This is a genomic window from Actinomadura macrotermitis (genome assembly GCF_009604375.1).
GTDB classification, from domain to species: domain Bacteria; phylum Actinomycetota; class Actinomycetes; order Streptosporangiales; family Streptosporangiaceae; genus Spirillospora; species Spirillospora macrotermitis.
Genome location: NZ_WEGH01000003.1, coordinates 676,262 through 731,848, shown reverse-complemented (window position 1 = coordinate 731,848; position 55,587 = coordinate 676,262). Strand labels below are relative to the sequence as shown.

The window sequence follows — 55,587 nt, the reverse complement described above, 5'->3', positions numbered from 1 at the left end:
GACGTGCACCTGCGGCAACACCTTCGAGACCCGCAGCACCGCCGAGAACGGCGTGATCCACGCCGACGTGTGCTCCAACTGCCACCCGTTCTACACGGGCAAGCAGAAGATCCTGGACACCGGCGGTCGCGTGGCGCGCTTCGAGCAGCGCTTCGGCAAGAAGAAGTAGCGTTCGCCGCTTCACATGCAGTAAGGGGCGGCCCGGGGACACCGGTCCCCGGGCCGTTCGAAGCAGGCCACAAGGCCGGAACGGGCCAGGACGCACACCGTGAATCTCGACGAGCTCATCAGCGAATACGCCGACATCGAGGGTCGCCTCTCCGACCCGGCCGTGCACGCGGACCAGAACCTGGCGCGCCGGCTCGGCAAGCGCTACGCCGCACTGCGGCCGATCGTCGAGACCTACCGGGAGCTGACCGGCACCGAGGACGATCTGGGCACCGCCCGCGAACTCGCCGGTGAGGACGAGGCGTTCGCCGCCGAGGCCACCGAGCTGGAGAAGCGCAAGGGCGAGCTGGAGGAGCGGCTGCGGCACCTGCTGGTGCCCCGCGACCCCAACGACGACAAGGACACCATCCTGGAGATCAAGGCGGGTGAGGGCGGCGAGGAGTCGGCCCTGTTCGCCGGGGATCTGCTGCGGATGTACCTGCGCTACGCCGAGCGCGAGGGGTGGAAGACCGAGGTCATCGACTCGCACCCGAGCGACCTCGGCGGCTACAAGGACGTCACCGTCGCGGTGAAGGCCAAGGGCGGCGCCGAGCAGGGCGTGTGGACCCGGCTGAAGTTCGAGGGCGGCGTGCACCGCGTGCAGCGGGTGCCGGCGACCGAGTCGCAGGGCCGCATCCACACCAGCGCGGTGGGCGTGCTGGTCACCCCCGAGGCCGAGGACGTGGACGTCCAGGTCGACCCCAACGACCTGCGCATCGACGTGTACCGCTCGTCGGGCCCGGGCGGGCAGAGCGTGAACACCACCGACTCGGCGGTGCGGATCACGCACCTGCCGACCGGGGTGGTGGTGTCCTGCCAGAACGAGAAGAGCCAGCTCCAGAACAAGGAGCAGGCGCTGCGGATCCTGCGGTCGCGGCTGCTGGCGATCGCGCAGGAGGAGGCGGACGCGGCGGCGTCGGCCGAGCGCAAGAGCCAGGTGCGCACCGTCGACCGCTCCGAGCGGGTCCGCACCTACAACTATCCGGAGAACCGGATCTCCGACCACCGCGTCGGCTACAAGGCCTACAACCTGGACCAGGTGCTGGACGGTGACCTGCACAACGTCACCCAGGCCCTGGTGGACGCCGACATGGAACGCCGACTGGCCGAAGCCCAAGGATCATGAACCTGCTGCTCGACGAGATCGCCAGGGCCACCGCGCGGCTCGCCGACGCCGGGGCCGCCTCCCCGCGCGCCGACGCCGAGGAGCTGGCCGCGGCGGTGCACGGCGTGAACCGGTCCGAGCTGCACAAGGTGCCCGACAACGCGTTCGACGCCCGGTTCTGGGAGTACGTGGCGCGGCGCGAGGCGGGCGAGCCGCTGCAGCACATCACCGGCCGCGCCTTCTTCCGCTACCTGGAGCTGAAGGTCGGCCCGGGGGTGTTCGTGCCCCGGCCCGAGACCGAGGTGATGGTCGGCTGGGCGCTGGAGACGCTGCGCGACATGGACGTGCGCGACCCGCTGGTGGTCGACCTCGGCACCGGTTCGGCGGCGATCGCGCTGTCGATCGCGCTGGAGGCGCCGCGGGCGCGGGTGCACGCGGTGGAGAAGGACCCGGCGGCGTTCGTGCACGCCACCCGCAACGTCGAGGAGCTGGACGAGCGGGGCCGGGTGCGGCTGCACCTGGACGACTTCGCGTCGGCGCTCGGCGAGCTGGACGGCACCGTCGACCTGGTGGTGTCCAACCCGCCCTACATCCCGATGAGCGAGTGGGAGTACGTGCCGCGCGACGTGCGCGACCACGACCCGGCGGACGCGCTGTGGGGCGGCGGCGACGACGGCCTGGACGCGATCCGGGCGGTGGAGCGGACCGCGCGGCGGCTGCTGCGCCCCGGCGGGTACGTCGCGGTGGAGCACAGCGACCTGCAGGGCAACGGCGTGTACTGGACCTTCGCCGAGGAGAACGGGTGGCGGGACGTGCGCAACCGGCGCGACCTGACCAACCGGGACCGTTTCGTCACCGCGCGCCTCGGCACCGACTGAGCGAAGGAAGTTCTCGTGAGCCGACGTTACGACTGCTCCGACCCGATGGAGCGCAGCCGCGGCATCGCCGAGTCGGCCTCGGCGGTGCGGCGCGGTGAGCTGGTGGTGCTGCCGACCGACACCGTCTACGGGATCGGCGCGGACGCGTTCACCCCGGCGGCGGTGACGGCGCTGCTGAACGCCAAGGGGCGCGGCCGGGACATGCCCCCGCCGGTCCTGGTGGGGTCGGTGCGGGCCGCCACGGCGCTCGTGGAGGACCTGGGGACCTACGGGCAGGACCTCATCGACGAGTTCTGGCCCGGGGCGCTCACGCTCGTCTGCAGGGCCAACCAGAACCTGTTGTGGGACCTGGGGGAGACCAAGGGCACGGTCGCGGTCCGGATGCCGATGCACGAGCTGGCGGTGGAGCTGCTGAAGGAGACCGGGCCGCTGGCGGTCAGCAGCGCGAACCTGAGCGGCAGCCCGGCGGCCCGCACGGCCGCGGAGGCCGAGGGGATGCTCGGCGACTCGGTGTCGGTGTACCTGGACGGCGGCCCGTCGGGGCACGGCGAGGCGTCCACGATCGTGGACCTGACCGGGGCGATCCCGCGGCTGCTGCGCGCGGGCGCGATCCCCGAGGACAAGATCCGCTCGGTGGTCGGCGTGCTGCTGACCGACGAGGACGCCGAGGACGGGGACCCCGCGGGCGAGCCCGCCGACGAGCCCGCCGGGAAGATCTCCCTCCACAAGGACGACGACAAGTAGCCCTTAAGGGCCCCGCCGGACGGTTCCGGCGGGGCCCTCGCGCGTCGGGTCAGCGGACCTTGTAGATGCGCTTCCAGGTGTTGCTGCACGCCGACTTCTTCGGCGTCTTGATGTTGTAGCCGCACTCGCGGACGTAGAGGCGGTCGGTGTTGGTGGAGGAGAAGACGGTGCCGACGTGGCCACCGCCCTTGGCGGCGTCGAAGGGGACGCGCTTGCCGTTCGCCAGGCGGTACAGCACCACCATGCCCGAGTAGTGGTCGCGCTTGCCCTTCTCGCGGGCCAGGAACTGCACCGCGGGGGCGTAGCCGTTCTTCTTGTGGTCGTAGATCGCGCCGGTGACCTTGACGGACGAGGAGGAGCGCGCCCACTTGCCGTTGGCGCTGACGGAGGAGTAACCGTCCTTGGTCTTCCAGGTGCCGCCGGCGGCCGCGTCGGCGGTGGTGGCCAGCGCGCCCAGGCAGGTGACGGCGAGGCCGGTGGTGACGGCCAGCGTGGCGATACGCCGCATATGTCCCTCTTTACGTGTTCTGGTGGGAAATGTTCGGCCAACCTAGCAGCGCACCGGACCGGGCCTGCCACGGACCCGCAGGTCAGCGCTCCATGGCGTCCAGCAGGGCGCGCATGTCGACCAGGGCCGCGCGGGCGTGCTCGGCGACCTCGGCCAGGGCCCGCGCGGCGTGGCCGGGGTCGCCGGCCAGGCCCTGCTCGGCGGTGCGGACGAGGCGCGCGGTGTGGTCCAGGACGGTGCCGCGCAGCCCGATCGCGACGCGGGTCCGCTCGGCGATGACGGCCTCGCCGGTGCGTTCGGCCATCGTCTCCAGGGCCGTGGCCTCCCAGCGGCGGCCCCGGCGGGCGACGGCCTTGCCCCAGGCCCAGAAGGGCAGCAGGAGCAGCACGGTCAGCGGATAGCCGACGGCCGCGCCGAAGACCGCCGGGCCGGCGCCGCGGGTGCCGTCGTCAACGGCGACCGCGACGGCGAACGCGACCGGCCAGGGGATCGCGGCGAGGAAGGGCGCGGGCCAGGTGCGCCGGCCGCGGCGGGCGTGGCAGGCCACGGCGTAGACGGCGATCATGGGGGCGGGGACGCCGAAGATCATGACGCCGAGCAGGGCGGGGGAGTAAGGGCCGGCCGCCAGGGCCCAGGCGGTGTCGAAGAGGGTTAGCGCGCCGAGGACGAGGTAGGGCGCCCGCCGCCGCCACCAGAGCGGCACCGCGCGCAGCAGCAGTGCGAGCACGACCGGCAGCGCCGGGCCGATCGTCCAGCCCCTCAGGACGGGGTCGGGCGGGACGAAGGCGGCCAGCGGCGGCAGCAGCCCGCAGAACAGCACGACCGAGCCGTCCAGGATCTCCGCCCAGCCCGGGCCGCGCCGGGGCGGCGACAGGGGCAGTTCGGCGCGGACCGTCCAGCCGCCGTCCGGGGAGGGCGCCGCGGTCAGCGTGCCGCCGACGGCCTCGGCGCGCTCACGCATGCCGGCGATGCCGCGCCCCGAGCCGAGGGAGGGGACGGGCGCGCCGCCCTCGGGCGCCCGGTTGGCGACGGTGAGGCGGACCACGCCCGAGCCGTGGCAGACCTCGACCGCGACGGGCGCCCCCGGCGCGTAGCGCATCGCGTTGGTGAGCGACTCCTGCACGATCCGGTACGCGGCCGTGGCGACCTGCGGGCGCAGCCGCCGGGCACGGCCCTCGAACGCCAGCGAGACGGGCACGCCGAGCCGGGTGAGGCCCTGCCCGAGGGGCGGCAGCAGGGTCTCCAGGGTGCCGTCGCCGCCGTCGGCGCCGACGACCTCGACCAGCCGGGTCAGGGAGTCCAGCACGTCGCGGCCGGTCTCGGCGGCGGCCGCCAGGGCGCGCCCGGTCAGGTCCGGGTCGTCCAGCCGGGCCGCGGCCCCGCTGTGCACGACGACCGCGCTGAGGTGGTGCCCGGCGACGTCGTGCAGGTCGCGGGCGAGGCGGCGGCGCTCGGACGCGGCGGCGTCCCGGCGCTCGCGGCCGGCCGCGGCGAGCCGCTCGGCGAGCGCGGCGCGGCGGGCCCGGTGCTGGCGCCGCAGCTGGCCGAGCGCGGTGATCACGACGTAGGACAGCACGCCGAAGAACTCCGACATGGCCGCGTCGGCGGGGCCGTCGCGGGTCGGCAGGTAGGCCAGGAACTGGGCGAGCCAGGCCGCGGCCGCGCCGATCATCGCGGTGCGGCGGGGCCGGTGCACCGCCACCGAGTAGAGCGCGACGGCGTCGGCGATGCCGCCGGCCAGGGCGTCGTCCCGGCCGATCAGCGTGATCCCCGCCGCGCCGGCCGCCACGGTGAACGCCAGCACCGGGACGGGCGCGGCGCGGCGCCAGATCAGCGCGGTGGCGCAGAGGAGGACGGCCACGGCCGTCACCGCCCACTGCCGGCGCGTCAGCGGGTCGCCGGCCACGATGTCGGCGAGCAGCCAGGAGCCGCCGAGCTGCGCGCACGCCAGCACGGCGGGGACGGCGAAATCGGCGACGGTGAACCGCCCGGACGTCCCGTCCCCCGATGTGCGCACCCGATGACCATAGGCGGAGCGGCGTGCGCCCCGGCACGCCCGCCCGTGCGCCCATGGGCGTTGACGGCGCGGTTGACTGATCGAAGCGGTGGGCGGTTTCCCGATCGCTATGATCCCGAGGTGCCCACCGCTCCCGCTCCCGTCGCCATGGCGGCGGTGCTGAGCCTTTATCAGCGGCAGCACGCCGGGCTCGTCCGGATGGCGGTGCTGCTGGTCGGGGACGAGGCGACGGCCGAGGACGTGGTGCACGACGTCTTCGTGCGGATGCAGGACAAGGCGCCGCGCCTGGAGGACGAGGGCAAACTGCTCGCCTACGTGCGCGCGGCCGTTCTGAACGGATGCCGGATGGCGTTACGGCGCCGTAAGGTGATGTGGCTGCATGCCGAGCCGCATCAACCGCCGGTGTGGTCGGCCGAATCGGCGGTCATCCTGAGCGAGGAGCGCCGCGAGGTGATGCGGGCCCTGCAGAAACTGCCGCGCCGTCAATGTGAGGCGCTGGTGCTGCGCTACTACATGGACCTGTCCGACGAGGAGATCTCCCAGGCCATGGGGATCAGGCCGGGGACCGTCCGCTCCACGATGGTCCGGGCGTTGACGGCGCTGTCGCGCGAGCTGGGGGAGAGGGCCTGATGGGCGGCGTGGAGGACCGGCTGCGCGACGCGTTGCACGCCACCGCTGCGACGGTCGAGGCGCGCGAGCCCTCGCCGCTGCCCGCGTCCGGGCCTCGCCATGCCCCCGCGAGGCGATGGGCGGTCCCGGTGTTCGCGGTCGTCTCGGTGCTGCTCATGGTGGCCGCCATCCTGGTGGTGCACCGGAACCTGGACACCGGGCCCGACCGCAGGCTCCAGCGCCCGCCGGGGATGCCCGGATTCATCTTCGCCAGTGTGCCGGCGGCCGGTGCGGGCAAGCCGTCCGAGGTGCAGGTCCGTGAGTCGGCGACCGGACGGCTGCGCGGTTCGGCGCAGGCGCCCGCCGGGACCAGGTTCGCGAATGTGGCCGCGGCGGGCGACGGCCGTGCGTTCTTCGCCGTCCGGCAGCCGGCCGGTTCCCGGTCCTGCCGATTCGTCATCGAGCGGTTCGAGGTGGACGAGACGGGCCGCATCGTGCGGCGGCGGCCGGTCGGCGGCACGTTCGAGGGCAGGAGTGTCGGCGACGTGGCGTTGGCGGTCACCCCCGACGGCCGGCGGCTCACCTACGCCGCCGACGGATGCGGTCTGCGGGCGCCAGGGATCGTCGGGGTGGTCGACGCCCTGAGCGGTGCGGAGCGGCGGTACCCCGTCGGCGCCGGCGGAGCGTCGAACCTGTCCCTGAGCGCGGACGGCCGGACGTTGTTCTTCGCCCGCAGGGTCGAGACCGGAGCCGCGTCCGGGCACATCGAGCTGCGCCGGGCGGCGGTGCTCCCCTCCGGAGAGATCCCTTCGCTACTCGCGGGCGACGGTGTGATCCGCCGGATGCCCTCGGCGGGCCGCGATGTCGTCGTCACGGCGGTCCCGGACGGCCGCACCCTGTTCCTGGTGGAGATGCGCGCGGTCGCAAAGCAGGGCGGTACGCGGCAGCCGGAAGGGCGGGTGACGGGCGGCTCCGACGGGTCCTTGGAAGTGGCCGCGCCCGATAAGTCCTTCGAGATGTCCCCGGTCGGGGACGCCTTCGAGGTGATCTCGGCCGAGGACGGTCGCCAGACGGGGATGCGCCGGATTTTCGGGACCTCGATGTTCGGAAAGCCGATCATCAAGTTCGACGTCTCCGGCCGTTACCTCCTGTCCGACTCCGGACTGGTCGACCTGCGGGAGAACGGCCCGCCGCGGGTGGTGCAAGGCCTCCACGGGGTCTTCGACGCCGACTGGTGAGCCGGCGCACGGCCGGGATCGCGCTCAGCGTTCCCTGGCGCCCAGGACCGCGCGGGCGTGCTCGGCCGACGCCTGCGCGGCCAGGTGCCGCCGAGCCGTGCGCACCCGACGACCATGGGCGGAGCGGCGTGCGCCCCGGCACGCCGCGGGTGAGACCATGCCTCACGTGCGTACCAGGCTTCGCGGGCCGCTGATCGCCCTGTGCTGCCTGCTCGCGGTCGCCGCCTCCGCCCCGCCCGCCCCGGCCGAGCGCATCCCCACCTACGACGTGCTGCTGGACCTGCGCCCGGACGGCACCGTGCACGTCCGCGAGACGATCACCTACGACTTCGACACGGCCGGCGAGCACGGCATCGAGCGGCGCGTGCGCTACCGGATCGGCCGCCGGCTGTACGGCGTCCACGACGTGCGCGCCGGTTCCTCCACCGGCGCGCCCGCCCGCGCCCGCACGCTGACGCTGCCGCACGACGTGCAGATCACCGTGGGGGACCGGGACCGCACCGTGCACGGCCGCCAGGCGTACGTGATCGAGTACGTGGTGACCGGCGCGTTCACCCCCGCCCCCCGCAGCGCCGTGCTGACCTGGGACGCCCTCGGCACCGGCTGGGACGTGGCGATCGGCGAGGCCGCGGTGCGGGTGGTCGCGCCGGTGCCGCTCCGGCACGCCGGCTGCCGGGCGGGCCGGCCGCCGCTCACCGTGCGCTGCCGGCGCGACCGCGACGGCCCCTACGCGATCGACTTCACCCAGCGCGGGCTGCGCCCGCACGAGGGCATGACGGTCAAGGTCGTGCTGCCGGAGGGCGCGGTGCGGGTGCCGCCGCCGCGGTACGCCGCGCCGTACTGGACCGGCGGCTGGGCGGGCCTGGCCGCGCTGGCGTGCGCGCTGCTCGCGCTCGTCCCGCTGTCGCGCCGCCCGGCGCCGGGCCGGGCCGCCGGGCCGGTCCTGCTCGGGGGCGGCCTCGCGTTGATCGTCTGGGACGTTTCGGACGACATCGTGCGCCACGGCCTCTGGGGTTTCTCGGCGGGCGACACGGCCCTGACCGGCCTCGCGCTGGTGGTGGCGGGGGCCGGTGCGCTGTGGGCGTACCGGTGCGACGGGCCGTTTCGCGCAACGGTCACCGGGAGAGGGGATTAGAGTTGGTCGGAACGCCGCCGCGTGAACATTTCGCCCGCCGCGGTCGTCGTAGTTCGTCATAGTCGTCGTACGGGTGAACGGTGAGGGAGGCGCGGGGGCGTTGCGGGAGTACCTGCTGACCATCCTGGTCGCCGCGCTCGTCACCTATCTGCTCACCCCGGCGGTGCGGCGCTTCGCGGTCTGGTTCGGCGCGCAGGCCGCCCCCCGCGACCGGGACGTGCACACGATCCCGACGCCCCGGCTCGGCGGCCTGGCGATGTTCGGCGGGGTGGTGGCGGCGCTGGTGGTCGCGACCGGCCTGCCGGAGATGAAGCGGGTGCTGGCCAACGGCGACATCACCGTCGGCAAGGCGCTGCTGCTGGCGGGCGGCCTGATCGTGCTGATCGGCATCGCCGACGACCGGTGGGAGATCGACGCGCTCACCAAGTTCGCCGGGCAGGTCGCGGCGGCCGGCATCTTCATCATGCAGGGCATCCAGCTGTACGTGATCCCGCTGCCCAACGGCACGCCGCTGTCGCTGCCGCCCACCTACGGTGTGCCGCTGACGGTGCTGGTGGTGGTCGCCACCATCAACGCGGTGAACTTCATCGACGGCCTGGACGGCCTCGCCGCGGGCGTCGTCGGCATCGCCGCGATGGCGCTGTTCTTCTACGCCTACCTGCTGTCGAAGTCCAACGGCCTGACGACGCTGAGCGGCGCCACGCTGACCGCCGCGGTGCTGGTCGGGGCCTGCGCCGGGTTCCTGCCGCACAACTTCAACCCGGCCCGGATCTTCATGGGCGACACCGGGTCGATGCTGATCGGGCTGCTGCTCAGCGCGTCCACGATCATGCTCACCGGGCAGTTCGACCCGGCGCTGCTCGGCGCCTACAAGCTCTTCCCGTTCTGGGTGCCCCTGCTGCTGGTCCCGGCGGTCGCGGCGGTGCCGTTCGTGGACATGCTGCTGGCGGTGTGGCGGCGCACCAACCAGGGGCGGTCGCCGTTCGCGCCCGACAAGCTGCACCTGCACCACCGGCTGCTGGAACTCGGCCACTCCGTCCGGCGCGCCGTGCTGATCATGTACTTCTGGGTCGGGCTGGTGGCCGCCGGGCTGGTCTGGCTGGCCAACACCAACTCGCAGCTGCTGGTGACGTCGGTCACCGCCGGCATCGCGGTGGCGGGCGTGGCCGTGATGGTCGCGGCGCCGCGGGTGGCGGCGCGGCGCGCGCCGGCCGAGCCCGAGCAGCCGCAGCCGCCGCGTTCGCGCGAGCCCGCCAACCCCCTCTAGCGGGCCGGCGGGGGCCCCGGGACGGACGATCCGGTGCCTACCGGCGGGTAACATCACTGACGGCGTCCCGGGCGCGTGAGCGCGCCCCCGCCTTTCCCCGGAATCGGTTCCCCGGCCTGGGCTACAGTCCGTGGTACGCGGGTACGCGGGTGCGCAGCGTGCCCGCCACCCTGCGTTAACCCGTTACCTCTAGGGTAATTGCGGACGTTCTGGACGCTTGTGATACCTTTCACGAACAAGAGACGAACACTGAACGTGACCAGCCGGAGCCCCTGATGCAATCTTCCGACGCCCGGATCCTCCGCGGCGCCGCGATCCCCTCCGGCCTCGCCGGCATCGCCGCCGTTCTGGCCGGCCTGCTGCTCGGCGGGGCCAAGGGAGCGCTGGGTGCCGCCATCGGCGTGATCGTCGTGCTCGCCTTCTTCTCGATCAGCGTCGTCGCGGTGAGCTACGCCTCCAAGATCTCGCCGCAGATGATGTTCGCCGCCGCGGTCTTCAGCTACATCACCAAGCTGCTGGTGATGCTGGTGCTGGTCGCGGTGTTCCAGGACGCCACCGCGTGGAACCCCGCCGCGTTCGCGTACACGGTCATCGCGCTGACCCTGGTCTGGATCGGTGCCGAGATCCGCACCACGCTGAAGACCAAGACGCTCTACGTGGACCCCGCGCCGTCGCCCGGCGCCGAGCCGGCCACCAAGGCCGACGCGGACCGGAGCCCCTGATGGACCCGCTACCGGCCCGTCGATCCGCACCGGCCCGCCGGTCCCGTTCCGGCATGGCTGGAATGGACTACTCCAATATGACCACCAGGGGGGTGGCCTGCTATGGTCCGTCCTGCGAAGAGCGAGGAGGAGCACCGGCCCGATCCGGGGTCCGAGGATTCGGACCACCGAGGCTTCGCCAACGCCGCCTGGGCCATCCCGAGCTACATCTTGAGCGGGATGGCGGTCTACGGCGGTCTCGGCAAGCTGCTGGATCACTGGCTGGGCACCTCGGCGCTGTTCCCCATCGGAATCCTGGTGGGCCTCGCTCTAGCGATCTACCTGGTCTTCCACCGCTACGGCCGCTGAGCGCGCCGCCGGCGCGGAAGACCTGCGCGACATCTCGCACCACCCCGCGGCCCTCGGGTCCGCAGACGAAGTACAGCCGACTGACCTGCACAGTCACCGACGAAGGGACTGCCGCGTGAGCGCGCCGCACCTCCTCGCCTCCGGGAGCGGAGATGAGTTCGAGGCCCCGGGCCTGCACATCTTCGATTGGGGCCCGCTGATTCCGAGTGGCCCGGCGTGGCTGGACTGGCTGACCAAGCCGACCCTCATCGTCATCCTCGCGGGACTGCTCATCACCGTCTTCGCCTGGCGGGCGTTCGGCAATCCCAAGCTGGTCCCCAAGGGTGTGCAGAACGTCGGCGAGGTCGGCTACCTGTTCGTGCGCGACCAGGTCGCCCGGCCGATGATCGGCAAGGACGGCGACAAGTGGATGCCGTTCCTGTTCTCGACGTTCTTCTTCGTCCTGTTCATGAACCTCGCCGGCGTCGTGCCGGTGCTGCAGCTGCCGGCCACCTCGCACATCGCGATCCCCATCGTGCTCGCGATCGTGGTGTACCTGATGATGCTCTTCCTGAGCATCAAGCACCAGGGCCTGGTCGGCTACTTCAAGAACATGATGTTCCCGCCGGGCCTGCCCGCGCCGCTGTACATCATCCTCGCGCCGATCGAGCTGCTGTCGAACATCGTCCTGCGGCCGTTCACGCACGCGGTGCGACTGTTCGCCAACATGTTCGCCGGCCACCTGCTGATCGCCTTCTTCTCCACCGTCGCCTGGTGGTTCCTCGCCGAGAAGCTCACCGTCCTCGGGGCGGGTGTGGGCGTTGTCGGCTTCCTCATGACGATCATCATGACCGCGTTCGAGATCTTCGTGCAGAGCCTGCAGGCGTTCATCTTCACCCTGCTGGCCGCCTCCTACATCGGTGGCGCGCTGCACCCTGACCACTGACCGGACCTTCACCCGCAACCGCAAGCCTCCGGTGGGCAGGACGCCCCGCCGGTCGACTGAAAAGGAAAGAGCACATGCTCGCTGAAGCCGTCAACGTCCTCGCCTCCGCTGACAAGGTCACCGGCAGCCTCGGTTCCGTCGCGTACGGCCTGGCCGCCATCGGCCCGGGCATCGGCGTGGGCATCATCTTCGGCCAGGGCGTGCAGGCCATCGCCCGCCAGCCCGAGCTGACCAACGTCATCCGTCAGAACATGCTGCTGGGCTTCGCGCTCACCGAGGCGCTCGCCCTCATCGGTTTCGTCGTGCCGTTCGTGCACAAGTAAACCGCCCCTGCTACGTCTGACAGGAAGGCGGAACCCACATGATTAACCTGCTGGCCGCCAATGTGGTGGCTGAGGGTGGGGATAAGAGCCCCCTTCTGCCCGACACCGCCGAGCTGGTCGTCGGCACGATCGCGTTCCTGATCGTGCTGGTCCTGGTCGGCAAGATGTTCGTCCCGAAGATCCGCCAGACCCTCGAAGAGCGGTCGAACGAGATCGAGGGCGGACTGGAGCGGGCCGCTGCCGCGCAGAAGGAGGCCAAGGCCACCCTGGAGCAGTACCAGGCCAAGCTGAGCGAGGCGCGCCACGAGGCGTCCCGGCTCCGCGAGGAGGCTCGCGAGCAGGGTGCGCAGATCATCGCGGAGATGAAGGAGCAGGCCCAGAGCGAGGCCCGCCGCATCATCGACTCCGCGCACGCGCAGATCGAGGCCGAGCGCCAGCAGGCGCTCAACTCGCTGCGCGGCGAGATCGGCGCCCTGTCGGTCGAGCTGGCCGGCCGTGTCGTCGGCGAGTCCCTCGAGGACACCGCCCGGCAGAGCCGCGTGGTCGACCGGTTCCTGGAGGAGCTGGAAGGCCGCGCTCGCAGCCAGGAGCAGATCACATCATGACCATCACGGGAGCGGTGAGCAGGGCGTCGCTGGCCGTGGCCAGGGAGCGTCTCGAGGCGGTCCTCGCCTCGGCCGACCCGGCCGGGCTCGGCGGCGACCTGTTCGCGGTGCTGCACCTGATCGACCGTGAGCACGGCCTGCGCCGGGCGCTGTCGGACCCGTCGCGCGACGGGGCGGGCAAGGCGCAGCTCATGCGGGCGCTGCTCGAGGGCAAGGTCTCACCGGCCGCTCTCGAGCTGGTCGCCGATGTCGTGCGGCTGCGCTGGTCCAAGCCGTCGGAGCTGTCGGACGCGGTGGAGATCCTCGCGGTCGCCGCCGAGTCCGCCCGCGCCGAGGCCGACGGGCGCATCGACGACCTGGAGGACGAGCTGTTCCGGTTCTCCCGCGTCGTCGAGGGCGCCCCGGAGCTGCGGGGCGCGCTCGCGAGCCCCGCGCTGCCGGCCGACCGCAAGCAGAGCGTCCTGGACGACCTGCTGGACGGCAAGGTCACCCCCTCGGCCAAGACGCTCGTCTCCGAGCTGGTGCTGCGGCCGCGAGGACGTAGCCTGGAAGGCGGCCTGGCCGAGTACGGCAAGCTCGTCGCGCAGCGGCGGCAGCGGCTGGTGGCGCTCGTGCGCACCCCGGTCGACCTGTCGGCCGAGCAGCGCACCCGGCTCGCGGCGGTGCTCGCCACCGCCTACGGCCACGAAGTACACCTGAACATCGAGATCGACCCGAGCACGGTGGGCGGCCTGTCCATCCAGCTCGGGGACGAGATCATCGACGGCACCATCGCCGGGCGGCTGGACGAGGTCCGCCGGCGGCTCGCAAGCTGACACCAAGCTGCCGAGCTGACCCCACAAGGGAGCAAGAGAGGAATCATGGCGGAGCTGACGATCCGTCCGGATGAGATCCGGAACGCGCTGGAGCGCTTCGTCCAGTCGTACGAGCCTGAGGCCGCCGCGCGCGAAGAGGTCGGCACCGTTGTCGATTCCGGCGACGGTATCGCCCACGTCGAGGGCCTGCCCTCCGTGATGGCCAACGAGCTCCTCGAATTCGAGGACGGCACCCGTGGCCTGGCTCTGAACCTGGACGTGCGCGAGATCGGCGCCGTTGTCCTTGGCGACTTCAGCAAGATCGAGGAGGGCCAGAAGGTCCGCCGCACCGGCGAGGTCCTCTCGGTCCCGGTCGGCGACGGCTTCCTCGGCCGTGTCGTGGACGCGCTGGGCAACCCGCTGGACGGCAAGGGCGCCATCGAGTCGACCGAGCGCCGCGCGCTGGAGCTGCAGGCTCCTTCCGTCGTGCAGCGCCAGTCGGTCAAGGAGCCCCTGCAGACCGGCATCAAGGCCATCGACGCGATGACGCCGATCGGCCGCGGCCAGCGCCAGCTGATCATCGGTGACCGGCAGACCGGCAAGACCACGGTCGCGGTCGACACGATCATCAACCAGCGGGAGAACTGGGCCACCGGCGACGAGAGCAAGCAGGTCCGCTGCATCTACGTCGCGGTGGGCCAGAAGGGCTCCACGATCGCCAACGTGCGCCGCACCCTCGAAGAGGCCGGCGCGCTGGAGTACACCACGATCGTGGCGGCCCCGGCCTCGGAGCCCTCGGGCTACAAGTACATCGCCCCCTACACCGGGTCCGCGATCGGCCAGCACTGGATGTACCAGGGCAAGCACGTCCTGATCGTCTTCGACGACCTGTCGAAGCAGGCCGACGCCTACCGCGCGGTCTCGCTGCTGCTGCGCCGCCCGCCGGGCCGTGAGGCGTTCCCCGGCGACGTCTTCTACCTGCACTCGCGTCTGCTGGAGCGCTGCGCGAAGCTGTCGGACGACCTCGGCGCGGGCTCGATGACCGGCCTGCCGATCATCGAGACCAAGGGCAACGACGTCTCGGCGTTCATCCCGACCAACGTCATCTCCATCACCGACGGCCAGTGCTTCCTGGAGACCGACCTGTTCAACCAGGGCGTCCGCCCCGCGGTGAACGTCGGTATCTCGGTCTCGCGAGTCGGCGGCTCGGCGCAGATCAAGGCGATGCGCAAGGTCTCCGGCACGCTCCGCCTGGCGCTGTCGCAGTACCGCGACCTGGAGGCCTTCGCGGCCTTCGCCTCCGACCTGGACGCCGCCTCGCGCGCCCAGCTGGACCGCGGCGCCCGCCTGGTCGAGCTGCTCAAGCAGCCGCAGGGCTCGCCGTTCCCGGTCGAGAAGGAGGTCGTCTCGGTCTGGGCCGGCACGTCCGGCGAGCTCGACGAGGTCCCGGTCGAGGACATCCGCCGCTTCGAGGCGGAGTTCCTGGACCACCTCGAGCGCACCAACGGCGGCCTGCTCACCGGCATCCGCGAGACCGGGCAGCTCACCGACGACGGCCTCACCGCCCTCAAGGACTCCATCACCGAGTTCAAGAAGGGCTTCGAGACCTCGGCCGGGGAGATCCTGGGCGAGGAGTCGGTCGAGCCGATCGAGGACGAGGCGGTCGAGCAGGAGACGATCACCCGCGTCAAGAAGGACTGACCCGCCATGGCCCAGCTCCGGCAACTGCGGCAGCAGATCAAGTCGGTCAAGTCGACCGCCAAGATCACGCGTGCCCAGGAGATGATCGCGACCTCGCGCATCGTCAAGGCCCAGCAGGCGGTGGCGGCCTCCAAGCCGTACGCCGACCAGATCACCCAGGCCCTGACCGCGCTGGTCAGCCACAACGTCGGCATCGACCACCCGCTGCTCAACGAGCAGCCGGAGGACAAGCGGACCGCGGTCCTGGTCATCACCAGCGACCGCGGGTTCTGCGGCGGCTACAACGCCAACGTCATCCGTGAGGCCGAATCGCTCATGGCGGCGCTGCGCGAGCGGGGCCGGGAGCCGATCCCCTACCTGGTGGGCAACAAGGCCATCACCTGGTACAAGTTCCGGGACCGGGAGTTCGCCGAGTCCTGGAAGGGGTTCAGCGACCGCCCCGACTTCGCCAGCGCGGAGCGGGTCGGCCGGCGGCTGACCGAGGACTTCCTCAAGACCGACGCCGAAGGCGGGGTCGGGGAGATCCACGTGGTCTACACCGAGTTCGTGTCGATGCTGACGCAGAACGTCCAGGTCCGCCGGCTGATCCCGTTGGAGATCACCGAGGAGACGCTCGAGAAGGGCGCCGTCCTGCCGGCGTACGAGTTCGAGCCGACCGCCCAGGCGGCGCTCGACCTGCTGCTGCCCAACTACATCGAAAGCCGCATCTTCCACATGATGCTGCAGTCGGCCGCCTCCGAGCACGCCGCCCGGCGTCGTGCGATGAAGTCGGCGACCGACAATGCCAATGACCTGATCGGGGTCTACACGCGCCAGATGAACCAGGTGCGCCAGGCCGCGATCACCCAGGAAATCAGCGAGATCGTCGGTGGCGCTGACGCGCTCGCCGATTCTGGCGGGGAGTGAGAATGACTGCTCAGGTAGAGACGGCGACGGCCACCGGGCGCGTCGCCCGGGTCATCGGCCCGGTCGTCGACGTGGAATTCCCCGCCGACGCCATCCCGGAGATCTTCAACGCGCTCAACGTGGACGTCACGCTGGGCGAGGAGACCAAGACGCTGACGCTGGAGGTGGCGCAGCACCTCGGTGACAACATGGTCCGCGCGATCTCCATGCAGCCGACCGACGGCATGGTGCGCGGCGCCTCGGTGTTCAACTCGGGCCACCCGATCGAGGTGCCCGTCGGCGACGTCACCAAGGGTCACGTCTGGAACGCCCTCGGCCAGTCCCTGGACGTCCCGACGGCCTCCCTGGAGGTCACCGAGCGCTGGGGCATCCACCGCAAGGCGCCGGCGTTCGACCAGCTGGAGAGCAAGACCGAGATGCTGGAGACCGGCATCAAGGTCATCGACCTGCTGTCCCCGTACGTCAAGGGCGGCAAGATCGGCCTGTTCGGCGGCGCGGGTGTGGGCAAGACCGTCCTCATCCAGGAGATGATCCGCCGCGTCGCCAAGAACTTCGGCGGCACCTCCTGCTTCGCCGGCGTCGGCGAGCGCACCCGTGAGGGCAACGACCTCTGGGTGGAGATGGAGGAGGCGGACGTCCTCAAGGACACCGCCCTGGTCTTCGGCCAGATGGACGAGCCCCCGGGCACCCGTCTTCGCGTGGCGCTGTCGGCGCTGACGATGGCGGAGTACTTCCGGGACGTCCAGGGCCAGGACGTGATGCTGTTCATCGACAACATCTTCCGGTTCACCCAGGCCGGTTCCGAGGTCTCCACGCTGCTCGGCCGCATGCCGTCCGCGGTGGGCTACCAGCCCACCCTGGCCGACGAGATGGGCGTGCTGCAGGAGCGGATCACCTCGACCCGGGGCCACTCGATCACCTCGATGCAGGCGATCTACGTCCCCGCGGACGACATCACCGACCCGGCGCCGCACACCACGTTCGCGCACCTGGACGCCACCACGGTGCTCTCGCGCGGCATCTCCGAGAAGGGCATCTTCCCGGCGGTGGACCCCCTGGACTCCACCTCCCGGATCATGGACCCGCAGATCCTCGGCAAGGAGCACTACGACGTCGCGCAGGAGGTGATCCGGATCCTGCAGAAGTACAAGGAGCTCCAGGACATCATCGCCATCCTGGGCATCGACGAGCTCTCCGAGGAGGACAAGGTCACCGTCAAGCGGGCGCGGCGCATCGAGCGCTTCCTGTCGCACCCGATGTACGTGGCCGAGCAGTTCACCGGCCAGCCCGGTGTCACCGTCTCGCTGGACGAGACGATCTCCTCCTTCAAGGGGATCGCCGAGGGCAAGTACGACGACCTGCCCGAGCAGGCGTTCTTCATGTGCGGTGGCATCGACGACGCCATCCAGAAGGCCAAGGAGCTGGAGAAGTAGTCCGCTCCGGCGGGCCCGGGCCGGCCTCGCGCCGGCCCGGGCCCGCCGGTCCGCTCCAGTATTCGGAGGATAGAACGTGGCAACCCTGAAGGTAGGGCTGGTCTCGCCCGAGCGCGAGATCTGGTCCGGCGAGGCCAAGCTGGTCGTCGCCCAGACCATCGAGGGCCAGCTCGGCATCATGCCGGGCCACGCCCCGGTGCTCGGCGTCCTCCTCGACGGCAGCGTGGTGAAGATCGAGCCCGCCGACGGCGGCGAGCCGGTCTCGGCGATGGTCGGCAGCGGCTTCTTCTCCATCGCCGGCGACGAGGTGTCGGTGCTGGCCGAGCAGGCCGAGCTCGGCTCGGAGATCGACGTCGAACTCGCCCGCCAGGAGCTGCAGAACGTGCTCTCGGCCGGCGACGACACCACGGCCGAGCGCCGGGCGCGGGCGCGCCTGCGCGCGGCCGGCGCCGACGCCTAGCCGGTAGCCGGGCGTACGTGGGCGAGCACCTGGCATGGGACGCGGGCGGGGTGCTCGCCGTCGCCGTCCTGCTGGTCGCGGCGCTGCTCGCCGCGCTGGCGGTGCGGCGCTGGCTGTTCGTGCGCGGCGGTGGTGCCGTCGAGTGCAGCCTGCGGGTGCTGCCGCGTGACGGCGCGCCCGGCGCGTGGCGGCTCGGCATCGGCCGCTACAAGGGCGACGTGCTGAACTGGCACCGCGTCTTCGGTTTGCGCAGAAGACCCCGGCAGGTGATCCACCGCCGGGGTCTTGTCGTCTCCGGCCGCCGCGAGCCCGCGCCGGGCGAGGCGGAGGGGCTGCTGCCGGGCGTCACCGTGATCGAGGTGCGCGACGGGGAGCTGACCGTGGAGCTTGCGATGAGCGCGGCGGCCCTGACGGGTTTTCTGTCGTGGCTGGAGGCCGCGCCGCCAGGATTTCCGGTGGATCTGCCGCAGTCCGAATGATGGGCCTTGTGTGGATGTGGACGAAGAGGCATGATCAACGCCATTCGGCTTCCTCTGCACACAGGAGCGCATGTGCGAAAGTTCGCTATCGGGGCCGCCGTGGCGCTGACCGCGTCACTCGGCGTGGTCCCGCAGGCCGCCGCCGCCTCCCAGCCTGACCTGGCGAAGCTGGTCACGGTCAAGGACATCCGCCGCCACCTGGAGGCCTTCCAGGAGATCGCCGACTACAACGGCGGCAACCGCGCGGCCGGCGCACCGGGCTTCGAGGTCTCGGTGAAGTACGTGGTCAGCCAGCTGAAGAAGGCCGGCTACACGCCGCAGATCCAGAAGTTCGAGTTCGACTACTGGGCGGAGAAGTCGCCGGCGGCGTTCGCGCAGACCGCGCCCGGGCCGGCCGACTACAAGCCCGGCACCGACTTCCTGACCATGCAGTACTCCGGCTCGGGCGACGTCACCGCGGCCGCGACGGCCGTGGACGTGCCCGCCGAGGGCGCCGGCAACGCCGGCTGCGAGGCGGCCGACTTCGACGGCTTCGCCAAGGGCTCGATCGCGCTGATCCAGCGCGGCACCTGCAGCTTCGCGATCAAGGCGGAGAACGCCAAGACCGCGGGCGCCTCCGCCGTGGTCATCTACAACCGGCCCGACGAGCAGGGCCCGGTCAACGGCACGCTCGGCGCGCCGTTCTCGCTGCCGGTCCTGGCCACGCCGTACGCGCTCGGCGCCGAGCTGGTGAAGGCCGCGCAGGCGGGCACGCTGAAGCTGCACGTCAAGACCGACACCGAGAGCGGCAAGAAGCCCGCCTCCAACGTGATCGCCGAGACCAAGTACGGGCGGTCCGACAACGTCGTCGTGGTCGGCGCGCACCTGGACAGCGTCCCCGAGGGCCCGGGCATCAACGACAACGGCTCCGGCTCGTCGACGATCCTGGCCGTCGCGCAGCAGATCGGCAAGCTGGGCAAAAAGGGCCTGAAGAACAAGGTCCGCTTCGCCTGGTGGGGCGCCGAGGAGGAGGGCCTGCTCGGCTCGGAGCACTACGTCACCACGCTGCCCGACGCCGAGAAGGCCAAGATCGCGCTGAACCTGAACTTCGACATGACCGCCTCGCCGAACGGCGTGCGCGGCGTGTACGCCGGCTCGGTCGAGGGCGCCCCGGCGGGCTCGGGCGCGCTGGAGAAGATCTTCAACGACTACTACGCCAAGCGCAAGCTGCCGACGGTCCCCTCGGAGTTCAACGGCCGCAGCGACTACGGGCCCTTCCTGGAGGCGGGCATCCCGGCGGGCGGCATCGACACCGGCGCCGAGGGCATCAAGACCGCCGAGGAGGCCAAGATCTTCGGTGGCACGGCGGGCCAGCCCTATGACGCCTGCTACCACGCCAAGTGCGACCGCATCACCAACATCAACTGGAACCTGCTGGACACCAACGCCGACGGCGTCGCCTACGCGACCCAGAAGCTGGCGCTCAGCACGCTCCCGGTGAACGGCGAGGCGCTGCGCACCGCCAAGCGCCGCGCGGCCCTGAAGCAGGCCGCCGAGTACCGCGGCGGGCACCTGGTCCGCTGACCCGGTCCTCCGCAGCAAAGCGGGGCCGCACCCCTTCCCGGGGTGCGGCCCCGCCGCATGTCACTTGGGGGCGTGGGTCTTCGCCAGCCGCACGCCCAGCGCGCACGCCTCCATGAAAGCGTCCCGTCCCAGGGGGAACCTCCCGCCGCCCTTCACCCCCTCCTGGTAGGAGATGGCGCAGAAGTTCGCCGGGAGCCTCCCCGACACCGCGGCCATCCCGGCGGCCATCTGGATCATCGTCTTGCGGGTGTACTTCTTGCCCGCGGGGTCGATCATGACGACCTGCGTCCCGGTCACCCCCGGGGGCTCGGGGGTCAGGTCCCGCGAGGCGCTCGCCCTGGGGGTCGCGGGCGTGGACGTGGCGGGCGCCGGGCCGGTCGGGGCGCCGCCCGCGGCCGGTGTCGTGGCGGACGACGCCGACGCCCCCGCCGCGGGGGCCTTGTCGTCCTGGCAGGCCGCGGCCCCTGCCATCAGCATCCCGGCGGCCAGCAGAACTGCGGTGCGGTTGATGGCTCTCTCCTCAGCGTTCGCCCATGAGATCGGGGCGGACCCTAACAGACTCCTCCGCGCTCCAGGCGGCGATCTCGGCGAGCAGCGGCCCGGGAACGTCGGCGTAGAAGCGGATCGCGTGGACCTCGGCGCGCGCGCCGAGCGGCCGCACGATCGTGATCGGCCTGGTCAGCTCGATCAGCACATTGGTCTGGGACGCCACCGCGACGGCCAGCCGCCCGTCCGTGACGCCGACATGGCCGTTCTCGTCGAAGCGGCGGATCTTCCGGACCGACGCGATCCGCTCGCGGGGCACCCGCACGTCCAAGAACGCGCCGTAGCGGATGCGCAGTCCGTCCGGGGAGACGACGTGGGGGCGGGTGACGCAGGAGGCGATGACGGCGAGCACGGCCAGGACCGTGTAGCCGTCGAGGAAGAGGAAGAACGCCCGCAGGCCTGCGGGCGCGTCGAACGCGCGCAGGAGGATCTCCACCGCGAACAGCTCCACGACCATCGCGAACAGGAACAGCGACGTCATGGCCGTCTGCGCGCCCGAGTAGGGAACGGCGGTCGCGCCGGGCGGCACGCCGTGGCGGCGGCGCGCGACCCACAGGGCGAGACTCGCCATGCCCGTGAGGTCGAAGCCCGCGATCCGGCGCAGCTTCGTGATCATCGTGTCCGCTCCTTGCGCAGGAGCGTCACCAGGTGGCGGAAGACCGCGGTCTGGGCGGGGGACATCTCCGTCGACATGGTGTCCAGCCAGCGCGCGGTCTCCGGCGACCGCAGGCTCCCGGCCATCACCGCGGCGATCTCGGCGGGCAGGTAGGCGGCCAGGTCGCGGGCGAGGGCGGTGACGCGGGGGTCGGCGGGATCGGCGTCCGCGAGGCCGTCGAGGCGGGCGTAGAGCTCGCCGGCCCGGCCGGCGGTGGCGGGGTCGGTGAGCGGCCGGAACAGCTCGGCCATCCGGGCGCGGTCCTCAGGGGAGGCGCCGGTGTCGGCCAAGAGCAGCATCTCGCGGTCCAGCTCGGCGAACTTCGAGCCGCCGCGCGGCAGGGCGCGCAGGACCTCCGCCATGCCGGGCGACACCACCGAGTCGGGGTGCGGGTCCGCCTCGGCGAGCAGGTGCGCCAGCCGCTCCCGGCGCGCGGCGATCGCCTCCTGCTGCCGCGCCAGGTCGGCGTCCAGCTCCCGCAGGATCTCGCGCAGCTCCCGTCCCCGGTCGTCGCCGAGGACGTCGCGGATCTCCTCCAGCGACAGGCCCAGCTCGGTGAGGCGCCGGACGCGGGCGAGGGCGACCGCGTCGCGCAGGCCGTACTCGCGGTAGCCGTTCGCCCGCCGCTCCGGCTCGGGCAGGAGGCCGAGATGGTGGTAGTGCCGCACGGTCCGGGTGGTCACCCCGGCCAGCGCGGCGAGTTCGCCGATCCGCATGCCTTCAGTAGAAACGTTGACGTTGCGGCAAGGTCAAGGCGGGCGGGTCAGGCGGGGGCGAGGAAGATCGAGCCGTCGTCGCTGGAGACGTTCACCTTGTTGGGGGCCTGGGAGTCGCGGTGGATCGCCGGGTCGACGTGCTCCCGGCCGGTTCTGAGGCGGGTGGTGACAGCGTAGGCGCCGTTCGCGGGGAGCCCGAGCCGGATCGTGCCGGTGCGGCTGTCGACGTCGACCAGGGACGGCGGCGCGGCGAACGAGGCGCGCACCGAGCCGTCCACGCTGCGGGCGGTGAAGCGGCCGGTGCGCAGCCCGGTCGCGTCGATCGTGCCGGTGCGGGTGGTCAGCTCGGTGGTGCCGGCCTCGCCCGACACCGCCGCCCGGCCGTCCTCGCTGTCGACCGACAGGGTCCGGGCGTGCAGGTCCCGGGCGGTGACCGAGCCGGAGGCGGTCCTGATCGACACGTCGCCGGTGAGGCCGGTGGCGGCCACCGAGCCGTCGCCGCCCTGGATCTTCAGGGTGGTGCCGCGCGGCACCCGGACGTGGAAGACCACCTGGCACCGGCTGCCGCCCATGATCCCTTCGGCGCACCTGCCCTTCAGCGTGAGCGTGCCGTTCGCGCTGGTGTGCGAGGTCTTCGGCTTGTTGTGGTCGTTGGACCAGCGCAGCCGCTCGGTGACCCGCACGCCGGGGGAGTCCGACCCGACGATCTCGACGCGGTGGCCGGAGGAGATCTGCAGCGTGCGGACGGCGCCCGGCACGTCGTAGGTGCGGTCGGTGCTCTCGCCGCCGCCGATCTGGAGGTTGCCGCAGCCGGCGAGGGCCCCCGCCGCCGCCAGCACCCCGATGGCCTTCACTCTTGCTCCCGTCATGCGGTCAGTCTGGCGGGGCGGGCGGGGGCGGCGACAGGAGGCGTCCCGGCGTGCGGGGGTGGGGTTAGCCCTACCTCAGCGGTCGCCGCCGGGCTTCCACAGGACGTCGCCGTGGCCGGCGTTGGCGACCCGGCAGAGGATGAACAAAAGGTCCGACAGCCGGTTCAGGTAGCGGGCGGTCAGCGGGTTGACGGTGTCGCCGTGCGCCTCGATCGCGGCCCAGGTGGTGCGCTCGGCGCGGCGCGCGACGGTGCGCGCGACGTGCAGCAGCGCGGCGCCGGGCGTCCCGCCGGGCAGGATGAAGCTGCGCAGCGGCTCCAGATCGCCGTTGAACTCGTCGCAGGCCGCTTCGAGCTGGTCGATGTAGGAGGCGTCGATGCGCTGCGTCGGGTACTTGGGGTCGGGGACGACCGGCGCGCACAGGTCGGCGCCGACGTCGAACAGGTCGTTCTGCACCCGGGTCAGCACCGCGACCACGGGCTCGGGCAGGCCGCCCATGGTGACCGCGACGCCGATCGCGGAGTTGGCCTCGTCCACGTCGGCGTAGGCGGCGAGCCGGGGGTCGGTCTTGGCGGTGCGCGACATGTCGCCGAGCGCGGTGCTGCCGTCGTCGCCGGTCCGGGTGTAGATCCGGGACAGCACGACGGGGTTCTCCCTGTTCTTGGCCATGTCCGTCACCCTAACGCCGTGGTATCCAGAACAGGCTTCGGTAGGGTTCCACTTACTTTCGACCATCCCGGGAGCGGCCGTGTACGACTACATCATCGTGGGCGCGGGCAGCGCGGGCTGCGTGCTCGCCGCCCGGCTGAGCGAGGACCCCGGCACCCGGGTCCTGCTGCTGGAGGCGGGGCCGCCCGACGACGCCCCCGAGATCCACATCCCGGCGGCGGTGGCGTCCCTGATCAAGGGGCCCTACGACTGGGACTACGCCACCACCCCGCAGGAGCACGCGGCCGGGCGGAGCGTGTACTGGCCGCGCGGGCGGACGCTCGGCGGCAGCTCGTCCACCAACGCGATGATCTACATCCGCGGGCACCGGCACGACTACGACACCTGGCGCGACTCCTACGGCTGCGCCGGCTGGGGCTACGAGGACCTGCTGCCGTACTTCAAGCGCGCCGAGGACCAGCAGCGCGGCGAGTCGCCCTACCACGGCATCGGCGGCCCGCTGCGGGTGGAGGACCTGCGCTACCGGCACCCGCTGTCCCGCGCCTGGGTGCAGTCGGCCAAGAACTTCGGCCTCGCCGCCAACCCCGACTTCAACGGCGCCGAGCAGGACGGCGTCGGCTTCTACCAGGTCACCCACAAGCGCGGGAAGCGCTGGTCCACCGCCGTCGGCTACCTGCGGCCCGCGCTCGCCCGGCCGAACCTGACCGTGGTCACCGACGCGCTCGCCACCGGCGTCATCATCGAGGACGGGCGCGCGGTGGGCGTCCGCTACGAGGTGCGCGGCGAGGCGCTGGAGGCGCGCGCCGACGGCGAGGTGCTGCTGTCGGGCGGCGCGGTCAACAGCCCGCAGCTGCTCATGCTGTCGGGCGTCGGCCCGGCCGACCACCTGCGCTCCCTCGGCATCGATGTGCTGGTCGACTCGCCCGTCGGGCAGGGGCTGCAGGACCACCCGTTCGTGAACGTCATGTTCGCCACGCCCCGGCACCGCAGCCTGTGGGAGCTGGCGGGGGCCCGCAACCTCGCGCTCTACCAGGCGCTCGGGCGCGGGCCGTTCGCCTCCAACGTGGCCGAGGCGGGCGGGTTCGTCCGCACCGTGGACGGGCTGCCCGCCCCGGACCTGCAGTACCACGTGCTGCCGACCGGCTTCCTCAAGCAGGGCCTGGTCGAGCCGTCGCAGCGGCTGCTGTCGGTGTTCGCCACGGCCGTCGCGATCGCCAGCCGGGGGTCGCTCACGCTGCGCTCGGCCAGCCCGCACGCCAAGCCGCTGATCGACCCCGCCTACCTGGCCGACAAGGCCGACCTGGACATCCTGGTCGCCGGGGTGAAGCAGGCCCGCGAGATCGCCGCGTCGGGGCCGCTCGCGGCGCTGACCGGCGGCGAGTGGGCGCCGGGCGAGCAGGCGGACGACGACGAGGCGATCACCGAGTACGTGCGCCGCGAGTGCGCCACGCTGTTCCACCCGACCAGCACCTGCGCGATGGGCTCGGTCGTCGACACCGAGCTGCGGGTGCAGGGCGTCGACGGGCTGCGGGTCGTGGACGCCTCGGTGATGCCGGCGGTGCCGCGCGGCAACACCAACGCCCCGACCATCGCCATCGCCGAGCGCGCCGCGGACCTGGTCCGGGGCCGGGCCCCGCTGGCGGGCTGATCAGGCCTTCGGGCGCCCGACGGCCGCCGACGCCACCAGCGCGGCGGCCGTCGCGGCGAGGGTGACCAGCCAGCCGCGGTCGAAGTCGCCGCGCGTCCCGAGCGCCAGGACCAGCAGCGCGACGCCGAGGACGGTGCCGACCTGCCGGGCCATGGTGACGACGGCCGAGCCCGTGGAGAAGCGCTGCGGCGGGAGGGCGCCGACGCCCGCGCCGATGAGCGTGGGCAGCGTCAGGCCGACGCCGACGCCGGTGAGCAGCATGCCGGGCAGCATCCCGGCGGCGTAGCCGTCCTCCATCCGCGCGTACCACCAGGCGATCCCGGCGCCGAAGGCGACGCAGCCGGAGACGGCGAGGACGCGCGGGCCGAACCGCCGGCCGGCCTTGCCGAGGCCGACGGCGAAGAACGGCACCATGAGGGGGCCGGGGGCGATGGCGAGGCCCGTCCGCATCGCCGACCAGTGCCACACCTGCTGGCACCACAGGACCGCCGACAGGAGCATCCCGGCGAAGGCGACCGCGAACAGCACGTTGGCGAGGGCGGCGGGGCCGAACGCGGGGATGCGCAGCAGGGCCAGGGGCAGCACGGGCGCGGGGTGCCCGGCCGACCGCAGCACGAACGCGCCGGTCAGGACCGCGGCGGCGGCCAGCGTCCCGATCGTCTCCGGCGCGCCCCAACCCCAGTCGCCGGCCTTGACGAGCCCGAGCGCGAGGGCGGCGATGGCGGCGGTGAGCAGGACGGCGCCGAGCAGGTCGGGGCGCGCGGCGTCCTGCTTGGCGGGCACCTTGGGCAGGACCTTCGGCCCGGCGGCCAGCGCGGCCAGCCCGATGGGGACGTTGACGAGGAAGACCCAGCGCCAGTCGAGCCCGGTGAGGACGCCGCCGGCGACGGGCCCGAGCGCGGCCGCGACGCCGCTCACGGCCGTCCAGGCCCGCACGGCGCCCAGCCGGCGCTCCGGCGGGGCGGCCGCGAGGAGCAGGCCGAGCGAGGAGGGGACCATCAGCGCCGCCCCGGCGGCCTGCACCACGCGCGCGGCGACGAGCGTCCACACGCCGGGCGCCGCGGCGCACGCCACCGAGGCCAGCGTGAAGACCGCGATGCCCGCCAGGTAGGCGCGGCGGGGGCTGCTCCGATCGGCGAAGCTGCCGGCGGGGACCAGGAGGGCGGCGAACACGATGGCGTAGGCGTTGAGCACCCAGGAGAGGGAGGCGAGCGGGGCGCCGTCGAAGTGCGCGCCGATGCGGGGGAGCGCGACGTTGACGATGAACACGTCGAGGTTGGACATGGCGACCCCGGCCGTGACCACGGCGAAGACGGGGCCGAGGCGGGTGCGGGGGGCGACGCCCGGGGGCGCGTCGAGACGGCTCATCACCACTCCAAGTGGGTTGGAATTTCCAACTGACTATCGAGGCGAGACCTTAGCACCCCTGTCGGAGGGCCTGGCTAGTCTGCGCACATGAGCCAGACCGACGACCGCCGCTTCCCGCCCGCCCTGGCCGACGTGGCCGAGGTCGAGTTCGTCTACCGGGGCGAGGGCGACGACATCGACTTCGAGCCCTACGACGCCTTCGACTCCGCCGAGGAGACCACCGACTGGCTGCGCAGTTGGACCGGCAACCCCGACCTCGACGGCGACGCCTACCGGGTGTTCGGCCAGGACGGCACGGGCGGCCTCGCCGCCATCTGGCTCGCGCGGCCGGGACGCCCCCTCGCCGCGCAGCCGGTGGTGTTCCTGGGCTCCGAGGGCGAGAACGGCGTGGTGGCCGGGAACCTGTCGGACTTCCTGTGGGTGCTGGCCGACGGCGTCGGCCCGATGGAGGCCACCGAGTTCAAGGCCGTGGAGGGGACGCCGAACACGGCCCTGACCGCGATCGCCGAACGGCACGCGACGACCCCGCGCCGCCCCGCCCGGCAGATCCTCGCCGAGGCGCGCGCCGAGTTCCCGACGTTCAGCGAGGACCTCGGCAAGCTCTGCCGCTGAGCCGGCTCAGGCCGAGGTCCGCAGGACGGCGTAGACGCACTTGCCGCCGGAGGCGAGCCGCTCGTGGCCCCAGGACGCCACCATCGCGTCGACCATGGCCAGGCCGCGTCCGGAGGTGGACTCGTCGTCGAAGCCCTGCAGTCGCGGCGGCTCGCCCGAGCCGTCGCGGACCTCCACCACGGGGCTGTCGTCGGTGAGGTAGAGCGAGACGAGGAGCTGTTCGCTGGGCAGGGCGGCGTGCTTGAGGGCGTTGGTGGCCAGCTCGCACGCGAGTCCCGCGGCGGGCCGGGCGGCCCCGGGCCGCCACCCCCGCACGGGTGCGCCGGCCTCCCGGAAGCCCTGAGCCTCGTTCGAGCAGGTTCTCGGCATCATATAAAAGCCGATAGGGACATAAAATATCAGGCGCTCTTCCAGGGGCAGGAAAAGATCATTATTCGATCTTTCTTTCCTGGTTTAAGGGCGTCTGTGGCGGCTACCCATGCTTCGAGGAGCACCGCATCTCGGCTCCGCTCGAACGGGACGAAGATCCGGCGAATCCGTCGCCCGGAAACCGGGATTTCGAGCCGTTCCCCTCGCGCTTCGGTACCGATCATCGAAACAGGCCGCGACTGCGAGAGGGCGTCCGGAACAGGGTCGATGCTCCGTATTCGGTGATCCGCACAGCACAAGGGACACCCCCTCCAGGGAAGGAGCGGCTCATGGGTGACAACGGTGAAAAGTACGGTGACGAGATTTTCAGTCACGGCGACGACGGAGAGGCCGACCCCATCGAAAAGGAGCGTGTGGACGCGCTTGCGGAGGCGCTGGATCCGGCGAGCTTCGCCACCCTCGCCGCCGTTCCCGTCGGCAAGGACGCGCGGTGCCTCGAAGTGGGCGCGGGCACCGGGTCGGTCGCCCGCTGGCTGGCGGACCGCTTCCCCAAGGGGTCGGTCACCGCCACCGACCTGGACCTTGACCTGATCGAGGAGGACGAGCGCCCGAACCTGCGGTATCTGCGTCACGACGTCACCAGCGACGACTTCCCGCCGTCCTCCTTCGACCTGATCCACACCCGCTTCCTCCTGCCGCATCTGCCGAGCCGTGACGCCGTGCTCGGCCGGATGATCGAATGGCTCGCGCCCGGAGGTTGGGTGGTCCTCGAAGAGTCCGCCCTGTTCCCCTTCGAGTCCTCGCCCCATGACTGCTTCCGCCGCACCAGCCTGGGGGTGTTCACCGTGATCGCCGAGCGCTTCGGCAACGACTCCCGGTGGGCGCGCAACCTGCCGACCCTGATCGCGGAGTCGGGGCTCGCCGAGGCGTCCATGAGCGCCGCCTGCCCTCCGATCAGTGCCGGCTCGGCGATGGCCGGATTCTGGCGCTTGACCATCGAGCAGCTCAGATCGGAACTGATCGAGCTGCCCGAGTTGTCCGAGGAGGACGTGGACACCGCCCTTGCGCAGTTCGACGACCCGAACTTCTTCGACCTGGGCATCGCCACCGTGACGGTCACCGCCCGCCGCCCGCCGGCATCCACCTGAAACGGCCGCAGAACGACACGCCTCCACACGAGAAGGCCTAGGGCGTGTTTCGACGTAGGTGAGCGTCGGCGTGCGCGGAGGACACAATTGGAAATGGATTCTTGTGACGGGGCGAATTTTGTCTCGGAGGTACAGGCATGGCAGAGGGATCACTTGGATCTGGTCATCAAGATGATCGGGGACTCGCCCGGCGCCGGGGGCAGTCGCAGAGCGCCCTATCTTCGCAGCCAGATCATCGACCGTCCGGCCTCAATGCCAGGAATGTACTGATCACGGGTGGTTCATCGGGTATCGGGGCTGAGGCGGTACGGGTCTTTTCTGAGCATGGCGACACGGTCTGGTTCACCTACCACCACGGCCGCGCCCGGGCGGAGCAACTGATCGCCGAACTGACCGGCCGCGGATGCCCGCCGCCGCGGGCATTTGCGTTCGACCAGGGCGATCCGGCCGGCCACCAGGCGCTCTTGGCCGCGCTTCCCGGCCGGGTCGATGTGCTGATCAACAACGCCGCCGTGGGTTCCAAGACCGTTGAGGACGCCGCAGGCACCCCGCAAAGTCAGGATGAGATGTTCATCCGGATCAACTGCCTGGGGCCATTGTGGCTCAAGCAGGCGCTGCTGCCCGCGATGATCGAGAACGGGTTCGGGAAGATCATCCTGGTTTCTTCGGTCGACGGCGGTATCGCCGCGTTTCCTGGGTTCCGTGATTCCGACGGCATGTCCAAGGCGGCTCTGGCGTTCCTGGCCCGGCAGTGGGCCGCCGAGCTGTCCCATGCGCCCGTGGATGTGCTCTGCGTCTGCCCGGGGGCCGTCGACACCCCGATGTTCCGCAAGTCCACCCTCGATCCGCTCCTTGGGCCCGAGGCCGAGCGGCTCATCGCACGATTGCCCAGGGGAAGGTTGATCGAACCGCAGGAGATCGCTGGTCTTCTCTGGTTCCTGGCCTCTCCGGTGGCCGGAGTACTGCACGGGGCGGTGATCGACGCGTCCATGGGCCTTGGTGCCCATCCCGGTTTGATCACCGCCGGATAGGAACGGAAGCAGGCGAATTTCTGATGCGACCGGAAGAATTCCAGGAGGCCGTCGAGCAGGCCGCCACGGTCTTGGCGGCTCACCTGCGGGACATGCAGGCCGGTCATGGGCCCGTGGTGTCCAGGAAATCACCCGACCAGCTCAGAGAGCTCATGTCGCTGGCCGGCTGGATCACGCGCGGGGGGATGACACCGCAAACCCTGGGTTCCTTCTTGGAGACCTATCTCCAAGAAGGAACCCGGCTGCACCACCCCGGTTACATGGCCCACCAATGCGGTGTGCCCTCCACCGGCGCCGCCATCGCCGACCTCGTGCACGGGGTCACCAACAACGCCATGTCACTGCACGAGATGGGGGCCGCGGCGGTAGCGGCGGAACTCGAGGTCGTCCAATGGATGCTGTCGAAGATCGGGTGGTCCGAACCAGAGTCGGGTGGGGTTTTGGTGCATGGCGGTTCGCTGGCCAACCTGACAGCCCTGCATGCCGCACGTGCACGAGCGTTCCCTGGCGCGGAAGAGCACGGCAACCCCCCTTCCCCGGTCATCCTGGCGCCGCCGGGGGCGCACGTGTCCGTCGCCAGAGCAGCGTCGATCATGGGACTGGGAACCCATGCGGTCCATCCGCTCCCGGTCGACGAGCTGGGCCGGGTACGCCCCCCGATCGCCGCCGCGACGATGGACACCCACCGGCACGCCGGAAGCAACATCCTGGCGGTCGTGGTCAACTCCTGCGCCCCCGCCACTGGTCTCTACGACCCCCTGCGTGAGATCGCGGACCATTGCCGGGAACGCGATGTCTGGTTGCACGTCGACGCAGCCCACGGCGGCTCGGCACTCCTGGACCCGAACCTGAGGGAGCATCTCGACGGCATCGCGCTGGCCGACTCGGTCACCTGGGACGCCCATAAAATGCTCCGCACGTCCACGCTGGCTGCCGGGCTCTTGATGAGAAGTCGCCAGGACCTCGACGGCTTGCCCGGCCTCAAAGCCGACTACCTGTTCTACGGGACCCGCCCCGGCCCCGATCTCATGGCCCACACCATCGAAGGCTCCAAAGCCGAACTGGGCCTGAAGGTGTTCCTCTCCCTGGCCTGGCACGGCGAGAGCGGCTTGGCCCGCTACGTCCGCGACTGCCACCACAACGCCCTGTTCCTCTGGGACCTGCTCGCCGACCGTGACGGGTTCGAAGTCCTGACCAAGCCCGACTTCAACATCGTGTGCTTCCGCCACCGGGGCAGCGACGCCGACCAGGTCACCATCAGAGACCGCCTGATGGACGACGGAACCTTTCACCTGGCTTCATCGGTGATCGGCGGTAAGCGTTGGCTCCGCGCCACGCTCATCTCTCCCAACACCGACACGGCGACCCTGACCCAGATGATTCACGCCGTCGAGCAGGCCGGCGCATCATCACCGCCCGTTCGCCACGATGCACGGCCCTGACCTCGAGCGGTACCACCAGGGATCCAGTTGGAGTACGGGGTTGAGGAGTGCAGGAACAGCCGTTGGCGGTGCCGGCTGGTAGCTCGGGTACGGCACGGGTAGGAGACGGGGCATGAGGAGCGGATGTCCTCTTGGCGTAAGGCCAGGCGCAGTGATGACCAGGGAGGCCACTGCGTCGAGTTGGCCGCGACTCGCGATGCGGTGATCGTCCGGGACAGCAAGGCACCTGAGAACGGTTATCTGGTGTTCGACCGTGCGGCCCTCAGGGCGGCGATCGGCAACCACCTGTAAGCGCGAAATCCGGCGGCGTCCGTCAAGGGCCTGTCCCCGACCCGGCGAGCGCTCGGCCGGTTCCGCGGCGGGCCGACCCGCAAGCTCTCTTCGGCCGTTGCTGGCCGCGGGCTGTGTTGGCGTGGGTAGTGGCCGGCGGGAGCGTCAACGACTGCGCCGCTCACCCCGGAAGCCCTGAGTCTCGTTCGAGCAGGTCCTCGGCATCACGAAAAGCCGGCAGGGGCATAAAAGATCGGACGCTCTTCGAGAGGCAAGAAAAGATCATTATTCGATCTTTCCTGACTGGTTTAAGGGTGCGTGCTGCGGCTAGTCATGCTTCGAGGAGCACCGCATCTCGGCTCCATTCGAACGGGACACCGATCCGGCAAATCCGTCGCCCGGAAACCGGGATTTCGGGCCTTTCCTTTCGTGTTCTGGCGCCGATCTATGGAACAGGGCCGATGCTCCGTATTCGGTGATCCGCACAGCACAAGGGACACCCCCTCCAGGGAAGGAGCGGCTCATGGGTGACAACGGTGAAAAGTACGGTGACGAGATTTTCAGTCACGGCGACGACGGAGAGGCCGACCCCATCGAAAAGGAGCGTGTGGACGCGCTTGCGGAGGCGCTGGATCCGGCGAGCTTCGCCACCCTCGCCGCCGTTCCCGTCGGCAAGGACGCGCGGTGCCTCGAAGTGGGCGCGGGCACCGGGTCGGTCGCCCGCTGGCTGGCGGACCGCTTCCCCAAGGGGTCGGTCACCGCCACCGACCTGGACCTTGACCTGATCGAGGAGGACGAGCGCCCGAACCTGCGGTATCTGCGCCACGACGTCACCAGCGACGACTTCCCGCCGTCCTCCTTCGATCTGATCCACACCCGCTTCCTCCTGCCACACCTGCCGAGCCGGGATGCCGTGCTCGGCCGGATGATCCAGTGGCTCGCACCCGGAGGCTGGCTGGTCCTCGAAGAGTCCGCCCTATTCCCCTTCGAGTCCTCACCCCATGACTGCTTCCGCCGCACCAGCCTGGGGGTGCTCGCCGCGCTCGGCCGGAGCTTCGGCCACGACGCGCGATGGGCGCGCAACCTGCCGACCCTGATCGCGGAGTCCGGGCTCGTCGAGGCCTCTATGAGCGCCGCCTGCCCTCCGATCAGTGCCGGCTCGGCGATGGCCAGGTTCTGGCGCTTGACCATCGAGCAGCTCTGGCCGGAACTGCTCGAATTGCCCGAGCTGTCTGAGGACGACGCGGACACCGCCCTCGCGCAGTTCGACGACCCGGGCTTCTTCGACCTGGGCATCGCCACCGTGACGGTCACCGCCCGCCGCCCGCCGGCATCCACCTGAAACGCCTGGCGTTCCCGCCGTGGCCCTGGGCGCGCCCGCCGCCCGTCACGGCCGGAGGACGCCACGCCCCCTCGCGAGACGAAGCACGCGAAAGCCTAGGTTCTGTCGTCAAAGTTCACCGCCACCTTAGTAGGGCGGCCTGGTAGGACTCGGCGGTCTTGTCGTAGGGGGTGGCGATGCCGCGCCAGTGCTTGAGCTGGTCGAAGCAGCGCTCCACCACGTTGCGACGTTTGTAGATCTCGGCGTCGAAGGCCGGTGGCCGTCCACCGCGCGAGCCGCGGCGGACCCGGCTGATAGGCGCCATCGGCCATGACATTGCGTCCGGCCGGATCGGAGGCGATGCCTGAGTCGCCTCACTCGATTCGCCGGTCCGGGGAGTGCGACACACCCCTGGACCGGGTCGGCGTGAACGTCAGGGCTTGCGGCCGACACCGCCCGTCATGAAGCGGACGTCGATGGTGCTGGCGTCGAGGATGGCCTGCTCGGGGCGCCACAGCGGCAGCGGGACGAGGCCGGGCGGCAGGATCTCCAGGCCGTCGAAGAAGGCGGCCAGTTCCTCCGGGGTCCGGACGCGGCCGGTGCCGAGCTGCTCCAGGAGCTGCTTCTCCAGCGCGACGGACTCGGGGGCGTCGCCCAGAACAGAGAAGGAGCAAACCGCCAGCCCGTCACAGCCAAGGCCGTAGTGATCATTTTGCTAGGAGCTCTGAGCGAGCATTTGATCCTGAGGCGGTCGGTGACAGGTGCCGCGCCAGGTGCGGGTGTTCTCGCAGATGAGGCGGCGGGTAGGGAACAGCCCTCCAGTGGTCCGACGCTGACAGCGTCGGCGTGGTCGCAGCCGCCCAAGTCCTGCCACCACAGCGGCACCCACGGTCTGCGGCCACCGCGCTTGGCGCAGGTCACCTGCTGGACTTCGACCTTTCCGACGCGGTTCTCGGCGCAACGCATCCGTTCGAACCAGTATGCGATTTACGTTAAATCGGAGTGAGTCGGGAGGTGGGGCAGCCGATATTCAAGCTGACCGGTTGCCCGCCGCTATATTACTCATTTCATTGTGGGTCGATACAGAAGGCGGGAAGATTGTTGGTAGATCTTTGGGTCTGTCGGGTGACATTGGTGGATGACAGGTAAATAATTTAGAGAGATGGGAAATCTTCGCGGGATCCAGGGAGAGATCGAATGGACGTCAAAGAACTCGGTTCTGCATGGCTTCTCCGGAAGGATTGGTCTTTCGAGACCGAGCCGACTGTCCACGACAAGGAGCAGTACGGGAAGGCGCTCCTGACCTGCGCCGCCGGCGGCGGAGAGATCTCACAGGAGCAGCGCGAATGGGTCAAAGGCTACTTCGCCGCCTTCGGCAGCCCCCAAGAGTTGATCGAGACCTTGGACGCATACGACGGACAGGAGTCGCTTGAGTCGATCCTGTCGCAGAGCGAAGCCGCCACCGCCTGCAGCCGGGTCCTCATCTATGACGCGATCCGTGCCTGCTCGACCGACGGGAAGCTGGAGCCCGGCGAACTGGCCCGTATCCGGAAAGCCAACAGGCTGCTCGGGCATGACGATCAAGTCGTTGACGACTGGGTGGAGTACTACCAGGAAGAGGTGCGTATGCAAGAGCGGCGCACCAAGCTGATGTGGCCCGACATCAGCAAAAGGCCTTACTGATCGGCCGACTCGTAATTTCCATCGATGAGGGCAGCTCGGATCCAGTTACCCGTGATTCTCAAACGGTGGCGATCGGCGATCTGGATGTGCAACATCCGGTTCGGTCGAAGGGCAGTAGGAGTATGCCGAACGAAGCGCCAGACCAGCTTCCCGAAGAAGACCATGCTAGCTCGGACAGGATTCGTTCGAGTGCGGCCGGAACATCGAGGAAGTTCTCTGCGTCCAGGGCGCTGATCGGTTTGAAGCATCCCCGCGCGCGTCGCGATCCGTATCCGCTGCTGACGGAACTGGCGGCAGAAGGGCCCGTGCTGGTGGGGAGCGACGGCATTGTGCTGGTCACCGGGTACGAGCCCTGCGCGGAGGTGCTGAAGAGCGCAAAGTGGGGCGTCATCGACGCCGACTGGTCGGATGCGCGGCTGCAGGGATGGCGGACGCACCGTAGCCGGGTCGCGTTCTTGGGTACCGCGCTCGGCTTGAACGGCGCTGATCACCAGCGGCATCGCAGGTGCATGATCCCTGCGCTGTCGCGAAGAGCGATCGAGCGTCGCCGCGCGGCGCTGGCGGAGATCACCTACCGGGAACTGCACCGGTTCAGGGCCGGGCTTCTCGACGCCGATTTCGCTTGTGCGATTGCCGACCGGCTGCCTGTCTTCGCGGTCTGCGAAGTGCTCGGGCTCGATCTTGGCGATGCCGATATGCTGCAGCAGTGGGCGGTTGACATCGCCTCCTGCCACGAGATCTCGCCGTCCCCTTCGGTACTGCGCAAAGCCGACGAGGCGACGTCGGTCCTGCATGACTACCTGCACGGTGCCGAGGCCGCGCCCCGGGGACTTCTTGCGAAACTGCGCCGCCAGGAGAACAACCACCCTGACGACATCGCCTTCCTCATCACTGTGATCCTTTTGACGGCAGGCTGGGAGACCACCTCTTTCCTGCTTCCCAACCTGGTGTATCTGCTGCACCGGTATCCAGATCAAGACGCCCTGCTCCGCCACGATCGGGCTCTCATCCCCCGGGCGGTGGAGGAGACGCTGAGGTTCGAGTCGCCCACGCTTTTGGACACCCGGGTGGCATTGGACGACACCTTCATCGGCGGACACCCGTTCCGGCGCGGTCAGCTTGCCTACATCCTCCATGCGATGGCCAACCGAGATCCGGCGATCTTCGATGAGCCCGACCGCTTCGAGGTACGGCGCGACGAGACCGACCACCTGGCGTTCGGGTACGGCGCTCACCTGTGCATCGGTGCGCAATTGGCTCGGATGGAAGCACAGGTCTTCCTGGAGGCACTGTTCGACTTGTTCCCCCAGGGGCTGCAGGTGACCGACGTCGAATACCGCCCCGGCCTCGCTTTCCGCGGATTCAGCAGGTTCAAAGTCGCAGGCGCCGGCTGAGCACTTCGGTGAGAGATGGCGCTACGGCGGCTGCTACCTCGCCTGCCTAGGGCTCTGGCCGCTCAGGAACGCGGCCGCGAGGACCTCCGCATCGACGTTGGAATAAGAAGGCTCCAATGCGTTGAGGAGCTTCTTCGTCGTGGCGATGGCAGCGGCGTTCTTGCGGCTGAGCCGCCGCGCCCGCTTCTGGCTGGTGCGCTCGAGTTCGTCCTCGCCCGTTATCTGATGGACCAGCCCGTAGCGGCGAGCGGTGGCGGCGTCCACCCGGTCACCGAACAGCACCATCTCCCGGACGCGCGCAGTCCCCATTTCGGCGATCAGCCGGCTGAGGACACCGCCCCAGGCCATCGGCATCCCCATGGTCATCTCGGGCAGCCTGAAGGAGGCGGTGTCAGCCGCGATCCGCAGATCACAGCAGGCCGCAAGCGCGATTCCAGCCCCCACCACGTGACCGTGCACCCGGGCGATGGTTATCTGCGGAGTAGCGCGAATGGCGCTGCAGACACGGTCGGCCTGCTCTGTGATCTCGCGGATCCGCGCCGGATCTGACTTGGCGAGCCGCTTCAGTTCGGCGATGTCGATGCCGACGCCGAACGTCGTCCCGGCGCCCGCGAGGACCACGACCCGGATATCGCTGCGGCTGGCAACCCCGTCGAACACGCGGTAGAGCCCGGCCAGCATCGCCGCGTCCAGCCTATTGCCGCTGTCAGGTCGATTAAGGGTGACCGTGAGCACCGGCCCGTCGGTACTGCTGACGACGCGTTCATCCGTTGTCGCCGCGTCCGCAAGCCTGGCCAGGTGTCCGGACGCGCCCGCGGGAGCCACGGCGCTGTCGACGCGCAAAGGCATCGACAGCACGCCGCGGTAGGCGAGATTGTCGCTGTAGACGGGAGCGCCTGCCAAGGCGAGCCCTGGACACCGCTCCAGCAGGAGGGGGAACAACACCTCGGCCTCCAGCCGGGCCAGTGTCGCCCCCACGCAATAGTGGGCTCCCGCCCCCATCGCCAGGTGCCTGCCGGGCTTGCGGGACAGGTCGAGCTGAGCGGGGTCGGCGAAGACCTCCGGGTCGCGGTTGGCGGCCGCCAGAACCGCGTGGGCCAGTTGCCCGGCCTTGACCGGTTCATCGCCCAGTTCCGTGTCACACGCGGCATAGCGGGTGATCAACTGAGCCGGCGACACGAACCTCAGGAGCTCCTCCACCGCGGCGGGCGCGCAGTCAGGGTGCGCGCGTAGCCATGCGGCCTGCTCGGGATGGTGCAGCAGCGCGACCAAACCGTTCGAGAGCAGGCCTGCAGTAGTCTCATGCCCGCCTACGATCGTCACGCCGACCATCGCCGACACGCGTCGTTCGTCAAGATCGGCGGCGTCCCCGGAGTCCAGCCATCGGGCCAGCACTCCATCCTCGGGCAGCCGTGACCGCGGCTCTGTCCGCAGATACCGCCAGTACGCCTCCCACATCAAGGCAGCGCAGTCGGCGCGGCGCAGCTTGTGCGCGTCTGGCGACAAGTCCAGGACATAAGCCATGTCATGACTCATCTGCCGCAGCATGGCCTCGTCGGTGCGCGGCAGCCCCAGCAGGCTGCACACGACCGCCGTCGGTAGCCACGAGCTCATCAGCTCGGCGAAGTCGGCAGTGCCTTCCGCCGCCAGCCGCGCCTGGAAGGCGTCCAGGCCCTGATGCACCAAATCCGTGATCATCGGACGCGCCCCCTGCGCCATCCGCGTGGGCAGGAATCCGTCAAAGCTCTTTCTCAGCGAAGCGTGCTCGGGAGCGTTCGCCGCCAAAACGGTGTTCTCAACGAAGTCGACCCCTGCCCGCGCCGAACCGGATGTGTGTGCGCTCCGCCATCGCGGATCAACGTTGAGCCAGTCCTTACTGGTCAACACCTCGCGGCACAACATATTGGAGGTGACCAGGAACCCTCCCCAGGGCACCTTCACCGCCGGCCCCAGAGCCCGGAACCGCTCATAGACGGGGAAGGGATCGCAGCGCCCCTTGTCCGAGACCAGCTCGTGCAGCAGCTGTACAGGACTCCACGGCTTATCGGAGGACGAGTCGGACTGAGCATGCTCAGCATTCATGTGAATGCACCTCCGAGCTTCGAGGGCTCGCACACCTGCCTACCCTCGTGGGGGCCTGCAGACCCTTACAGGATCGACACACTCGCCTCCGACGTGGATCCGCAGGACGGCCAGGGTGTGCCAGAACGCTCCGCTGCTGCGGTCGTGGCGTTCTTCCAGAACCCGCAGCCGATCGGTCTCGCGGACCAGCATCGCCAGGTCGCAACCGTAGCGTTGCGAGGGCACCAGGACCCGGCCGGTCACGCCCAGCGCGGCCGCGAGGTCGTTCAGGCGCCGACTGCCGAACTTGTCCCACTTGCACTCCTGCAGCACCAGCAGATCGCAGTGCTGCCGCGTCAGCAGGGCGGTCTGCTCCTCCAGCCGGGTGCCGTCGGTGCGATAGGGGTCGTCCAAGCCCCCGTTATCCGGATCGTCAAAGTTCACCGCCACCTTAGTAGGGCGGCCTGGTAGGACTCGGCGGTCTTGTCGTAGCGGGTGGCGATGCCGCGCCAGTGCTTGAGCTGGTCGAAGCAGCGCTCCACCACGTTGCGACGTTTGTAGATCTCGGCGTCGAAGGCCGGTGGCCGTCCACCGCGCGAGCCGCGGCGGACCCGGCCTGCAACCTGATCGGCACGCTGGGGAATCGTTGCGCCGATCCCGCGTCGCCGCAGGTACACCCGGATCTCCCGACTGCTGTAGCCCTTGTCGGCCACCACGTGATCAGGGCGCGTCCGGGGCCGACCCATCCGCTGCGGCGGCAGCGGTTCCAACGGCACCCATTCGACATCGGTCGGTTCATGACGACGAACCACACCCATGGATTACCACCGGGCAAGCCGGCCGCATCCACTTTGACGACAGAACCTAGGGGCAGGCTGTTGGCTGTGTTCCCTCGGCGGCCTCGCCCTCTTGTGAGGGGACGAGGGCGTGCCGCCCGGTGGAGGGGCCGTCGCGGGCGGTGAGCGCCGCGACCAGCTCGCCGACGCGCCGGGAGGCCGTGGACGGGTCGGGCCCGGTGGCGGCGACCATTCCCCACCGCCGCGGCACGCAGGCGATGGCGCGCAGCAGGCCCTGCGGGGGCGTCATGGCGGCGGCGGTGGCCTCCATGCGGGCGAGCGTCTGGGCCGCCGGAGGCTGGAACACGCGGGTGACCGCGTACCGGTCGGTCACGCCCGCCCGGTGCGCGACGTCCCGGAAGGCCCGGAGGTATTCGGCTCCGTGCGACGACAGGTTGAAGTCGATCGCCCCCACCAGCAGCCGGTCGCCGAACCGTCCGCCGACCCTGCCCACGGCGAAGTCGACACCGCCGGTGGCCAGGCCCCGGTGGCTTCCGTCCAGGACGCTCCGGGGGCCGAGGAACGCTTCCCGCACGGCCTCCAGCGACGCCCGGATCGTGCGGTAGGTCCCGATCGGCAGGGCGAGGTCGGTCCACGCGGATTCGTCGAGGTACCCGTTCCCGGACCAGGTGTAGCCGTTGAGCGTCTGGAGGGTGATCCCGTCGGCGACGCGCCCGTTGCGGAAATGTCCTGAAGGGACGACCGGCAGGACGGTGCCGCCGAGGTCCACCGTGAGGAAGTCGACCCATGCCTCGAGCAGATGGTCGTCGCCGTGCGCGTGGGCCGCGCGGGCTTCGGCCGCGAGCCGCTCGTGGTCGGCCAGGTCGAGGTTCCCCACGATCCGGGCGCCGTCTCCCGCCTCGCTCGGCTTGAGCGCGGCCCGCTCCAGGCCGTACCGGGTGCGCAGCAGTTCCGCGGCGGCCAGCACGTCGGCGACGAAGGCGTCGGGCGACACGCCCGCGCGCAGCACCGTGTAGCCCGGCAGCACGGGGATCCGCAGGCCGAGCCGCTCATGGGCCTCGCTGAGCGACTGCTCGCGTTCGAGCAGCGCCTCGGCGTCGTCCTGCGCCGCCACGGTGCGGGCCGCCGCGACGGTCGGATGGACGTGCCGTTTGCGGTTCCACCGCTGGGCGACCACCGGCTTGTTCGCGTCGGTGCTCAGCCGGGTCAGCCCCGCCTTGCCCAGCAGCCACAGCAGGAAGATCTGCATCTCCAGGTCGAGCGCGTACACGCGGACCACCGCGTCGGGGTGCGTGCGCAGCCACTCGATGACCTCGCCGAGCGGCGTGCCGGCGCCCTCCTCGTGGGCGAGGGCCAGCGCGAGGAGCGCCTGACTCAGGTAGTAGTGGCTCCGGTCGCCGATGTCGACGAAGGGCACCCCCCAGAGCGTGACCGCCTCCCGCCACGGCGCGGTGCGCCCGACCGCCAGGTCGTTCGCCGTGCCGAGGAAGGCGGACCGGGCCTCGACATAGGTGGCCACGTCGTGGGGGTCGCGGCCGGCCGCCGCCTCGGCCAGGTCGCCCTCGAACGCCCGTAGCGTCGCGGTGGCGGAATGCAGGAGCAGCGCCGGATTTTCCGTGCCCGGCTGCGCATAGTGCGAAATGAACTTCTCCTCCGCCGCATTCGGAACGGCGGAGGCGTCGATGCCGAGCAGCGGCGGCGCGAACGCGGCGACCTCTTGCCCGCTCATGACGCGGTGCCCGGTGAAGAACCCGGCCCAGCGAATGTCCTTGCCGTCCTTTGTGCGATAAATGGACGGTTCGGTGGGTGCGAGCATGTTGACCCCATTGCCGAGCTGATGTGCGGTTAGGCCGGCCGGACGGCCTTGAAGACGACCGTCACGTACGGTAGCTCGAATTCCTCCCGGCCCGCGAGATCCGGATGCGTGTCGGTGAGTCGCTTGACCTGTTCTTCGATCTCTTCACGGCGTTCGGGAGAGGAATTGAGGTAGTAGGAGCGCGAGGTGATGAGATCGAGCAGGGCCGCCGCGGTCGTCGTCTCGCTGTGCGGGAAGAAGCCCTGCTCGATGGCGCTGAACCGCGGGCCGAACGTGGGGTGGCGCAGCCAGCCGGACAGCCGGTCGGGGTCCCCGTCGCGCAGCGCGCCGAGCGCGCCGTGCAGCATGATCGCGGCAGGGGTCTCGGGGTCGGTGCCGGCGTCCTCGTCGCTGAGGATCCGGCTCAGCTCCGCCGACCACGGGACGCTCTCGTCGCGCAGGTTCCACAGCGCGGCGAACAGGCCGCCGGGCCGCAGCACGCGCGCGATCTCCGCGTGCGCCGGCTCCGGGTCGAACCAGTGGTAGGCGTGGCTGGCGAGCACGGCGTCCACGCTGCCGTCCGGCAGGGCGATCTTCTCCGCGGAGCTGGGCAGCACGCTCAGCTCGGCGGAGGAGGCGCCGATCATCTCGCGCATGGCCTCGTCGGGTTCGGCCGCCGTGACGTGATGGCCCTCCTCGAGCAGGACCCGGGTCAAGATGCCGGTGCCCGCCCCCAGGTCCAGTACCGTGCGCGGCTTCTCGCCCAGCGTCCAGCGGACACTGTCGAGGGGGTAGCCGGGCCTGGTCCTGTCATAGACCTTGGCCCCCTCCCCGAACCGGCCTCCGCGCTTCTGCCATTCCTCGCGCGACATCGCACCCTCCTCATCGTTGCCGGTAGAACATCTGCAGCCGGTCGGGGTGGTAGAGCACCTGCATCGGGTGCTCCGCACCGCGCAACGCGGCCGCCACCGCCTCGGCGACCGCCGGGGCCTGCGCGAACCCGCCGGTGTTGTGGCCTCCGGTCACCACGGCGAGCCCGCCGTTGCCGTTGCGGGCGACCTCCAGGACGGGCAGGCTCGACGCCGTCCAGGGGCGCACGCAGTGCCTGATGCTCGTCTGGAGCAGTCCGGTGTCCCGCGCCTGCTCGTACGCCTCGGGGAAGAAGGTCGCCGCGGTGTCCGCGACGGCGGCGTGCAGGGAGTCGAGCCGGCCGGGGTCGACGTTCCGGGGGTCGGCGCCCGTCCAGCCGTAACCGGATCCCACCACCAGGTGCGAGTCCCCGTACGGGTCCGTCGTCACGGTGACGTTGGCGTCCTCCGCCAGATGCCCCGATCTGCTGATCTTGATGGAGTTCCGCAGACGCGGGTGAACGTTGGGGAGGGTGAGCCAGCTGCCCAGGACACCGTGGATCCGGTTGTGCGTGGCGGTGCCGCGCAGCAGCTCTCCGCCGTACGCCCCCGGGGAGAGGACGTAGTGGTCGCCTTGAAGGGCTTCGCCGGCACTGTGCAGGCCGCCCTTCCCGCACGCCGTTCCCTCAACGGTGCTTTCCCAGTGGAACAGCACCCCCTGCTTCTCCAGAATGCCGACCAGCCGGGCCAGGAACGAATGGATCTGGACGGTGAAGCCGACGACCTCGATCCCCCCGGCGAGGACACCGTTCGCATGTGCCGCGGAAAGGGCCGGATAGGAGGCGGCAACCTGCGAGGAGGTCAGTTCGCCGAGTGAAGCGCCCAGGCCCCGCTGGCGGATGATCTGACTTCGCAGCCTCCCCGGATCGGTGTAAAGGCGGAGGATCCCCTCGCGGAATCCCACCTCCTGGAAGAGGTCGGATTCTTCGGAGATCAGTTCGTCCCAGAGGCCTTTGGCGAGGTGATTGAACGACAGCACGTCGGAGGTGAACGAAGCGGCGAGCCATTCCGGGATCCGGTGGTTGTCCAGGACCCAGGACAGCTCCTGCCGGTCCATGGCGCCCGGTGGCGCGACGCACCAGCCCTGCTCGTCCAGGGGCCGGGTGAAGGGGACCGGGCCCAGCACGGTGTTGCCGTGGTAGCCGTCGGCCTCGGTGAGGGTGAACATCCTCCCGTCGCCGCCGCCCCAGCTGCATCCGTGCGCTTCCCAGGACGCGTCGCCCCCGGGGGCGGGGCAGGCGTCGTAGACGGTGACCTCGTGGCCGTCCCGCACCAGGCGCAGCGCGGTGACCAGGTTGACGACACCGGCTCCGATCAGCGCGACGGACGACCGGCCGCGCCCGGCGGCGGCGAGCCCGGCGGCGACGCCGGCTCCGGCCACCGCCGAGAACCAGTTGCGCTCCGCCAGGGCGAGAGCCCTGGTGTAGAGCTCCAGGGGCGGGACGCCGCCGGCGGGCAGATGGTGCACGGCCGGTTCCGCGCCGTCGTCGTGCGGGGCCGGGCCGCCGCCCAGCAGCGCCACCACGCGCGGGTCCCCTTCCGCCGTGGCCTGCCAGGACTCTCGCTCGGCCGCGTCGAGCGGGGTCCAGGTGATCAGGGCGTCAGGGCGGTGGCGCATGAGCGCCGCGATGCGCGACGGGCCCGCAAGTACGGGGTGATGGCACACGCCCTCCCCGTTCACCAGGGAAAGCACGTCGGGCGGAACGACATGGTCCACGAGTATCAGCAACTGCTGCTCCGAGCTTTGCCCATTTCCCGGCGAATAGCGCTCCGGCCCGTCTGAGAACTTCAGCAAATCCCGCCACCATGAAAGCACGCCGCCATCCGCCGGGCAAACCTCTCACGCGGTCGAAAAAATGATCACGAAACACCTGTGCGACGAAGTGCGAACGCACCGGTTCTGTGAATCGTGGACCGGGCGGAAACCTGCGGATCGCGTCCGCGGCGCGGCACCGAACGTAGATTTCGCATCCCGATCAAGAACTGCCGCCGAGCCATTTCCCTCTTGATCGGACCGCCCGCGTCCGGCACGGCGTGATCAAGAATCAAGGGAACTCCTGGTGGGCCGGGACCCGCGCCGGGCCTGACCCGGTCACGCCGCGTTCGCGTCCGCACCGGCCAGGAACGGGTGCAGCAGCGTGAGCAGGGCGTCCGGCCGGTGCAGCGGGATGATGTGGCCGCAGTCCTCGATGAGGTGTCCGGTGAGGTCGTCGGCGAGCGAGCGGAGCTGGCGTTCCAGCGCGGCGCCGACGGGGCGGGCGCCCAGCGCCATGGTCGGCATCGTCAGGCGGGCGGCGGTGGTCGCCTGCTCGATCTGCAGCGCGCTCTCGGGCAGGGCCCGGTAGTAGGAGAACGCGCGGCTCAACGCCTGCCTGCCGGTGTAGGCGCGGACGAACGCGTCCCGGACGGCGGGGGACACCCCGTCGCCGAGGGTGCCGGTGTGCAGGAACCAGTCGATATAGGCGGCCTCGTTGCCTTGCAGCACGGTCTCGACGAGGCCGGGCGCGGCGCTGTGGAAGCCGAACCACCACGGCGGCCCGCTGGCGAGGAAGTCCTCGGCGCCGGGCAGCCTGCCCAGCAGGGACTCCATGACGACCAGGCGCTGGACGAGTCCGGGGCTGCGCAGCGCGAGGAGGAAGGCCGGCGGGGCGCCCGCGTCGATGCCCACCACCGCGGCCGAGGAGATGCCGAGTGCGGCGAGAAGCGCCGCGGCGTTCCCGGCCAGGGTGCCGGCGTCGTATCCGGAGGCGGCCGGGCTGCTCGCACCGAATCCGCGCTGTCCGTCACGCTGCAGAGCCTGGTCCGCGACGGCCTGGTCGCGCGCCGCGTGGAAGCCACCGTGCCGCCCGCCGTCCACTACCGGCTCACCGAACTCGGCCTGTCCCTCGAAACGCCGCTCGCCGCCCTGCGGGACTGGGCCGAGACGCACATGCCGGAGATCGACCGCAGCAACCGGCTCGCCGAGACCCGGCAGATGTGACAGGAAGGGCGATGAGCGCGGTCGCCGCGTAGCGGACCGATGGCCGACGTGTCGTGCGGCGACGGCCCGATGTCTCTCGGGGCGGCCGTCGCCGGGAAGGCGGGGCCGTCCTGTCCCGCCTTCGCGTCACCGGGCCATATCCGGTTTGGCCGGCGCGGGGAACGGGCCGTGCACGCGGGCAAGCGGGGTCGCCGGTGGCCGCCCGCGTTAATGATCATGAGCGACGTCCCTGACCTTGCTGGAAGCGAGGCCGACATGCACATCTCCCCGCGCACCCGTCATGTCGTCACGGTGCCGCCCTTGCCGCACCGCTGGCCGCGGTGCTCGGTACGGTCGCTCCCGCGTCGGCCGAGCCGCGCTGCGAGATCCGGTACCGCTGGAACGGCGACGTGCTACGCCCTCGGCTTCAGCCACACCGCTACGGGCACCACCGTCGTCACCGGCACCACCAAGGCCCTCTGCAGCCGGGGCGGCATCGTCGGTAGCAGCGCTCGGCTTCAGTACAAGGTCGGCGGCACCCGGTACTCGGCCGGCATCCCCTGAACGACCCGACCGCCATCAGCGCGCCGCTCCTCGCCAGGAGGGGCGGCAGTCCGGGGCCGGCATGTCAGGTGGTGGGCTCGATGTCGATGACGATCATCTTCTCGAGCCGGTAGCGGTCGAGCTCGGGGCTGTGCCAGGTCTGGTCCGGTCTGATCTGATGGAAGCGGAAGGTCGCGTTGGTCTCATTGGCGCTCAGGATGCAGCGGACCGGTCCGGGCGGGTCGAGCGCGTAGACCAGGCGGCTGAACTCCAGGGTGAATGCGAGGCCGTGCCGGAGCAGCAGCACTTGGCCGGCCTCGTCGATGACGGGGGCGTCATCGACGATGGAGACCCGCACGGGGACGCTGTCCTCCAGATGGCAGGAGCTGTCCGCGCACTCCCAGGCGGTGAGATCGGTAAAGGTCGACGGAGCGTTCCCGACCGAGGACGTCCAGGTCAGGACGTTCCCGCGCCGGGTGATGCCTTCCGCGGCGCGTTTCTGAAGGCCCGCGGCGAGTCCGCCCGGAGGAGCGGCTGTTTGCCACCCCCGCAGCAGGCCCAGCGCGTTCACCGCGGCGTCGTTCATCCTCACTGAAAGCATGGTTTTGCCCGTGCATAGAGAGTCAGCCGGAGCCGGCCGGAGTCGATGGCCTCCGCGACGCGCCGCTCGGTCTCCGTGACGTCCTCATCGGAGGTGTCGAACACGTGGGACTCCAGGACGCCGAGGTCGGCGAACTGGTCCCACATCGTCAGGATCGGATGCCGGTCCACCAGCGCGTCCGGCGCGGCCCGTCCCTGCGCGCGGGCGAGCGCGACGTCCCGGTACGGACGCAGCACCGCATAGTGCAACGGGACCTGTGCCTGCTTACGGAAGTGGTCGAGCATCCACGGGCCGACGATCCCGTCTACCACCGTGACGAACCCTCCGGCCGCATAGGTGAACGCCGCACCGGCGATGGCGTCCATGACGGTCTCGTTCTGCGCGCGCGAGGCCGGCTCGTAGGGCGGGATCGCGCCGGCCACGATGTATTGCCAGAAGTCGTCGGTGCGCAGGTGGACGGCCTTCGGGTGGCGGCGGGCGATCCGCGCCGCGACCGTCGACTTGCCCGCCCCCGGCGGCCCGGCCAGGATGACGACACTGCTGCGCATGCGTTCACCCTAGAGGCACGTCGCATGGACCGGTCCGGCGAAGCGGGACACCGGGGCGCTGGATAGGATCCGCGCATGTCACAGCCGGTGCAGCTCGTCATCCTGATCACCACCCTCCCGGGCCGCGGCCAGGAGCAGGTCGCGGCCTTCGAGCGGCTGGCACCGATCGTGCGGGCTGAAGAGGGGTGCCTGCAGTACGACATGCATCAGGTGAGCGGCAATCCGGACCGTTTCGTCCTTATCGAGCGGTGGGCGTCGCAGGAGGCGCTCGCCGCGCACGACGCCACCCCGCACATGGTCGAGGCCGACGCGGCCAGCCCGGCGTTCCGGGCGGGCCCCGCGCAGGTCATCGAGCTCGTCGCCGCGCCGCTGGCCTGACCCCGTCCCGCGCCGGCCCCGTGGGGCCGGCGACGGTGATCAGCAGGTACAGGATCGCAGCGCCGATCATGATCCAGGCCGGCTCGTGTATGCCGCCGGTGCCCGCGTGCGGCCGTGGGCGAGCGCGGACGCGGCCATCGAGCCGATGCAGGAGAAGGCGCGCAGCAACCCGGACGAGGCGCTCATGCGCTCCGGATCGGCCTGCCGGTACACCGAGTTCTGCAGCGCGAGGTTGTTGAGCCCCTGCGGCACGCCGAACGCCGAGGTGACGGCGAGCACGCCCAGACCGGGCTGCGCATCCAGGGACAGTATCAGCGCGCACGCGACGAGCTGGCCGGCGCGAATGTCGGCAGCTGCACGAGCCCGGCCGCGGCGGCGGAGAGCCCGTGCCTCTCCTCCAACCACTGGATGAAGCCGAAGACGTACGCGGCGAGGGGGGACGTTGCCGCCAAGCCCCCGCAGGTCGATGAACGGCTCGCGGGCGCGCAGCTCGCGCCACGTGAACGCGAGCAGGTACAGCGAATCGGCGCCCGGGTCCATCAGGAACAGCAGCAGCGTGACGAGCATGGCGGCGAACAGGCCGGTGCCGGAAGATCCGGCGCGGCCCGAACAGGCCGATGAGCCGCCCGACGACCGGCTGCCCGATCGCGGTGGCGAGGTGGAGCGCCGAGACGAGCCAGGCGGTCCGCGCGGGCAGGGCGCCGAAGGCGGCGCCGATGGGGACGAGCGTGACGGCGATGATCGTCGAGTTGATCGGGTTGAGGACCGCCCCGAGGATGATGGGGGGATCAGCCGGCGGCGAATCCGCCGCTCATGGCCCGCCCATATCCCCAGTCCAAGCCATCTGGGACCGGCCGGTGAAATTCATGGCCGCCCTGGAAACGTCGTTCGTGAACAGGTAATCAGGCAGGCGGAGCCGAGCAGGAGATTTCGGTGGTGACGATATTCAGCCCCGGTTTTTCGGCCATATCCAGCCGGAAGCACCTGCTCATCACAGCGTCACCGGGAAGAATGGTGTCGCGGTAACGAACCATGCTGCGCACGGTCAGTATGATGGCGTGGTCAGTGGACTTGATCGACTGTATCGATATTCCTTTGGTTCTGTTGGCGGTGAGCCTGACCTGTCCCTGACTCGGCAGGTGAGCTCCGGCGGCCAATAGCGAAGTCTTGAAACGTTCGACCGAAGCTGCCGCCTCCTTTCGTGCACGGTCGTCTGCATGTCGGTAATAGATGAATGCTTCGTATCCTTTGATGACTGCGACCATCAGTAGGAACAAGCAGACGCATGTCACCATGAGGACAGCCGTTGCGCGTGGTCTTGTGGTCGTCATTTCCTTCTCTTCGGCTCGGGGGCGACGGACGCCGTCCGCCGCCCCCTGCACCAGAGCGAACGGCTATGGCTGTTTGCTGGTCAGCTCCGTCGCATATAGCGTAGTGCCGAGGCTCTTCGGGTGGAAACTCTCCCGACTGACGCAGACCGTGTTGATCTGACACGGAAAGTCGCCAGGCCCCTCCTGAGCGCCTACGATGCCATTGATCGCTTCCTGGCTTCCCGCGCAGATCCGGTGCCCGTCGAACCGAAGGTTGAGATCAATGAAACTCACGGGTGAACCGGCTGCGGCGGCTTCTGCCACCGCTTGTTTTTGCACGGCGGTCATGTGGTTTCCTGCACTGTTGAGCAGGTCGGTGATGCCCTGTGTCTGCCCCATGGGGCCGACCCCCGCGCAACTGGCGTTTGGTTCGAACAGGTTTGGATAACCCATGAGGGCTATCTTGGCGTACTTCGCCTTGCTGTGAATATCCTTGAGTACCGTTACCAGGTTCCCCTTTATGGCGTCGATTTTTGCGTTCATCTCTGCCAGTGTGGGGCAGGTGAATATTTGCTCGCATTTCTTGATGGTTTCGGCGAATCCTGCATCATTTCCGCCGACCGTCAGGGTGACGAGCGTGGTGTTATCGTCGAGGAATCCGGACTGGAGTTGTCCTACCTCATGGAACTGGCCGTCCTGGCCATAGGCGAACCCGCCCAGACCTTCAGGGTCGATGTTGTTGGTGAACGCGCCGCTACAGGCAACAGAATGGTAATCCAGAGTACTGTCGCTCGGCCGATCGGCGACTGTTCCGATCGTCTCGCTGGTGCCCCTCAACGTCGTCTTGCGGATCCATGAGTTCGTACTGCGCCGGCAGGCGTTCCAGCTGTTGGAGCCATATCCGATGTCGGTTCCGGGCAGATACGGCCCCGCGCCCTCGCCCGAAGAATACGAGTCACCGAGCTGCACGACGAAATTCTTCGGCTTGGCGGCTAGCGGCACGAACGCCGCCGCGTCCCAGGCCACGTCCTCGACGCCCGTCCCATCCTTGGTGTAGTTGCTGAGCGTCACACTCGGTTGCTGAGTCGTCGAGGTGAAGTCGAAGACCCCGAGGCTGACCCAGGCATTCTTTTCTATGCGCGTGGGGATGTAGCGGTGGGCGACCGTCGTGCTGCCTAGTTTCACCGTGTAGTGAGCCTGCTGCGTGTGCGCTCCGTACGCCGGCAGATGAACAAGCACCCGAGTCCACTTGCCCATCGACATCCCGGGGCTCCAAGTCCCGGTAACCGCCTGATCGGGATAGGTGTTCTCGGTCTGCGTATGGGCATACCAGAAATGCCCGCCGAAGCCCGCCCCGATCTGGTGGAAGTCGATTTTGCTGGGATAGACGGTCGTGGTTCCTTGGACCTTCGAACCGAATTTGAAGGAGAGTGATCCTTGATGGGTCCAGTTCTTGCTGTCGGGACAGCCCAGCGCCGGCGGAGCACTCGCGGGTACGTCGTCAACAATGACTGCTGAGGCGGGGAGGGGGCTGGTACACGTGCCCATGTCCTCGTTGGGCACGGTTCTCGGCGGCTCTGCGGCGGTAGAGCTATAGGTGAGGCGCTCCGTGCCGCAGGTCGTACTGCACGGATTGATCCACGTCGCCGGATAGTGCCACCAGCATTTGAAGTCGCTTCGCTGGCAGGCCGGGGTTTTTGATGAGTCGCATTGATTCTTGTCGAGTGCGCAGAAAGTTTTGAAATCGGGCTGTGCGGCCTTGGCCGTGGAGGGCCAGCTCGCCGGGGCGAATGCTTTCGAGTAGGTCTTCGCGACGTAGTCCCAGCGGGTGAGCCCGTAGGCGGCCCAGCCTATGACCCGTTCCGGGTAGCTCCACAGACCCGGCGTCTTGGCATCGTTCGGGTCCGACATGAACACGTTACGACCAGGTTTGTAGTTGGTGTTGAGTGGGTTGTTGGTCCACCCCAACCCGAACATCCCGGTAGCGTCCTCGCCTTGCGGGTGGTAGCCGGAGTTGTACGCCCAGAGTGCGAACCACCAGTTCTCCAGATACTTTGGATCGCCATCGTTGACGGTCATCCCGACATTCTTAAGCTGAATCCACTTGTCCTGGAGCATTTGGAGGCCCGCAGCGATGTTCGCAGCGTAATCGACAGCGATGGCCCGCTGCTTGTCTGCAGCCATGGGGGTGTCGGAGGTGCCGTCTGCTTTTTTGCATGCTTGCAAGCACATCCCGTCAGTCACCTGGGCCATGCCGTAACCGCAGTCCGTCGCGCCCCAGTTGACGGTATGGACGTCACCGTTGTTGCCGTAAAAACCACCCTGGATGAAGTTGCTGGTCTGCCCGTCGATCACGTGACTGGACGCCTGCCACATATTCGACTCCTGCGCAAGTACTCCGAGCAGGATCTGGGCCGGCACCCGAGGGCCGCCTGTACGCGGCGGAAACATGCCCTGCGGCGTGTAGGACGCCGTATTGCCGGTCTGGTTCCAGTTCGTTGGCCGAGTGATGGTCAGTGTTCCCTGGACAGCCCTGTCCGCCGCCCATTCACCCATCGCCGCCGTCGGCTGGAGCGTCTGGATTTTCGGGTCGTTTCGGGGGATGGAGCAGGTGCGATCAGGATCGTAGGTCACCGTCGAGGGGTCGACAGCGGCGGCCTTGTAACCCTTCCTGGTGGCCGGGGCCGTACCCGTCAGGGTTCGAAGCGCCGGCGACATCCGCGTGCCTTCCGCGGGACGTATCGCGTTCGGCATCACAGAGAATGTTGCCGGACGGCCCGTACCTGTGATCGTTGCGGCGATGCCGATAGGGACCGGTCCCTTGGCAGGTCCCACGCCCATCCGAGCGGCGGCCTCCTGTTTCGTGCTCGAGCTCGTGATCGCGATGCCTCCGTGTGTGGAGACCTCCGCATCAGAGCCGACTTCGAAAGCGCGCCAGTTCGCCGGCGGACTTCCTTTGCGCAGGAGAGACGAGCTGCCCGCACCGGTGAGGTAGATCGCACCGCCACGGCCTTGCAGCTCGATCGAGCCGAGCGTGGCCGTGCCGATGACCTGCTCTCTGCCTGACCTCAGGCGACGGACGCTCACCTGTCCGCCGCCGGCTACCTCGTAAGCCAGGCCACCGCCATTTTCCGCTGCCAGATGGAACGGGGTGCCACCCGTCTGCGCCAGGACCTTCGTCTTCCCGCCCGCATCAGCATGGACGACTGCGCCTTGCTGCGCGAAATCAACACCACGGCCGGCAGGTACCGCCGATGTGGCTTGTCCCTTGATCGTCAGCTTGCCGGAGATCGCGCCAGTAGTGGCATCGACTCTGAACATCCGGGTCAGTTGAGCGCCTGGACCTGTTTCCTCACGGGTGAGCACAGCATCTTCGCCCGTACCGCACCCAGGGTTGTGGTAGGCGATGGATACCATCTCACCGAGTTTGTGCACGGTTCCCGTCTTCAAGTCCACGACAGCGGCGAACGCCGTCTTCTGGAAGCGGGTCTCGAAGTTGACGACCTGACGAGGCGCGTAGACCACGACAGCGCGCCTACCGGAACCGGTGAGGCAATACTGGCCGATCCACTGGTCGGTGGTGACCCCCGGTTCGACCAAGGTGGCAACGGTTCGCCATGCATAGGCTTCTGCCGCGTTGGCGGCCAGAACGTGGAAACCATCGGCATCGCCGTCCGAAGTCACCGCCCGGTCCTTGGACTTGCGCCACCCGGTCGGCAATGCCCTGTCGGGATCGGATACTTTCCCGGCTAGCGCGGATACCTTGTTTTTCGGAGAAGAAGTAGGGGAAGGGTTGGTCCTACCTCTTGGGTCGGCCTGCGCGGGCCCCTGAAAGAGACCGGCGACGATCACCATCGCGCCGAGTGCCGATAATGATGCACTCGCCCTTTTTTTGAATATCAATGACTCTCCTTAGTTTGTTCGCCTGGCAGCCCTTGCGGGGTGAGTGCGGTTGAACTGCCGGACAGAATTCCCGTTCCGTGCATATTGACCAGTTTTTTCCTTGAGGGTCGGGGAAAGTCCTCGCCGTGAATCCTCTGCGCTGGCGGACTCGACTGTTGTTTATTTTCTGTCGATAGTTAATTCCTTGATAAAATCAGTCACCGGGTGCAGGTTGACGTGCATTCTTGCTGTATTTACATGTCGAGGCAATATGATGTAGATCACAGATAATCTCAGGACGGGATGTAAACCACTTCGTTCGCCAGGCGTCCAGAAGGACGATCAGAAGTCTGGAGGCAGAGTTGGTGAACGGTCGGGGAAGTGTCCTGTTCTGTGACGGGTTGGCTGCTTGAGGCCCTGGACCCCGCCCTTGGGGCGATGGCGGGCGGCCGTTGGTGGGCTGGGTGGGGGGTGTCCAGCGGGCGAGCCGGTGCCCAACGGTGGAGTGGCGGTTCGGCCAGGGATCAGCCATCGTTGGTCAGGACTGGGAAGTAGTGCGGCCGCCGAGACATCCTGCCATCCTGTGCGAAGCGCTGTGTAAGATTGCACAGACAAGGCATCTCAGACCACTTTCTCGAAAACGCACTGAGCTTGACTTTCAACCTGCTGCCTGGGATTTCCCGTCGGGCCTCACTGCTTTAGTTCTTGTTTTCGAACGGGTCGTACCGGGCCGGAGTGAGACCTCATAGGTCAGGCCGCGGGCGAGAGAACCGGGTGAGCGCGGCCATGACCGGGCGGACCTGCCGGTCATCTTGTCCGGAGCGTGGTGCGTGATCTTTCGGCAATCCCGGCCAGGCTGGAATCCCCGCGGTTCATAGCGGGGAGGATGTCGAAAGTTCCACGATCTGAACACCAAACCGCTTGAGCGCATCGTCACCCGGTGGCTCAGGCCCGGCGCACCGGAGGACGAACCGTGAAGATCTACGTGACCAGCGTCTTCGTCGACGACCAGGAGAAGGCACTGCGCTTCTACACCGGCGTCCTCGGCTTCGTGAAGAAGACCGAGATCCCGCTCGGCGAGGCCAGCTGGCTGACCGTCGTCTCGCCCGCGGACCCCGACGGCACGGAGCTGCTGCTGGAGCCCGCCGGCCACCCCGCCGTCAAGCCGTACCGGACGGCGCTGGTCGAGGACGGCATCCCGCTCGCGTCCTTCGCCGTGGACGACGTCCGCGCGGAGTACGAGCGCCTGCGCGGCCTCGGGGTGGAGTTCACCCAGGAGCCGCTGGAGATGGGCCCGGTCACCACCGCGGTCCTGGACGACACCTGCGGCAACCTCATCCAGATCGTCCAGACCAACGGATAACGCGAAACGCCCCCGCCGGGGCGGCGGGGGCGTTGGTGGTGGGGTCTGGGTGGCGGGTCACCGCTTGCGGGCCTTGGCGGCGCGGCGGGTGCGCTTGGCCTCGGCCTGCAGCTCCTTGACGCGGTCCTTGACGATGTCCTGGGTGAACTCCGGACGCAGCATGTCGTTCTCCTTGGTTCCTTGCCGGGCCCTTTCGGCCTGACAAGTACAAGGTTCGTCCTAAGACACCCCGCCCCACATGAGGACGACGCCCTATATCCGCCGCCTAGGAGTGCCTTAGACCGGCCGGGCGGCGGCGTAGGCCTCAGTCGAGGAACAGGGCGGCGAGGCGGGGGAGACGGCGGCGCATCTCGTCGTCGTCCTCCACGTCCCAGTCGTCGCCGGCCGGCTTCGCGGGGCGGGCCATCCCGCGGACGGCGGCCTCCACGGCCGCGTCGAGCGTGCCGGTCTCGCCCTGGACCCTGCGGTAGGCGTCCTTGATCGGGCAGCCCAGCGACTGGAAGCCGATCCAGCCGCTCTCGCCGCGGCTCATCCGGACGACGACGGGCAGCGTGGCCAGGGAGTCGGGATCGGCCACGGCGCGCTCGAAGACGTCGCGGCCGAGCAGGACGAGCCCGTCGCGGAAGTCCATGAAGCCGTCGTCCCCGCAGCCGCCCTCGATGAGGTAGGCGGCGTTCCACAGCGGATACCGGTACGCCGTGCCGGTCACCTCGATCGCCTTCAGGCGGAAGGCGGCGATCTCGGCCGGTCCCAGCGCGGCGAGCACCTCGGTGAGCGCGCCGGGCAGCGGGTCGTCGGGAAGGTTCCGGTCGTCGGCCCGGTCGCCGGCCGCGGCGCGCGCCTGCTCGATGAGGTCCCACCACTCGTCGGTCCGCATGGCAGGGAGGCTAGGGCAAGGCGGTGACAACGGCGATGGCCGCGGGTATGACGGGGGCCGGGACGCGGAAGGGGGGCCTGATGGCGCAGGTGAGGGTGCGGCGGATCTACGACGAGCGGGAGGGCGACGACGGGCAGCGGGTGCTCGTCGACCGGCTGTGGCCGCGCGGGATCAGCAAGGAGAAGGTCCATCTGGACGAGTGGTGCAAGGAGGTCGCGCCCTCGACCGACCTGCGCAAGTGGTACGGCCACGACCCCGATCGGTACGAGGAGTTCGCGCGCCGCTACCGCGCCGAGCTCAAGGACGCCGAGCACGCCGCCGCGTTCGGCGGGCTGCGCGAGCGGGCCGAGCACGGCCCGGTCACCCTGCTCACCGCGGCGAAGCGGAGCGACATCAGCGAGGCGGCCGTCCTCGCCGACCTGCTGAAGGGCGGCGCCGGGGAATGAGGAACGCCCCCGCCGGGGCGGCGGGGGCGTTGGTGGTGGGGTCTGGGCGGCGGGTCACCGCTTGCGGGCCTTGGCGGCGCGGCGGGTGCGCTTGGCCTCGGCCTGCAGCTCCTTGACGCGGTCCTTGACGATGTCCTGGGTGAACTCCGGACGCAGCATGTCGATCTCCTTGGTTCCTTGCCGGGCCCCTTCGGCCTGACAAGTACAAGGTTCGTCCTAAGCCACCCCGCCCCACATGGGGACGACGCCCTATATCCACCGACTTAGGCGCCTTAGCCAGCGATGATCCATCTCAGGCGGGGTAAGGCGCGTCCATGTTCTTCTTCTTTTCGAACCGGCTCGGATGCATCGGCTCCATCGCCGTCAGCGTCGTCGTCACCGTGATCCTGTACCTGGTGCTGGCGCGGTGAGCCGCCCCGGGCCCGGGGCGGCTCGGCGGGGCGTCAGCGCTTGTAGCGCTTGCCGTGCAGCATGTTGACGAGCTGCAGGACGCGGGCCATCTCCTTCTCGGTGCGCTCGAAGGAGGTGAGGTTCATCGGGAGCGCGAAGCGCTGCCGGGTGATGGCCTTCGGCCGGGCGAACTCGCGCAGGCCGTCCGCGCCGTGGATGCGGCCGAAGCCCGACTCGCCGACGCCGCCGAACGGCAGCGCGGCGACCGTCGCGAACGCGGCGAACGCGTTGACCGAGGTCATGCCCGAGCGGATGCGGCGGGCGGTGTCCATCGCGCGGCCCTTGCTGCCGGAGAAGACGGTGCCGGCCAGGCCGTAGCTGGTGGCGTTGGCGCGCTCGACGGCCTCGTCCAGGTCGCGGACGCGGTGCACGGTGATCGTCGGGCCGAAGGTCTCCTCGCAGACGGCGGCCGAGTCCTCGGGGACGTCGGTCAGCACGACCGGCTCGACGTAGGGCTTGCGCACCGACTCGGGCCCGCCGACCACGGCCTTGCCGCCCTTGTCGAGGGCGTCCTTGATGTGCCGCTCGATGATGTCGAGCTGCTTGGGCATCGTGATGGGGCCGTAGGCGGCCTCGCGGTCGAAGCCGGGGCGCAGGTCGCGGGCCTTGTCGGTGAGCTTGCCGAGGAAGGCGTCGTAGGCGGAGTCGACGACGTAGACGCGCTCGACGCCGATGCAGGTCTGGCCCGCGTTGGACATCGCGCCCCACAGCGCGGCGTCGGCGGCGGCGTCCAGGTCGGCGTCGGCGTCGACGATGCACACGTCCTTGCCGCCGCACTCGGCGACCAGCGGGGTGAGGTTCTGCGCGCAGGCGGCCATGACGCGCTTGGCGGTCGGCCCCGAGCCGGTGAAGGCGATCTTGTCGACGAGGGGGGAGGACGCCAGCGCCGCGCCCGTCTCGCCGAGGCCGGTGACGACCTGCAGCACCGGGTGCTCGGGCACCACCGCGTCGACGAGCTCGG

57 protein-coding genes and 2 pseudogenes (2 of these 59 only partly in view) are annotated in these 55,587 nt (G+C 69.7%); 34 read left to right on the top strand and 25 right to left on the bottom strand.

Features of this window, described 5'->3' with window-relative positions:
• From rpmE to ACRB68_RS24650, 4 genes are all read left to right on the top strand, one after another.
• Positions 1-169: the 3' portion of a 50S ribosomal protein L31 gene (gene rpmE, locus ACRB68_RS24665; protein WP_153536326.1), read on the top strand. Its footprint begins 41 nt before the window's first position; 169 of the gene's 210 nt are visible here — the last part of the coding sequence; its start codon lies beyond the left edge, outside the window; its stop codon occupies positions 167-169.
• Positions 170-268: 99 nt separating this feature from the next.
• Entirely contained in the window at positions 269-1,333 is a 1,065-nt protein-coding gene (gene prfA, locus ACRB68_RS24660; RefSeq protein ID WP_328594717.1) for a peptide chain release factor 1, read from the top strand.
• Positions 1,330-2,190 carry a peptide chain release factor N(5)-glutamine methyltransferase gene (gene prmC / locus ACRB68_RS24655; RefSeq protein ID WP_153536325.1) on the top strand — a complete coding sequence of 287 codons (861 nt, stop codon included), beginning with the start codon at positions 1,330-1,332 and terminating at the stop codon, positions 2,188-2,190. The genes prfA and prmC overlap by 4 nt, the downstream gene beginning before the upstream one ends.
• Before the next feature lie 15 nt (positions 2,191-2,205).
• Positions 2,206-2,934 (top strand): L-threonylcarbamoyladenylate synthase, encoded by a 729-nt coding sequence (locus tag ACRB68_RS24650; protein ID WP_328594716.1) that lies wholly within the window; start codon positions 2,206-2,208, stop codon positions 2,932-2,934.
• Positions 2,935-2,983: 49 nt separating this feature from the next.
• Here ACRB68_RS24650 and ACRB68_RS24645 read toward each other — a convergent pair whose 3' ends face one another.
• A complete protein-coding gene (locus tag ACRB68_RS24645) occupies positions 2,984-3,442 on the bottom strand; it encodes a hypothetical protein (protein WP_153536323.1) in 459 nt (152 codons plus the stop codon).
• Between the two features lie 82 nt (positions 3,443-3,524).
• A complete protein-coding gene (locus ACRB68_RS24640) occupies positions 3,525-5,459 on the bottom strand; it encodes a sensor histidine kinase (RefSeq protein WP_153536321.1) in 1,935 nt (644 codons plus the stop codon).
• A 120-nt stretch (positions 5,460-5,579) separates the two neighbouring features.
• On the opposite strand from ACRB68_RS24640, the gene ACRB68_RS24635 reads away from it, so the two are divergent.
• The 16 genes from ACRB68_RS24635 to ACRB68_RS24560 all read left to right on the top strand — a co-directional run bounded on the left by ACRB68_RS24635 (position 5,580) and on the right by ACRB68_RS24560 (position 19,967).
• Positions 5,580-6,089, top strand: a complete 510-nt coding sequence (locus ACRB68_RS24635) for a SigE family RNA polymerase sigma factor (protein WP_328594714.1) — start codon at positions 5,580-5,582, stop codon at positions 6,087-6,089.
• Entirely contained in the window at positions 6,089-7,306 is a 1,218-nt protein-coding gene (locus ACRB68_RS24630) for a hypothetical protein (protein WP_153536319.1), read from the top strand. The genes ACRB68_RS24635 and ACRB68_RS24630 overlap by 1 nt, the downstream gene beginning before the upstream one ends.
• Positions 7,307-7,472: 166 nt before the next feature.
• Positions 7,473-8,441: a DUF2207 domain-containing protein gene (locus ACRB68_RS24625; protein ID WP_194293432.1), complete on the top strand. Its 969-nt coding sequence runs from the start codon at positions 7,473-7,475 to the stop codon at positions 8,439-8,441.
• Positions 8,442-8,514: 73 nt separating this feature from the next.
• Positions 8,515-9,708, top strand: a complete 1,194-nt coding sequence (locus ACRB68_RS24620) for an MraY family glycosyltransferase (protein ID WP_328594712.1) — start codon at positions 8,515-8,517, stop codon at positions 9,706-9,708.
• Positions 9,709-9,983: 275 nt separating this feature from the next.
• Complete coding sequence (locus ACRB68_RS24615; RefSeq protein ID WP_153536315.1) at positions 9,984-10,430, top strand: hypothetical protein; 447 nt, start codon at positions 9,984-9,986, stop codon at positions 10,428-10,430.
• A gap of 102 nt (positions 10,431-10,532) precedes the next feature.
• Complete coding sequence (locus tag ACRB68_RS24610; RefSeq protein WP_153536314.1) at positions 10,533-10,778, top strand: AtpZ/AtpI family protein; 246 nt, start codon at positions 10,533-10,535, stop codon at positions 10,776-10,778.
• Positions 10,779-10,893: 115 nt separating this feature from the next.
• Positions 10,894-11,703, top strand: a complete 810-nt coding sequence (atpB, locus tag ACRB68_RS24605; protein ID WP_328594710.1) for a F0F1 ATP synthase subunit A — start codon at positions 10,894-10,896, stop codon at positions 11,701-11,703.
• Positions 11,704-11,777: 74 nt separating this feature from the next.
• Entirely contained in the window at positions 11,778-12,026 is a 249-nt protein-coding gene (gene atpE, locus ACRB68_RS24600) for an ATP synthase F0 subunit C (protein ID WP_153536312.1), read from the top strand.
• Between the two features lie 38 nt (positions 12,027-12,064).
• A complete protein-coding gene (locus ACRB68_RS24595) occupies positions 12,065-12,631 on the top strand; it encodes a F0F1 ATP synthase subunit B (RefSeq protein WP_194293431.1) in 567 nt (188 codons plus the stop codon).
• Positions 12,628-13,446 carry a F0F1 ATP synthase subunit delta gene (locus ACRB68_RS24590; protein WP_153536310.1) on the top strand — a complete coding sequence of 273 codons (819 nt, stop codon included), beginning with the start codon at positions 12,628-12,630 and terminating at the stop codon, positions 13,444-13,446. The genes ACRB68_RS24595 and ACRB68_RS24590 overlap by 4 nt, the downstream gene beginning before the upstream one ends.
• A 45-nt stretch (positions 13,447-13,491) precedes the next feature.
• Positions 13,492-15,126 (top strand): F0F1 ATP synthase subunit alpha, encoded by a 1,635-nt coding sequence (gene atpA, locus ACRB68_RS24585; RefSeq protein ID WP_153536308.1) that lies wholly within the window; start codon positions 13,492-13,494, stop codon positions 15,124-15,126.
• Between the two features lie 6 nt (positions 15,127-15,132).
• On the top strand, positions 15,133-16,032 hold the full coding sequence (locus ACRB68_RS24580) for a F0F1 ATP synthase subunit gamma (RefSeq protein ID WP_153536306.1): 900 nt from the start codon (positions 15,133-15,135) through the stop codon (positions 16,030-16,032).
• A 2-nt stretch (positions 16,033-16,034) separates the two neighbouring features.
• Positions 16,035-17,465 carry a F0F1 ATP synthase subunit beta gene (atpD, locus tag ACRB68_RS24575; RefSeq protein ID WP_153536304.1) on the top strand — a complete coding sequence of 477 codons (1,431 nt, stop codon included), beginning with the start codon at positions 16,035-16,037 and terminating at the stop codon, positions 17,463-17,465.
• Between the two features lie 76 nt (positions 17,466-17,541).
• Complete coding sequence (locus tag ACRB68_RS24570) at positions 17,542-17,925, top strand: F0F1 ATP synthase subunit epsilon (protein WP_328594709.1); 384 nt, start codon at positions 17,542-17,544, stop codon at positions 17,923-17,925.
• Positions 17,926-17,942: 17 nt separating this feature from the next.
• The gene (locus ACRB68_RS24565; RefSeq protein ID WP_328594708.1) at positions 17,943-18,404 is read left to right on the top strand and encodes a DUF2550 domain-containing protein; all 462 of its coding nucleotides are present in this window, start codon (positions 17,943-17,945) and stop codon (positions 18,402-18,404) included.
• Positions 18,405-18,476: 72 nt separating this feature from the next.
• Positions 18,477-19,967, top strand: coding sequence for a M28 family peptidase (locus ACRB68_RS24560; protein WP_328594707.1), 1,491 nt, complete (start codon positions 18,477-18,479; stop codon positions 19,965-19,967).
• Between the two features lie 60 nt (positions 19,968-20,027).
• On the opposite strand, the gene ACRB68_RS24555 is transcribed toward ACRB68_RS24560, so the two are convergent.
• The 5 genes from ACRB68_RS24555 to ACRB68_RS24535 all read right to left on the bottom strand — a co-directional run bounded on the left by ACRB68_RS24555 (position 20,028) and on the right by ACRB68_RS24535 (position 23,422).
• On the bottom strand, positions 20,028-20,438 hold the full coding sequence (locus ACRB68_RS24555; RefSeq protein ID WP_153536300.1) for a hypothetical protein: 411 nt from the start codon (positions 20,436-20,438) through the stop codon (positions 20,028-20,030).
• A gap of 49 nt (positions 20,439-20,487) precedes the next feature.
• Entirely contained in the window at positions 20,488-21,129 is a 642-nt protein-coding gene (locus tag ACRB68_RS24550) for a hypothetical protein (RefSeq protein ID WP_153536298.1), read from the bottom strand.
• Entirely contained in the window at positions 21,126-21,884 is a 759-nt protein-coding gene (locus ACRB68_RS24545) for a MerR family transcriptional regulator (protein ID WP_153536296.1), read from the bottom strand. The genes ACRB68_RS24550 and ACRB68_RS24545 overlap by 4 nt, the downstream gene beginning before the upstream one ends.
• 47 nt (positions 21,885-21,931) lie before the next feature.
• The gene (locus ACRB68_RS24540) at positions 21,932-22,753 is read right to left on the bottom strand and encodes a DUF4097 family beta strand repeat-containing protein (protein ID WP_153536294.1); all 822 of its coding nucleotides are present in this window, start codon (positions 22,751-22,753) and stop codon (positions 21,932-21,934) included.
• Between the two features lie 75 nt (positions 22,754-22,828).
• Positions 22,829-23,422, bottom strand: coding sequence for a cob(I)yrinic acid a,c-diamide adenosyltransferase (locus ACRB68_RS24535; RefSeq protein ID WP_153536292.1), 594 nt, complete (start codon positions 23,420-23,422; stop codon positions 22,829-22,831).
• 79 nt (positions 23,423-23,501) lie between these two features.
• Between ACRB68_RS24535 and ACRB68_RS24530 the strand changes: the two genes are divergently transcribed.
• Positions 23,502-25,070, top strand: coding sequence for a GMC family oxidoreductase (locus tag ACRB68_RS24530; RefSeq protein WP_328594706.1), 1,569 nt, complete (start codon positions 23,502-23,504; stop codon positions 25,068-25,070).
• On the opposite strand, the gene ACRB68_RS24525 is transcribed toward ACRB68_RS24530, so the two are convergent.
• Positions 25,071-26,438, bottom strand: coding sequence for an MFS transporter (locus ACRB68_RS24525; RefSeq protein ID WP_153536288.1), 1,368 nt, complete (start codon positions 26,436-26,438; stop codon positions 25,071-25,073).
• 87 nt (positions 26,439-26,525) lie between these two features.
• Here ACRB68_RS24525 and ACRB68_RS24520 point away from each other — a divergent pair, with 87 nt between their 5' ends.
• A complete protein-coding gene (locus ACRB68_RS24520; protein ID WP_153536286.1) occupies positions 26,526-27,050 on the top strand; it encodes an SMI1/KNR4 family protein in 525 nt (174 codons plus the stop codon).
• Positions 27,051-27,056: 6 nt separating this feature from the next.
• Here the strand turns inward: ACRB68_RS24520 and ACRB68_RS24515 are convergent, their stop codons facing one another.
• Entirely contained in the window at positions 27,057-27,365 is a 309-nt protein-coding gene (locus ACRB68_RS24515; RefSeq protein WP_153536285.1) for an ATP-binding protein, read from the bottom strand.
• Between the two features lie 383 nt (positions 27,366-27,748).
• Here ACRB68_RS24515 and ACRB68_RS24510 point away from each other — a divergent pair, with 383 nt between their 5' ends.
• The 5 genes from ACRB68_RS24510 to ACRB68_RS24490 all read left to right on the top strand — a co-directional run bounded on the left by ACRB68_RS24510 (position 27,749) and on the right by ACRB68_RS24490 (position 32,652).
• The gene (locus ACRB68_RS24510) at positions 27,749-28,567 is read left to right on the top strand and encodes a class I SAM-dependent methyltransferase (RefSeq protein ID WP_153536283.1); all 819 of its coding nucleotides are present in this window, start codon (positions 27,749-27,751) and stop codon (positions 28,565-28,567) included.
• A 137-nt stretch (positions 28,568-28,704) separates the two neighbouring features.
• Complete coding sequence (locus ACRB68_RS24505) at positions 28,705-29,598, top strand: SDR family NAD(P)-dependent oxidoreductase (protein WP_153536280.1); 894 nt, start codon at positions 28,705-28,707, stop codon at positions 29,596-29,598.
• Positions 29,599-29,621: 23 nt separating this feature from the next.
• Positions 29,622-31,040 (top strand): pyridoxal phosphate-dependent decarboxylase family protein, encoded by a 1,419-nt coding sequence (locus tag ACRB68_RS24500; protein ID WP_207709809.1) that lies wholly within the window; start codon positions 29,622-29,624, stop codon positions 31,038-31,040.
• 123 nt (positions 31,041-31,163) lie between these two features.
• The gene (locus tag ACRB68_RS24495) at positions 31,164-31,331 is read left to right on the top strand and encodes a DUF397 domain-containing protein (protein ID WP_153536278.1); all 168 of its coding nucleotides are present in this window, start codon (positions 31,164-31,166) and stop codon (positions 31,329-31,331) included.
• A gap of 502 nt (positions 31,332-31,833) precedes the next feature.
• Entirely contained in the window at positions 31,834-32,652 is an 819-nt protein-coding gene (locus ACRB68_RS24490) for a class I SAM-dependent methyltransferase (RefSeq protein WP_153536276.1), read from the top strand.
• Between the two features lie 115 nt (positions 32,653-32,767).
• Here the strand turns inward: ACRB68_RS24490 and ACRB68_RS24485 are convergent.
• Both ACRB68_RS24485 and ACRB68_RS24480 read right to left on the bottom strand, forming a co-directional pair.
• Positions 32,768-32,941, bottom strand: a pseudogene (locus ACRB68_RS24485) (IS5-like element ISMt1 family transposase); the annotation flags it as partial.
• A gap of 123 nt (positions 32,942-33,064) precedes the next feature.
• Positions 33,065-33,289, bottom strand: a complete 225-nt coding sequence (locus tag ACRB68_RS24480; protein WP_328594903.1) for an SAM-dependent methyltransferase — start codon at positions 33,287-33,289, stop codon at positions 33,065-33,067.
• Positions 33,290-33,828: 539 nt separating this feature from the next.
• On the opposite strand from ACRB68_RS24480, the gene ACRB68_RS24475 reads away from it, so the two are divergent.
• Both ACRB68_RS24475 and ACRB68_RS42560 read left to right on the top strand, forming a co-directional pair.
• Positions 33,829-34,314: a tellurite resistance TerB family protein gene (locus tag ACRB68_RS24475; protein WP_153536272.1), complete on the top strand. Its 486-nt coding sequence runs from the start codon at positions 33,829-33,831 to the stop codon at positions 34,312-34,314.
• Positions 34,315-34,379: 65 nt separating this feature from the next.
• Positions 34,380-35,708, top strand: coding sequence for a cytochrome P450 (locus ACRB68_RS42560; protein ID WP_153536270.1), 1,329 nt, complete (start codon positions 34,380-34,382; stop codon positions 35,706-35,708).
• A 33-nt stretch (positions 35,709-35,741) separates the two neighbouring features.
• On the opposite strand, the gene ACRB68_RS24465 is transcribed toward ACRB68_RS42560, so the two are convergent.
• The 7 genes and pseudogenes from ACRB68_RS24465 to ACRB68_RS40290 form a co-directional block, all read right to left on the bottom strand.
• Positions 35,742-37,790, bottom strand: a complete 2,049-nt coding sequence (locus ACRB68_RS24465; RefSeq protein WP_153536268.1) for a cytochrome P450 — start codon at positions 37,788-37,790, stop codon at positions 35,742-35,744.
• Positions 37,791-37,829: 39 nt separating this feature from the next.
• Positions 37,830-38,183: a hypothetical protein gene (locus ACRB68_RS24460; protein WP_153536266.1), complete on the bottom strand. Its 354-nt coding sequence runs from the start codon at positions 38,181-38,183 to the stop codon at positions 37,830-37,832.
• Between the two features lie 26 nt (positions 38,184-38,209).
• Positions 38,210-38,512, bottom strand: a pseudogene (locus tag ACRB68_RS24455) (transposase); the annotation flags it as partial.
• 121 nt (positions 38,513-38,633) lie between these two features.
• Complete coding sequence (locus ACRB68_RS24450; RefSeq protein ID WP_194293430.1) at positions 38,634-40,382, bottom strand: hypothetical protein; 1,749 nt, start codon at positions 40,380-40,382, stop codon at positions 38,634-38,636.
• Between the two features lie 29 nt (positions 40,383-40,411).
• Entirely contained in the window at positions 40,412-41,233 is an 822-nt protein-coding gene (locus ACRB68_RS24445; RefSeq protein WP_153536262.1) for a class I SAM-dependent methyltransferase, read from the bottom strand.
• Between the two features lie 10 nt (positions 41,234-41,243).
• A complete protein-coding gene (locus ACRB68_RS24440) occupies positions 41,244-42,998 on the bottom strand; it encodes an NAD(P)/FAD-dependent oxidoreductase (protein WP_153536261.1) in 1,755 nt (584 codons plus the stop codon).
• A 363-nt stretch (positions 42,999-43,361) separates the two neighbouring features.
• Entirely contained in the window at positions 43,362-44,126 is a 765-nt protein-coding gene (locus tag ACRB68_RS40290) for an alpha/beta fold hydrolase (RefSeq protein WP_328594902.1), read from the bottom strand.
• On the opposite strand from ACRB68_RS40290, the gene ACRB68_RS40285 reads away from it, so the two are divergent.
• Positions 44,046-44,249 carry a winged helix-turn-helix transcriptional regulator gene (locus ACRB68_RS40285; RefSeq protein ID WP_194293484.1) on the top strand — a complete coding sequence of 68 codons (204 nt, stop codon included), beginning with the start codon at positions 44,046-44,048 and terminating at the stop codon, positions 44,247-44,249. The genes ACRB68_RS40290 and ACRB68_RS40285 overlap by 81 nt on opposite strands.
• 216 nt (positions 44,250-44,465) lie before the next feature.
• Entirely contained in the window at positions 44,466-44,792 is a 327-nt protein-coding gene (locus ACRB68_RS24425; protein ID WP_153536257.1) for a hypothetical protein, read from the top strand.
• Positions 44,793-44,856: 64 nt separating this feature from the next.
• On the opposite strand, the gene ACRB68_RS24420 is transcribed toward ACRB68_RS24425, so the two are convergent.
• Both ACRB68_RS24420 and ACRB68_RS24415 read right to left on the bottom strand, forming a co-directional pair.
• The gene (locus tag ACRB68_RS24420; protein ID WP_153536255.1) at positions 44,857-45,357 is read right to left on the bottom strand and encodes a hypothetical protein; all 501 of its coding nucleotides are present in this window, start codon (positions 45,355-45,357) and stop codon (positions 44,857-44,859) included.
• A 2-nt stretch (positions 45,358-45,359) separates the two neighbouring features.
• Complete coding sequence (locus tag ACRB68_RS24415) at positions 45,360-45,920, bottom strand: AAA family ATPase (protein WP_153536253.1); 561 nt, start codon at positions 45,918-45,920, stop codon at positions 45,360-45,362.
• A 75-nt stretch (positions 45,921-45,995) separates the two neighbouring features.
• On the opposite strand from ACRB68_RS24415, the gene ACRB68_RS24410 reads away from it, so the two are divergent.
• Positions 45,996-46,298 (top strand): putative quinol monooxygenase, encoded by a 303-nt coding sequence (locus tag ACRB68_RS24410; RefSeq protein WP_153536251.1) that lies wholly within the window; start codon positions 45,996-45,998, stop codon positions 46,296-46,298.
• Positions 46,299-46,364: 66 nt separating this feature from the next.
• On the opposite strand, the gene ACRB68_RS40590 is transcribed toward ACRB68_RS24410, so the two are convergent.
• The 3 genes from ACRB68_RS40590 to ACRB68_RS24395 all read right to left on the bottom strand — a co-directional run bounded on the left by ACRB68_RS40590 (position 46,365) and on the right by ACRB68_RS24395 (position 51,463).
• Positions 46,365-46,865, bottom strand: a complete 501-nt coding sequence (locus ACRB68_RS40590) for a hypothetical protein (protein ID WP_207709807.1) — start codon at positions 46,863-46,865, stop codon at positions 46,365-46,367.
• A gap of 335 nt (positions 46,866-47,200) precedes the next feature.
• Complete coding sequence (locus ACRB68_RS24400; protein WP_153536249.1) at positions 47,201-47,563, bottom strand: hypothetical protein; 363 nt, start codon at positions 47,561-47,563, stop codon at positions 47,201-47,203.
• 129 nt (positions 47,564-47,692) lie between these two features.
• Positions 47,693-51,463, bottom strand: a complete 3,771-nt coding sequence (locus tag ACRB68_RS24395; protein ID WP_153536247.1) for an SGNH/GDSL hydrolase family protein — start codon at positions 51,461-51,463, stop codon at positions 47,693-47,695.
• Positions 51,464-52,463: 1,000 nt separating this feature from the next.
• Between ACRB68_RS24395 and ACRB68_RS24385 the strand changes: the two genes are divergently transcribed.
• Positions 52,464-52,853 (top strand): VOC family protein, encoded by a 390-nt coding sequence (locus ACRB68_RS24385; RefSeq protein WP_328594702.1) that lies wholly within the window; start codon positions 52,464-52,466, stop codon positions 52,851-52,853.
• A 304-nt stretch (positions 52,854-53,157) separates the two neighbouring features.
• Here the strand turns inward: ACRB68_RS24385 and ACRB68_RS24380 are convergent, their stop codons facing one another.
• On the bottom strand, positions 53,158-53,730 hold the full coding sequence (locus tag ACRB68_RS24380; RefSeq protein ID WP_153536245.1) for a DUF4240 domain-containing protein: 573 nt from the start codon (positions 53,728-53,730) through the stop codon (positions 53,158-53,160).
• Positions 53,731-53,810: 80 nt separating this feature from the next.
• On the opposite strand from ACRB68_RS24380, the gene ACRB68_RS24375 reads away from it, so the two are divergent.
• On the top strand, positions 53,811-54,176 hold the full coding sequence (locus ACRB68_RS24375; protein ID WP_153536243.1) for a DUF488 domain-containing protein: 366 nt from the start codon (positions 53,811-53,813) through the stop codon (positions 54,174-54,176).
• A 443-nt stretch (positions 54,177-54,619) separates the two neighbouring features.
• On the opposite strand, the gene ACRB68_RS24370 is transcribed toward ACRB68_RS24375, so the two are convergent.
• Positions 54,620-55,587, bottom strand: the 3' portion of a protein-coding gene (locus ACRB68_RS24370; RefSeq protein WP_153536241.1) for an aldehyde dehydrogenase family protein. It continues 535 nt past the right edge of the window; only the last 968 of its 1,503 coding nucleotides appear in the window; its start codon lies beyond the right edge, outside the window — the gene reads right to left on this strand; it ends in the stop codon at positions 54,620-54,622.

Bases quoted from the DNA above. Each gene is read 5' to 3' on its own strand.
- prmC (WP_153536325.1), top strand. From the start codon at position 1,330: ATGAACCTGCTGCTCGACGAGATCGCCAGGGCCACCGCGCGGCTCGCC.
- ACRB68_RS24645 (WP_153536323.1), bottom strand. From the start codon at position 3,442: ATGCGGCGTATCGCCACGCTGGCCGTCACCACCGGCCTCGCCGTCACC.
- ACRB68_RS24630 (WP_153536319.1), top strand. From the start codon at position 6,089: ATGGGCGGCGTGGAGGACCGGCTGCGCGACGCGTTGCACGCCACCGCT.
- ACRB68_RS24615 (WP_153536315.1), top strand. From the start codon at position 9,984: ATGCAATCTTCCGACGCCCGGATCCTCCGCGGCGCCGCGATCCCCTCC.
- ACRB68_RS24610 (WP_153536314.1), top strand. From the start codon at position 10,533: ATGGTCCGTCCTGCGAAGAGCGAGGAGGAGCACCGGCCCGATCCGGGG.
- atpE (WP_153536312.1), top strand. From the start codon at position 11,778: ATGCTCGCTGAAGCCGTCAACGTCCTCGCCTCCGCTGACAAGGTCACC.
- ACRB68_RS24595 (WP_194293431.1), top strand. From the start codon at position 12,065: ATGATTAACCTGCTGGCCGCCAATGTGGTGGCTGAGGGTGGGGATAAG.
- ACRB68_RS24590 (WP_153536310.1), top strand. From the start codon at position 12,628: ATGACCATCACGGGAGCGGTGAGCAGGGCGTCGCTGGCCGTGGCCAGG.
- atpA (WP_153536308.1), top strand. From the start codon at position 13,492: ATGGCGGAGCTGACGATCCGTCCGGATGAGATCCGGAACGCGCTGGAG.
- ACRB68_RS24580 (WP_153536306.1), top strand. From the start codon at position 15,133: ATGGCCCAGCTCCGGCAACTGCGGCAGCAGATCAAGTCGGTCAAGTCG.
- atpD (WP_153536304.1), top strand. From the start codon at position 16,035: ATGACTGCTCAGGTAGAGACGGCGACGGCCACCGGGCGCGTCGCCCGG.
- ACRB68_RS24555 (WP_153536300.1), bottom strand. From the start codon at position 20,438: ATGGCAGGGGCCGCGGCCTGCCAGGACGACAAGGCCCCCGCGGCGGGG.
- ACRB68_RS24550 (WP_153536298.1), bottom strand. From the start codon at position 21,129: ATGATCACGAAGCTGCGCCGGATCGCGGGCTTCGACCTCACGGGCATG.
- ACRB68_RS24545 (WP_153536296.1), bottom strand. From the start codon at position 21,884: ATGCGGATCGGCGAACTCGCCGCGCTGGCCGGGGTGACCACCCGGACC.
- ACRB68_RS24540 (WP_153536294.1), bottom strand. From the start codon at position 22,753: ATGACGGGAGCAAGAGTGAAGGCCATCGGGGTGCTGGCGGCGGCGGGG.
- ACRB68_RS24535 (WP_153536292.1), bottom strand. From the start codon at position 23,422: ATGGCCAAGAACAGGGAGAACCCCGTCGTGCTGTCCCGGATCTACACC.
- ACRB68_RS24525 (WP_153536288.1), bottom strand. From the start codon at position 26,438: ATGAGCCGTCTCGACGCGCCCCCGGGCGTCGCCCCCCGCACCCGCCTC.
- ACRB68_RS24520 (WP_153536286.1), top strand. From the start codon at position 26,526: ATGAGCCAGACCGACGACCGCCGCTTCCCGCCCGCCCTGGCCGACGTG.
- ACRB68_RS24510 (WP_153536283.1), top strand. From the start codon at position 27,749: ATGGGTGACAACGGTGAAAAGTACGGTGACGAGATTTTCAGTCACGGC.
- ACRB68_RS24505 (WP_153536280.1), top strand. From the start codon at position 28,705: ATGGCAGAGGGATCACTTGGATCTGGTCATCAAGATGATCGGGGACTC.
- ACRB68_RS24500 (WP_207709809.1), top strand. From the start codon at position 29,622: ATGCGACCGGAAGAATTCCAGGAGGCCGTCGAGCAGGCCGCCACGGTC.
- ACRB68_RS24495 (WP_153536278.1), top strand. From the start codon at position 31,164: ATGTCCTCTTGGCGTAAGGCCAGGCGCAGTGATGACCAGGGAGGCCAC.
- ACRB68_RS24490 (WP_153536276.1), top strand. From the start codon at position 31,834: ATGGGTGACAACGGTGAAAAGTACGGTGACGAGATTTTCAGTCACGGC.
- ACRB68_RS24475 (WP_153536272.1), top strand. From the start codon at position 33,829: ATGGACGTCAAAGAACTCGGTTCTGCATGGCTTCTCCGGAAGGATTGG.
- ACRB68_RS24465 (WP_153536268.1), bottom strand. From the start codon at position 37,790: ATGAATGCTGAGCATGCTCAGTCCGACTCGTCCTCCGATAAGCCGTGG.
- ACRB68_RS24450 (WP_194293430.1), bottom strand. From the start codon at position 40,382: ATGCTCGCACCCACCGAACCGTCCATTTATCGCACAAAGGACGGCAAG.
- ACRB68_RS24445 (WP_153536262.1), bottom strand. From the start codon at position 41,233: ATGTCGCGCGAGGAATGGCAGAAGCGCGGAGGCCGGTTCGGGGAGGGG.
- ACRB68_RS24425 (WP_153536257.1), top strand. From the start codon at position 44,466: ATGAGCGACGTCCCTGACCTTGCTGGAAGCGAGGCCGACATGCACATC.
- ACRB68_RS24420 (WP_153536255.1), bottom strand. From the start codon at position 45,357: ATGAACGACGCCGCGGTGAACGCGCTGGGCCTGCTGCGGGGGTGGCAA.
- ACRB68_RS24415 (WP_153536253.1), bottom strand. From the start codon at position 45,920: ATGCGCAGCAGTGTCGTCATCCTGGCCGGGCCGCCGGGGGCGGGCAAG.
- ACRB68_RS24410 (WP_153536251.1), top strand. From the start codon at position 45,996: ATGTCACAGCCGGTGCAGCTCGTCATCCTGATCACCACCCTCCCGGGC.
- ACRB68_RS40590 (WP_207709807.1), bottom strand. From the start codon at position 46,865: ATGCTCGTCACGCTGCTGCTGTTCCTGATGGACCCGGGCGCCGATTCG.
- ACRB68_RS24400 (WP_153536249.1), bottom strand. From the start codon at position 47,563: ATGGTCGCAGTCATCAAAGGATACGAAGCATTCATCTATTACCGACAT.
- ACRB68_RS24395 (WP_153536247.1), bottom strand. From the start codon at position 51,463: ATGGTGATCGTCGCCGGTCTCTTTCAGGGGCCCGCGCAGGCCGACCCA.
- ACRB68_RS24380 (WP_153536245.1), bottom strand. From the start codon at position 53,730: ATGCGGACCGACGAGTGGTGGGACCTCATCGAGCAGGCGCGCGCCGCG.
- ACRB68_RS24375 (WP_153536243.1), top strand. From the start codon at position 53,811: ATGGCGCAGGTGAGGGTGCGGCGGATCTACGACGAGCGGGAGGGCGAC.